The organism is Sphaerochaeta halotolerans (genome assembly GCF_003429665.1).
Classification (GTDB): Bacteria; Spirochaetota; Spirochaetia; order Sphaerochaetales; family Sphaerochaetaceae; genus Sphaerochaeta; species Sphaerochaeta halotolerans.
Genome location: NZ_QUWK01000006.1, coordinates 114,264 through 171,934, shown reverse-complemented (window position 1 = coordinate 171,934; position 57,671 = coordinate 114,264). Strand labels below are relative to the sequence as shown.

The window sequence follows — 57,671 nt, the reverse complement described above, 5'->3', positions numbered from 1 at the left end:
AAGGAAATGGTAGCGGTCTCGGTGGCAAGATTGACCTGGGCCCTCTCCACACCATCCAGCTTGTTGAGCGTGCGCTCAACAGCGGAGGAGCAGGAAGCACATGTCATCCCACCGATTCCTACCTGTATCTCTTTTTTCATGCTTCTACCACCTCGAATCCTATCTCACCAATTAAGCTTTTGGCTTCGCTGATGGTCTCATCACGCTTATGCTTAATCACAACCTTTCCGCTCTTTGCGTCAGCCTTGGCAGATGTAACATCTTCTATCTGTTGCAATGCGTTCACCATTCTGGTTTCACATCCATTACAGTGCATTCCCTTGGTCAGGATAATTGTTTTCATAATTGTATACTCCTATCATCCCCTATTGGAGGGGGAAATTTTCTCATTACCACTAGACAGACCACGGTTTTTCCGCTACTATCCCTTTTGTACTTACACGGGCGGTTAACTCAGCGGGAGAGTGCCACGTTGACATCGTGGAAGTCGCCAGTTCAATCCTGGCATCGCCCATAGGCAAGCAGTCATATCGATTGCTTGCTTTTTCATTCCCCAACGGAGCGAGAGGAAAGGAATCAGCATGATGGTTCCTCTTCCGAGCGAGTGCCGGGAAAGCAAGGTGAGATACCCCGTCCCTTGGGGCGGAAAAGGAGGCAACGCCTCTTGAGTCCAGGGCTTGCCCTGAGGTATTGATACCTTTCATTGCCTGCGAAACTTTGCAATTACATCCATCAACTCATTGATCTTTTGCTTTTGCTCAGCCTCTTCATTGCTTCTCATTGCATCAGCTACACAGGTGTTCAGGTGGTTCTCCATCACCATGTCCTCAACCTTTTTCAAGGCCGAGATTACCGCTGAAAGCTGTAGCAGAATATCAACACAGTACCGCTCTTCCTGTACCATGTTCCTGATCCCTTTTACCTGCCCCTCGATTCTCGCAAGCCGCGGGTCGAGCTTTGTCTTGATTTCCTGTATCATATCTATCTTATATACCCCAGTAGGGTATAATGTCAAGTAGGTAGAGGTAGGAAATACATCGCCGTTAAAGTCTCAGAAGAACATTTCATTGATTCTTTCTGATGTATACCCCCACCTAGTATGATGATTAGGCTTGTGTTCATTGTTGACTTGAGTTTTCTTTCATCCTTGGTCTCTTGTTAGTCTGACGTTACCTACCGAACCTATGAACTCCTATGGAAAGATCGTACAAAGTGCCCATGACCGGCAGGGCAATCCTGTTGCCGTGGACTCGGAGTATCTTCTGATCTACTATGCGGCCGATTGGTGTCCGTATTGTGTAGAGTATGCAGAAGAACTGAAAGAGCAATACAACCAGTATAAGCGGATGTATGGTAATAGACTGGAAATCATCTTTGCAGGTCACGTCAATGACCAGTCAAATGAGAACTTGCTTGCCTTCCTGGACCAAGGTTCCTATTCGTTCCCTTACATCCTATCCTCTTCAAATGGTGCATCCAAAAAGGCCTATCTTAGAGATCGCCCTCTGTATGCACTGCAGACCTTGCTGAGTATCGATTGTGCTGTTTGCACACAGTAACATGTCCCTGATTGCACCATAAAAACAAGACATAATCATTTTCATTGCTGGTAGATAGTATCCACTTCTTGCTTTTTACTCTGTTACCTTCCTATACTGAAAGCACCACTAAAGAAGGAGCGGCCTATGCCAGGAAGATTCATCATTACCAAAACCCCCAAAGGTTTCTATCGGTTCAGCCTACAGGCTGCAAACTACCAGACGGTACTTACCAGCAAGAACTACTCAAGCCTTGTTACCTGCCGGGAGGGTGTGGAGACAATCAAGAAGAATGCACTTTCTCCAATTGAGGACCAGACGTTGCAGAAGCCAGGTCCATCACTCAAGTATCCCAAATATGAGGTGTACTTTGACAGTGCGGGAAAATATCGATATCGGCTTTTGGCCTCAAACGGCTTGAACATTGCTATGGCTGAAGACGGATATGCAACAAAAGCAGGTTGTCTGAACGGAATTGAGTCCATCAGTAGGGCAGCAGTGGATGCCCAGGTGGATGAGAGTGCTCTCCAGAACTGAATCTTGCAATAGACCATGAAATCAACAGGTCGTCTGGTCTGCATACAACGATCTGTTGGTTGTTGTGTTTAGGCGTTGAAACTTCCTGTTGTTTTTACCATAATGCCTAGCTGTATATGAAACACCGAACACCGTTGCTCTCAATAGTGCTTATAGGGATCGTATTGCTGCTTGTCTCTTGCGACAGAACTGCATCCGAACCAGAGTCACAGAGTTTCCTCATGCTTGGAACCGTATGTAAAATCACCATATATGATCACCCAAGCGAGGAAGCATTCTCTACTGCCTTTGCACGGATCAGGGAGATAGAGGACCATATGAGCCTCCATACAAACTCCAGTGAGATTGCTTTGGTGAACGCCAATGCAGGAAAGGAATCAGTGAAAGTCTCCCCCGATACCTTTGCAGTAATTGAAAAAGCTTTGGAAATAGCACGCCTGAGTGGGGGAGCCTTCGACCCCACCATCGCCCCACTGGTGCAAGCCTGGGATATTGGAGGAGAGAATGCAAGACGCCCACCTGATGAAGAGATTGCCTCCTTGCTCCCCTTGGTTGACTACACCAAGGTCCACCTTAATCGAGAGAAGCGGGAGGTCTATCTACCCATAAAGGGCATGGCCTTGGACCTAGGCGGTATTGCCAAAGGATATGCTGCTGACGAGGTGAAGCAGATACTCCTGGACCATGGGGTTGAACAAGCCATTGTTAATCTTGGGGGAAATGTCCTGACGCTGGGAAGGAAGCCTGATGGATCCCTCTGGAAAATCGGGATTCAGGATCCAGATGAAGGAAGAGGTGCCTACGTGATGATTGTGGAGCTGGATGATACTTCTTTGGTCACCAGTGGGCCCTATGAACGATTCCTGGAACTTGATGGGAAGACCTACCACCACATCCTGGACACCAAAACCGGATTCCCAGTGGAGAGTGATTTTACCAGCGTAAGTATCATCACCCAAAGTTCATTCCTTGCAGATGCCCTTTCCACCAGCGTGTATGCGTTGGGGTATGAGAAAGGTTTGGATTTGATCAACAGTCTTGAGGGAGTCAGTGCTGTGTTCTTTACGAATGACAAGGAAGTGATACTCAGTGAAAAAGCAACTGAAGGAAACCTTGTGTACTCGCTTACAGATGAGACGTATCACATAAAAGAGTAGGGTCTAACCCTTGTGGAACCAGCTAAGCTGTCCCTACAATGTCCGTATGATGTATTCAGCATACCATGCGACCAAAACCTTCCAGAGGAAAGTACCTGTAAGGATGGTTTGTCACGGATGCAATGATGAAACAATCATGAACTTAATCTATTTAGGATTAATTGGTCATATAAGCAATGAGTACTTGAATAATTGCTGATATTAGTAGTTTAATTAGAATAATTGAAGTATATAAGTAATTACCATATTGGAGGATGATATGACCGGTACACATCAGGAAATATCGTACATAGTTCGTGAGCCCCACCAGAAGAATACAAAGCTTGCTGAGGAACTCTTTTCCATGAAACAAGCCCAGTGCTCCCGACGATTCCACAGGCAGATCCCTGGCTATAGGATGAGCCCCCTTCAAGGCTTGCCCAATCTGGCGGCGATGTTCGGTGTAGGCGGAATCTGGACCAAGGATGAGTCCAGCCGTTTGCAGTTGAACAGCTTCAAAGTATTGGGTGGTTCATTTGCCCTGTACCGATATCTCCAGAAACTGCTTGGTCTTTCCGGTTCTGACACCTCCTTTGAGTACCTTGCCAGTCAGGAAGTCAAGGACAAGGTTGGTGATCTTACCTTCGCCAGTGCCACTGACGGTAATCATGGAAGAGGTATCGCTTGGGCGGCAAAACGCCTGGGCTTCAAATGTGTCATCTATGTTCACTCTGAAACCAGTGTTCGTCGTATCGATGCAATCAAGAGCAATGGAGCAAAGGTAGTAATCGTGGATGGAAACTACGATGACGCTGTTCGTCAGGTTGCTGCTGATGCAGAGAAGCATGGTTGGATCATCATCAGTGACACCAGCTGGGACAACTACACCGAGATTCCCACATGGATTATGCAAGGATACCTTACTTTGCTGGCAGAAACCCAGGAGCAGTTCTCCGGGGTTGGCATTGTGAAGCCGACCCATCTTTTCATCCAGGCTGGTGTTGGTGCCTTGGCAGCCTCAGTGATCGGGTTCTATCATGCGCTCTTTGGCCAGGATGCCCCGAAATGCATCGTTGTCGAGCCGGATAAGGCTTCCTGTATCTATGAGAGTGCCTTGGCTGGAGATGGGAAGCCTCACTCTGTTGGAGGATCCCTCGATACCATCATGGCCGGCCTTGCTTGCGGAGACCCGAGCCCCCTCGCATGGGAAATCCTCAACGAGGATGCTGATGCCTTCATCAAGGTGCCCGACTATATTGCTGCAAAGGGTATGAGAATGTATGCAACCCCGCTCAATGGCGACCCCCTCATCATCAGTGGGGAGAGTGGGGCAGTAACTCTTGGGGCATTTGCCTCCATCATGCAGTATCCTGGTCTCAAGGAGTTGAAGGAAGCACTGGGCTTGGATAAGGAGAGCCAGGTGCTCTTCATTAACACAGAAGGGAATACCGATCCCATTCACTTCCGCCAGATTATCTGGGAGGGTGCCAATCCAGTTCCCAAGGAGTACTGGCATAATCTGTAGAAATACAATTGATTCCCCAGCGGAGCGAGAGGAAAGGAATCAGCAGGAAGGTTCCTCTCTGGAGCGAGTGCCGGGAAAGCAAGGTGAGATACCCCGTCCCTTGGGGCGGAAAAGGAGGCAACGCCTCCTGAGTCCAGGGCTTGCCCTGGGGTATTGATACCTTTCATTACCAGTAAGAGAAGCCGTCGTATTCACGACGGCTTCTTCCATAACTCGCTTGTACTAGTTCGTCAATCCTCTTCATAAAGCAGGTCGAATGACTCACTCTTTGGAGGAAATGCTTTGCTGAAAATCACCAGGCTCACCAGCAACCCGGGAATACTGTTGTTCTCCCCCGGCATTGATGCTAGAAAATATTGTTTGGCAAGTAGGCGGCACCCATGCTGAACATAATCAAACCAAGCTTTTATACCACACATTCATACTCTCGATATTACCTGCAATGTTGGTATTGTTGTGTAATCTGCCACCATAGGCGTAGCCAGCCTTGGCAAAGGTGATGTTCATCCCAGGTGAGATTGCCCTCGCTATGGTATAGGCGGTGAGGATGCCTCTTTTTTTGAGCTCCTCTTCCAGAAAGGCAAGGAGTAGGAGAGCATATCCATTCCCTCTTTTCTCGGGCAAGGTCGCAAAATCCGTCATTTCAGAATAGCGTGTATCTTCCTTGAAACTGCACTCACCTGAAGCCAGCGCAACCAACGCACCATCCTCTTCGATTCCCGCATAGACCGTGCCTTCGTCCATGGTCTTCATGATGAATGAAGGGTCGTCGATGGGGAAGGGGTAGGAGTCAAACACCTTGGCATAGAGTTTTGCCATTGATGCAGCATCTTGCTTCGAACACAAACGAACAGTGTCTTCCTGTCTTGCCATTGCATGGTTTGTCGAAAAAGCCAACCTCTGAACTCTTTCATACTCAGAGGCTAGAACCTCATCCTGGCGTTTCTCATCGAGAAACTTTCCCAAGAAGAGACCTTCCTCCTGCCCATGGAACAGCTTGCCTGCAGTTGCCTCAACCAGGAACCCAGCTTCCAGAAAGGGAGCGGAAACTGAACGGGGAATCTTGGTAAAGATCTTCCCATAGCCTCTCTCGTTCGCCAAATCCAACAATTTGGGAACGAGAAGAGAAGCATCAGCAGAACCAATGTCCATCAAGTAAACCCGGTCATTGCTTCTGCCATGCTGGACAATCGCTCCATCCAAGCGCACCATTGTATCGTTTGTATCAACCATGCTTAGCGCTCCTGGCTGCATTTGCCTCGGCATACGCCTCGCTTATATTTACATGACCCTCTGGCGTCAAGGAGTAGCTATCGTCATAGTCAGCCAAAAGTTTCTCAATACCATGAGCCTTGAACTCATCAGAGTCATTCAGTTTCAACTCAAGTGTGCATTTCTCACAATTACGATCGCACATCACGGATGTGTAGCTGTCCGGTTCCCTGTAGGTGGTGATAACACCCTCGAAGTTGCGGAGAATCACCTTGTTTGTGGACCAGGAGAGAATATAGTTGGGCATGATGGGAATCTTTCCACCGCCGCCTGGGGCATCTATCACATAGGTGGGAACACAGAAGCCACTGGTATGGCCTCTAAGGCTTTCCATGATCTCTATACCCTTGCCAACTGAGGTCCTGAAGTGGGTGAGCCCTTCGGAGAGGTCACACTGGTAGAGGTAGTAGGGACGTACTCTGCTATAGGTCAGTTTCTGAACAAGTTTCTTCATGATACGGGGACAGTCATTCACATCATTGAGCAGGACGGATTGGTTGCCCATGGGGATTCCTGCGTCAGCGAGCATTTCCACTGCCTTGCGCGAGGATTTGGTAAGCTCGCGAGGGTGGTTGAACTGGGTGTTGATCCACAGTGGATGATACTTCTTCAGCATATTCACCAGTTTCTCGTCCACCCGGTAGGGGAGTACCACAGGAATTCTTGTTCCGATCCTAATGATTTCCACATGGGGTATTGCCCTCAGCTCTGAGAGAATCCATTCGAGATATGCGTCTGGGAGCATGAAGGGATCTCCACCACTGAGCAGGACATCGCGAACCTGCGGGGTGTCCCTGATATAATCAAGGCCTGCCTTGATCTGTTCACGGTTAGGAATATTGTCCACATCCCCGACCTTGCGCTTCCTGGTACAGTGACGGCAATACATTGCACACGTGTTGCTGATCAAGAAGAGCACACGGTCCGGATAGCGGTGGGTGATGCCAGTTACAGGGCTGTCTGCATCCTCATGCAAGGGATCTTCCATATCGTACTCAGCAATATTCAATTCCCGTACATCTGGGAACGACTGCTTGAAAATGGGATCATTTTCTACATTATCAGTGTCAATGAGTGAGAGGTAGTAGGGTGTGATGGCCATTGGGAATTTGGCAATGGTTGCCTCAATGTCCTTCCGTTTCGCTTCAGGGAACGTGTAGTCAAGCAGTTTCTCAAACGTTGCAACGTCCTTGATGCAATGCTTCAGCTGCCACTTCCAGTCGCGCCAGCGTTCTCTGCTGACATCTGTATCGAAACGGTCTACTATCTGCTGTTCTGAATCTGTAAATTGCATGGGTTTTTCCTGTACGGTTTTCTTCCGGTGGTATCTCCAAAGGCAAAGAATCCCCTTGGCACACAGAAGGTCTGTGGTCGAATGATTGCTTCAATCAATAGGCAATTATTCTTTTTTCTGAATAAACATATTATAACATGGTTTTAACATTACTGCAAGTAAACGACAAAAACATATATAAATATGGTGCATTAATCCTCCGTTAGGTACGAAATTTAAAGCAAGTTGTATCGATGGAAACTTCCTTGGAGGCCTGTTTTTTCCTCCAAGAAGAATGGCTAAGATCCTTCAGGAAAGCAAAGGTATCCTAGAGAGAAAAAGTCAGGTAAGTATAAAAATAATTCATTGTGGATACATATATTCATTGACATGTATACAATGTTGTATATAATTATGACTGTAGAAAAAAGGACAGAACATTCATTCGGAGGCAATCCAATATGAAAAGGGTGGTTATACGAAAAGATGTGTATGTCGACTCTGTATTCCTCATGCTCATGAGCAAAGAATTACAGGAAAGACCCGAAATAGAAACAGCGACAGTTGCCATGGGTACTGCCGTGAATGTAGAGCTCCTCATCGATCAGGGGTTTTCAGAAAAGGAACTCTCCAGTGCAACGCCGATGGACCTCCTGATAGCTTTGGATTGCACAGATGAGGATGATCTTGATGCAATGGAGTCTTATGCTTTTTCACTTCTGGAAAGGAAAGCAGCTCCGGATGCAGCAGACAAAACCGTTGAACAACCCAAAACCATACAAGCGGCATGCCAGCAGTATCCCGACCGTAATATTGCCATCATTTCACTGCCTGGCCAATATGCGGCATATGAAGCGAGAAAAGCACTGAAAAACAACCTCCATGTCATGTTGTTCTCCGACAACGTTTCACTAGAAGATGAAATTGCCCTTAAGAAAATGGCATGGGAAAAAGGGCTCCTCCTTATGGGACCGGATTGCGGTACCGCGATAATTGCCGGCAAACCGCTCTGTTTTGCCAATGTGGTTGCGCAGGGACCTGTTGGCATTGTTGCCGCATCAGGTACAGGATTGCAGGAAGTCTCGAGCTTGCTCGATCGGTACGGGTCAGGGGTAAGCCACGCCATTGGTACAGGGGGACGTGATTTGAAAAACCCATCCGTCGCTGGCCTGACCATGCGAATGGGGATAGCTGCTCTGGGGAAAGACAAGGAAACAAGCGTAATTGTGGTCATTTCAAAGCCCCCAGCAAAGGAAGTCATCGATGATGTAATCATGGCATTGCATGAGAGTGGGAAACCAGCAGTGGTTCATTTCATAGGATCTGACGAGGCAGAATTCATGCTTCCTGAGCGTATCAGGTGGGCACACAATCTGGAGGAGACTGCAAGGCTGGCAAGTACATTGGCTGGAAGTCCTGTAGCACCAAAGGAGTATCATGATGCCTGGCCTTTTGATTTGGATCATAAAAGTATCGATGCAATCGTGGAACGGGAATTGAAGGGGATGCGTCCTGATCAGCAGTTTCTCAGAGGATACTACACAGGAGGTACTCTGGCAGATGAAACCTGGTTAGCTTTGCATGGGCCGATGGGAGGTATCTGGTCGAACAACCAGACGGATCCGAACTTCATCCCACCTGACCCCCATATCTCGGTACAACACACAATCATTGATCTGGGGGATGATGTTTTTACCGTTGGTCGCCCTCATCCCATGATTGATCCAAGTACTAGAACAGAACGTATAGAAGCTGAAATTTCCGATGGGAGTATCGCAGTTGTATTGGTGGATTGTGTCCTTGGCTATGGTTCACATGACAATCCGGCTGGAGCAATGGTCTCCTCGCTGGTTCGTGCCAAGGAAGAAGCCAAGAAACGGGGTGGGTATCTCTCTGTCATTGCTTCGGTTACCGGAACAGAAAAAGACCCGCAGCACTACGAGAGGCAAAGAGCCATTCTCGAGGAGGCGGGCATCATTGTCATGCCTTCAAACTATCAGGCTGCCATGTTGGCGCTTCGCATGCTTGCAAAGAAACAGGGTTTTGAACTGCCGGAGAGTCAGAAATTGAACCCCAGGGATGTGCAACCTATACCATCGAATACTCACCCCTTGTCTTCACCCACCATCCCTGATACCGAGAAGATCCTTGCATTGTTTGAAGACGGTCCGATTGCTGTAAATCTTGGACTGGAGGCGTTCTCCCAGAATTTGGAGAACTCAGTCCATCTCGATTGGAGACCACCTGCTGGTGGGGATGTACAAGCCATCAGAGCACTGGAAATGCTCTCTGGAATGACCACAATCGATGTTGAAGAAGCAAATCGAAAGGCTGTGGAACGTCTCATGCAGGGGAAACCCATGCTTGAGGGGATTGGTATTGCTCGGGATGTAGTTCCCGGCATGCATGATAATCTGGTGTTGCATGCGGGGCCTCCTGTTAGCTGGAGCCGTATGTGTGGTCCTATGCGTGGAGCTGTCATCGGTGCACTTATGTATGAGGGCAAGGCTCACAATCCAGAGGAGGCAGAACAGCTTGCAGCTTCCGGGAAGATACAATTTGAGCCATGCCACCATCATGCCTGTGTTGGGCCCATGGCTGGTATCATGACTGCAAGTATGCCGGTCTGGATCATCAAGAATGAAATATTTGGAAACTACGCATTTGCTACCCTGAATGAAGGACTGGGAAAAGTGTTGCGCTATGGGGCATTTTCCGAGGAGGTCCTTAGTCGTTTGCATTGGATGGCAAGTGAGTTGGCCCCTATTTTGCACAAAGCAATACAGAGACATGGGGCAATTGATTTGCGTGGAATCATTGTACAAGCATTACAGATGGGGGATGAATGCCATAATAGGAACAGGGCTGGGACATCACTGATGATTCGAGAACTTGCCTCTGATCTCGTGCTACTGGATGAAGATCCTGAAGCCATAGCAAGAATACTCACTTTTATGCATGGCAATGACCATTTCTTCCTAAACTTGTCGATGCCCGCTGCAAAAAGTGCACTTGATCCAGCTGTGGGTATTCCTGGAAGTACGATGATAACTGCCATGGCTCGCAATGGTACTGAATTTGGTATCCAAATCTCTGGATTGCCAGGCCGTTGGTTTACCGGTCCTGCGGGGATGGTGGATGGGTTGTATCTTCCCGGATTTTCCGCTGAGGACAGTGCTCCCGATATTGGCGATTCGGTCATAACAGAGACCTCTGGAATCGGTGGATTTGCCATGGCTGCTGCTCCTGCAATAGTTAAATTCGTCGGAGGAACCCCAGCTGATGCGATAGCCTTCACAAAGCGGATGTACGGAATAACACTGGCTGAACACAGCCATTACAAGATTCCTGCTTTGGACTTCAGAGGAACCCCCACCGGTATTGATGTCCGCCTGGTTGTTGAGAGTGGGGTGCTTCCTGTCATCAATACTGGCATTGCCCACAAGAAACCTGGCGTTGGTATGGTTGGTGCAGGTTTGGTAAAACCCCCGGAGAACTGTTTCCGCGATGCGTTATTGGCCTGTGCTGAAGCATTTTCATGATGTTCTTACTGCCCGTGGATTGTCTTTCCATGGAAATTACATAGGAGGAAACAAATGAAAGTAATTGATTTGACTATTCCTTTGGGAATTGGAACACCACCATGGCCCACCTACATCCCATTGCAGGTGCAATATTTCAAACGTCTTGCACCCAACGGTGCCAATGGACAGGTAGTGACACACTCGAACCATGTCGGTACACATCTGGATGGTGAAATTCACTTCTATACCCCAGGAAAAGATATTGCTCAACTGGATATGGATTTCCTTGTGCACGAGGGTGCTATCGTTGATTTGTCAGATGTTTGCTCGGACTACGACATCTATACCTCCAAGATGGTGGAGGATCGTGTTGAAGTTCGAGAGGGAGATATTTTGCTCATCCATACCGGTTTCCATCATTATGGCTGGGACCAGCCGACCGGCAATGAAGTCAAATATATGATTCAACACCCTGGACCGGACAGGGAGTTCGCAGAATGGGCAAAAAAGAAGAAGCTTCGTTGGATTGGTGTCGATTGTGGCAGTGCAGACCATCCTATGAATACAAAGATTCGTGATTGGATGCCGAGGCAAGCCAAGGAATGTGATGCCCACTTCCAAAAGAAATATGGGAAGAAACTGGAAGAGGTTTTCTCAGACGACAAATATCAACTGATGCATATCGAGATGTTTGACCATGGTATCATCCATGCCGAATGTGTTGGAGGTGATATTGACCTCTTGTTGAACCAAAGGGCGGTCATCGGCTGTTATCCTTGGAGATTTGTCGATGGAGAGTCCTCCATTGCCAGGATTGTGGCCCATGTGGATGACGACAGGTATGAGCAACTCATGGCGAAAAAAGCGAAAGCCGAGTTGACCAGGTTTGGTGATATAGCCGGTGCAAGAAATGCATGGTTACACGAGGAAGCCCGTAGGTAGGAATACCAACAGGGTATTTGAAGGAGCAAAATATGGCTATGGATGCTATGGAACAAAAACTCAGGCCCCCTGAGATTCCCTTGAAGCCGTATCCACCCAAAGTGATTACATTGGCCTCTGGCGAAAAAATGGTGGTGCGCGAAGCAAAACGTGAGGAAGCAGGAGCCCTGCTTGGCACGATTTATCCTCTTTTGGGCGTTCCTGCAGACTTCTATGACATTGTTGCAGCGCGTATGTATTCAGAGATTCTGGGTTGGTTTCGATACCGGGTGGCAAATGAGTTTGTACTCGTGGGTACAATCAATGGGGTGATTGCAGGAATTGTAACCAGTAGGCATGTCACGCCCAAATTAGGCATGAGCTTGCATACGATGACCATCAAACGCGGGCTTAGGGTTGGAGCTCAATTGTTCGCAGCAAAAATGGAACATCACCTTGACATCCTTGGGGAGGAGGAGGTGTATATTGTTGCGGAGAGTCCCAATGGATTCAAGCGTTGGATGATCGAATATGAACTGGAAGACAGATCATCCCAATTCCCAGAAGTAAGGCATGAGCTGGGTGGAGTCCCCACTTATGTCCTTACACGCCCTTTATGGGAAGCAGTACGTGATGTGAAATGCACGGGAACCAGACCGGTTCTAGATGCGGATCTCAAAACATCAGCAAAACTCATTATGCCAAGCGAGTATCCGCAGATTCCGGGATTCAAGAGGTAAACCATGGCCAAAGTAGGTGTTGTAGGTATTGGTCACACGAAATTTGGAAATCTTTCAGAATTTGATCTTGGCGACATCATGGCGTATGCCGCCACAGATGCTTTGGAAGATGCCGGATTTCTCGAGAAGCGGAAGGAAATCGACCAGGTGATTGTCGGGAATATGGCTTCCGGGTTGTTCTGCCACCAAAGTGCAGTGGCATCATCGGTAATCAGCAAGATGGATATGGAGCCTGTTCCTGCCGAATTGGTGGAAAATGGCCCTGCTTCCGGGGCAAGTGCAATAAAGATTGGATACATGGCTGTAGCCTCAGGAATGGCAGATATTGTACTGGTCATTGCAGGAGAGGTCATGCGCAAGGTAACCGGCTGGACAGGTACCGAGTATGTTGCGACCATGCTTCATCCTCAAGCCGAGTATGACATGGGCCTCACGCTCCCTGGATTTGGGGGGATGTTCACCCGTATGTATATGGAAAAATACGGTTTGACAGAGAGAGACCTTGCACTGCTGGCAGTGAAGAACCATGCCAACGGGGCAAAGAACAAGTATGCACATATCCAGGCAGAGTGTACCATCGAGGCTATTGCAGATGGGCCGGAAGCCAATGTGGTGAATACGTATGTTGCCGAACCGTTGCGTATGTATTCCACCTGTCCGGTAAGTGATGGTGCAGCTGCGCTCCTGTTGGTGAATATGGATTCTCCCAAGGCAAAACTCTTTTCCAAGAAACCAATTCGGATAGCAGGTATTGCAAGCGCGACCGACACCCATTGCGTCCACAACCGAAAAGATCCACTTAAGCTCGATGCTGTACGTATTGCCGGGGAAAAGGCCTATGCAATGGCAGGGCTCACTCCTAAGGACATCTCATTTGCTGAATTGCACGATGCGTTCTCCATCCTCGAATTGGCTATCAGTGAGGAAGTAGGTTTCTTTGAGCGGGGAAAGAGTTTTCTTGCCGTTCGCAAGGGGGAAACCGAAATTGATGGACGATTGCCGATCAATACGTCCGGTGGGCTGAAATCGAAAGGTCATCCGGTTGGGGCGACAGGAGTCTCCCAGGCAGTTGAATTGGTTCGGCAACTACGAGGAGAAGCGGAAGAAGGCAGACAGGTTCGTGACCCAAAGTATGGTATGGCGGTCAACTTCGGTGGGTTTGGCAATAATGTCGTGGCAATGATATTTGCGAAAGAGTAGGGAGGTGACTTGATGATTGATTTCAGCATGTACGATTTCAAGGAACCGGAAATCATGGCCTATAAATGTGAGAAATGTGGTACGCTGTATTATCCAGCGCCGATGATTTGTGGGAAATGTCATTCCAGGAGAGATCCCGTGAGTGACGCGCATTGGGAAACCTTTGCCTTGAAAGGTCCCTGCACATTGTTGACCTGGACCCGGTTGTGGAACTTACCGGAGGGATACAACAAAAAATATTTACTGTTTGGCATCGTTCAGTTCGACAACGGGCTGCGTGCATCGGGGCGTCTGGAGACAGACAACCCGGTAACGGGAATGCCTCTGGTTGCCACAGTAGTTTCATCGGATGAGAGACCGGGGAAACCGGTGAACGTCTTTGTGTTTAAAGAGGCTGAGTAATCGAATGGGGGAGGATGCGAATGAGTAGCGATGCTCGCAGTTCTATTATCTACAACACCATTTCTACGCGAATTATAAACTGGTCGTATCCTCCTGGCTACAGACTGACAGAAGAGATGATCTGCTCTGAATTCAATGTAAGCAGATCTCCGGTGCGCGAGGCGTTAAACGCCTTGGTCTCTGAGAAACTTGTACTAAAGGAACAACACAAGGGATATTCGGTACGGAGAATTGATATCCAGGAAATCAATGAACTATATGATACTCGGGTGGTATTGGAGCTCGCCGTGGTCAAGGACATTTGCGAAAAAGGTTTGGATGAGACCATATATCATACATTAAAGAACGAATGGGAGGTGTTACTCTCTGATTTGCGAGCAGGGGCAGAACAGTCGGTGCAAGCAGATGAGCATTTCCATGCAGCCTTGGCGGATGCAGCCGGGAATCAGGTGATCAAACAATTCCTTCATGAAATCGATCTGAGAATCCACTTTGTCCGACTCAGTGATATCACTGACCAAGCACGGTTGAAACAAACATGTACCGACCATCTTGCGTTGCTGGAAGCATTGCACCAGAATGATTACGAAAGGGCTTCTGCTATCCTTACTCGCAATATTCTATGGGGAAAGGAAAAAGTTGACTCTGCCATCAAGGAGGCATTGTTTCATGCACACCAAATGGCATAGCTCCTGTTTGGGGATAGTAGAAAAAATCGGTTCTCAGTTCCCTCAGCCTCAAGTTATGCTGGTAGTGCACTCTACATATGCATCAACAATAAACCTACGGGATTCGTATGGTAGGCTCCACTCAATTGTAACGAAGGAAAATGCATTCCATCCTGCTTCACTCCTACTCAACGCTCCAGAGGGGGGTTTTCTCCTCAAGGCACGAGAGATTTGTGTTGGATCGATGGCTTGTGTGCATGAGGATGGCCTTTTCTTTGATTGCGGCCTATGGGTCTCATTTTTGGGAGCAAAACGGGTTCCTCCATCCGACGAGAGTGCTCCAAACGTCTCAGCCCTTCCTCAGGCCATCCTCCTGAGAAGAGAACTAATACTGGATTCTTTTCAAAAGAAGAAAAACACATCACTTCAGTATATACATACTACCCGATCAACAGAAATTGAACCTTTGTTTGCCCCTCGATTTTATGCAACCATAGAAGACCTCTCACACCATATCAGAAAGCAAGATATCTCCCAGTCAATAGAATCCATACAATCGTTAGTAGGGTTTGGACCGGGAAGCACTCCCTCCGGGGATGATTTCCTCTGTGGTTTGTTGCTCTCCTGGTGCATGTATCCTGACAAGGAATCTCCCTATCACCGGTTCACAATGGAACTAGTCACGCTCCTGAGCATGTTGCTCAAAGACCATAAACACATCACTACCGATATTTCAAGAATGTTCTTGTTGCTTGCATGCGATGGGCTGTTTTCCAGCAGCCTGCTTGTATTGGCACGGTCTTGGGATTCGCGGGAAGCAGATAACAGACAGTATAGGGAGGCCCTCACGGTGCTTTCCGAAGTTGGCCATAGTTCAGGGTTGGATGCAGCATATGGGATGGTCTATGGATTGGTCCAGACAACTCTCTGTGTTGCGAGAAAGGAGGTGTCATGATTCATCAATTCTCTTACATGGCTCCAACAGAGCTAGACGATTTGCTTGCACTGTTGGACACAACCAAAGGAGGCTTCAAGCTTCTTGCTGGTGGTACAGATCTGTTAGTGAACATCCGTAACGGTTTGCTAAAACCCGATCTGGTGATTGATGTGAAGCGAATCGCTGGAGCGGGGGCAATTACGTATGATGTTGAAAAAGGGCTGCAGTTGGGTTGGGCCACTACAATCAACGACATTATATCATCTACCGAGATTGCCAAGCACTATCCCCTGTTGCAGGCATGTGCATGCGATCTGGCCTCTTATCAAGTGAGAAATAGGGCAACCGTTGTGGGAAATATCGTCAATGCTTCACCCTGCTCGGATATGGCACCGGCATTGTTGTGTCTTGATGCAAGTATCCTGGTAGCTACCGCCACCACACGGAAAACGATTCCTATCCAAAAATTCTTTACTGGTGTGAAACAAACGGTCTTGCAACCACGTGAGATGGTGGTTGGGATCACCATTCCTAGTCATACCAAGGATTCCAAGGGAGTCTACCGGAAATTGAAACGGATTCAAGGACACGATCTCGGGATCGTAGGTGTGGCCGTAGCAATGGTTGAAGGACGCCTGCGGATTGCTGTGAGTTCTGCAGCACCGACACCGGTGATTACGGATGACCTGCCGCTCGATGTGTCGGCACCGGATGCATTGTACGCGGTTGAGCGTATCATCAATCCAATCAGTGATATCAGATGTACCAAGGAGTACAGACGATTCATGGTTTCGGAATTTACCAAGCGGCTTATCCAGGAGGTGCGGGCATGAAAATCCAAGTAACAGTCAATGGTATCGCATACGAAAAGGACGTAGCGGAACATAGGACATTGTTGCATTTCTTACGCGATGACTTGGGATTGACGGGTACCAAGGAGGGATGTGGCGCTGGAGAGTGTGGAGCATGCACCGTCTATTTCAACGGAAAGACCGTCAATTCCTGCATGGTGCTGGCTGTTGAAGCCAATGGGGGGACCATTGAAACCATTGAAGGGGAAGCACAGGATGGTGTCTTAAGTCGATTGCAGGATGCTTTTGACCGTCACCATGCAGTCCAATGTGGGTTTTGCACGGCAGGTATGATCATGAGTGCACGTGAACTGATCCACCATACACCGCATCCTACCGTTAAAGAGATACAGGATGGACTGGAAGGAAATTTCTGTAGGTGTACGGGATATGAGCAGATTATTGAAGCCATACTTGATGCCACTGGTGGGTATCGCGAGAAGGAGGAGTTGGTCTATGTACGAGAACAATGATCCAAAGACGCTTACCTATGTTGGAAAGAGTGCTTTGAGAAAGGATGTGGGCGATAAGCTGACCGGCAAGGCTATGTATGTAAGTGATATGAAACTGCCAGGCATGTTGTATGCGCAAGTGAAAAAAAGCCCGCATGCACGCGCAAGGATAGTGCACATTGACACCGCAAAGGCAGAAGCACTCCCTGGGGTGAGGGCTGTGCTTACCGGGGATGACCTTTCGTATCGAATTGGCTTGTACATCGTTGACAAGAATATCTTGGCCAAAGGAGAAGTACGCCATTACGGGGAAGCTGTTGCAGCAGTTGCCGCTACTTCCTTGGAAATCGCACGAAAGGCAGTAGACCTCATTGAGGTGGAATATGAAGTCATGCAACCAGTATTGAACCATATGGATGCCATGAAAGAGGATGCTGTGCTTGTCCACCCAGATTTGGGTTCCTATGAATATTTGGAGTCTTCATTTACTCCCGTGCCCAATACCAATATTGCCAATTGGACAAAATTGAGAAAAGGGGATGTTGAGAAAGGGTTCAAGGAGTCAGCATATATCGTGGAACGTGAGTACGATAACCCAAGTGTCCAGCATGTACCCATGGAAACGCATGTTGCAATTGTGCAATGGGGGCCCAGGGATACCGTCACCATTTGGACAAGTGCCCAATCTCCTTTTACCGTTCGCAATCTGTTTTGTCATACCTTCTCCCTGCCTCTTGGGAAGGTCCGGGTTATCGTTCCCGCAGTAGGGGGAGGGTTCGGGGGAAAAGCAGGTATCCACCTGGAACCGTTGGTTGCCTGTCTCTCCAGAAAAGCCGGAGGACTTCCTGTGAAATTCCAAGCAACAAGGGAAGAGGAATTCAGCCTGCTTCCATGCAGGAGTGCCTTGACCTATCGCATCAAGACCGGTGTTTCTCTAGAGGGAAAGATTCTTGCGCAGAAAATGGAAATGTTCTGGGATGCCGGCGCATATGCTGATTATGCGGTCAATGTCACCCGAGCATCCGGGTACAGTGCATCAGGGCCATACGAGATTCCCAATGCATGGGTGGATGCCTATACCGTATATACAAACAAACCCTATGGAACTGCATACCGGGGGTTCGGGCATGTCGAATTTCATTGGGGGGTGGAACGGCATATGGACCTGATTGCAAAAATCATCGGGATCGACCCCCTGGAGTTCAGGAAGAAGAATGCATTGAGACCAGGCTCAATTACACTCACCGGAGAAAAAATCACAGCGCATACGGGGAACGTCATTGCCTGTATGGATGCAGTTGCTAAATCAATTAAATATGGGAAACTGACTGCAGCAGAAAAGCGCCGTGAAGCTGAAACCGGAAAGAAAATCGGAAAAGGAATTGCATTGTTGCAGAAGGCACCCGCGATGCCCTCGAATACGGCAACCGCAGCGGTCATCAAAATGAACAGCGATGCTTCGGTGACTGTAAATATAGGGTTGACGGAGATAGGACAAGGCTCTACAACCGCTTTGGCACAAATTGTGGCAGAGCGACTTGGGTTCGACCTCGATAAGGTGTACGTCAAGTTGGAAAAGGATACCGAAAGCGATCCCTATGACTGGCAAACCGTTGCATCAAAGGGTCTTCTTATGTCAGGGAATGCCTGTATCCTTGCCTGTGAGGATATGCTGCGGAAGGGATACGCAGTAGCTTCCCACATTCTGAAGGCAGGTGTGGAGGATCTGGCACATGACGGTGAACGTATCTACGTCAAGCATGATGAGGAAAATTCAATTTCCTGGCAAAAGATTGCAGTCGGTTACGCGTATCCCGATGGGGAAAGCATAGGAGGTCCCTTGATTGGTGTCGGTAGCTATATCGCCCAGGGGCTTTCCAATCTGGACAAGCAGACAGGGCAAGGAAAACCCGCCCTTGATTGGACTTTTGGTGCCCATGGTATCATCTGTGAGGTCGATCCTGTAACCGGTGAGTATGCAGTGCGTAAGATAGCCTCAGCCTTCGATGTAGGAAAAGTTGTCAATCCTTCGTTGTTGCGTGGCCAGATTGTCGGAGGAATGTTGCAGGGATTGGGAACAGCGGTATGTGAAGGGTACATTTATGATGAAGCTGGCCACTTACTCAATCCTTCCTTTACTGACAACAAGATTCCTACGTCTAGGGATCTGCCGATGGAAATAGAGACCATCGCAGTCGAGAGCTCCCAGATCGATGGGCCTTATGGAGCCAGGGGAGTTGCCGAGCATCCCATGATTTCAGTTGCACCTGCGCTTGGAAATGCGATTCAATCTGCGGTCGATGCTGATTTACTGCATATGCCCATCCGAGCCGAGGATGTATGGAGGGCGATGCACAATCATCATCCAATTGACAATTGGATCACCAAGACGCCTACCGGCTCCTGTCGATCAGACCCTGCAGCCCGGCGACATACACCGGATGCGGCTATTTCACCATAAAGGAGGATAAGAGAATAAGGAATTTTGGTTTGCTTTGCAGAATTTTGGGAGCCATCGATTGAGGAGGTAACCCAGATTCATGCTGTTCATGAAACAAAAGAGGAGGTTATATTGTGGCAAGTAAAAATGTAGATGGAAAAACCATCATATTGGGATTACAACACACATTTGTCATGTTCGGTGCTACTGTATTGGTCCCGATTCTCACTGGATTGGACATTGGAGTGACCTTGTTCGCAGCAGGAATCGGAACCCTGCTGTTCCATGTTGTCACCAAATTCAAAGTTCCAGTATTCTTGGGGAGCTCCTTTGCTTTTATACCTGGACTGGTTGCTGTGGGCGCAAGCGAAGGCTTGCCCTATGCACTCGGTGGTATTTTCGTAGCTGGGTTGCTCTATATAGTGGTGGCCATCATATTCAAGTTTGTTAAATATGAGAACTTGCATAAGATTCTCCCACCACATGTCACCGGGCCCATGATTATTATGATAGGGCTTATCCTAGCTCCGGTTGCTATTCAAAATGCCAATGGAACGAATTCACCCGCTATTGCTGAAGCAATCGGTACGAATGGGTGCTGGCTTATTGCCTTGATTACATTTGCAATCGGCATTTTTGTGAAGATAGGATTCCCAAAATTTGGGTGGAAATTTGTATCCAACCTACCGGTATTGATTTCATTGATCTTGGGTTATTTGGTTTCTGTTATTATAGGTATCGTGGATTTCTCTGCAGTAAGTGATGCGGCGTGGATAGGTTTCCCTAAATTCACATTTCCGAAATTCTCGGTAAGTGCAATTACAATCATGGTACCAATAGCAATTGTTACCATGGTGGAGCACTTTGGTGATGTTTTGGCAATCGGGAATGTTGTAGGGAAAGATTTCATCAAGGACCCCGGCATTCATCGTACCTTGATTGGAGATGGGTTGGCTACCAGCTTATCCGCCCTTATTGGTGGACCTGCAAATACCACCTATTCAGAAAATACCGGTGCTGTTGCGCTCACAGGTGCATTCAATCCAATCGTGATGCGGATTGCCGCACTTTTTGCAATCTTGCTTTCGCTGGTTCCAAAATTTACTGCACTCATTGGAACCATTCCGGGACCAGTCATTGGAGGCATCTCAATCTTGCTCTTCGGAATGATCAGTTCCATAGGAATCAAGAACATGGTTGATGCAAAGGTCAACCTTTCCAATCCAAAGTTATTGATCATCAGTGCTTCAATGTTGGTATTGGGCCTTGGTGGTGCTACCTTCCAATTAGGAAAGGTAAACCTTTCCGGATTAGGCCTCGCAGCCATTTTCGGTGTGGTATTGAATCTAATCCTGCGCCCGAAAGACATAACCAAAGAGGAAGGTTGAGTGTAGAACGAGTGAATGACTGGTTCTGATGGGGTTATGAACCAGAACCAGTCTGTTCTCTAGATTGGCAAGAACAAGGATTTTCTCGCTTTTCCATCCGGGCTACGCGAAGCGTGTCCTTTTCCTGTTGTATCACTCACCAATACGATATCCCCTGGTACAAAAGTTCTTACTTCACCGTCACTTACAGTAATTTCAACCATTCCCTCAAGCATAACGATGTATTGTTCTCGTGGTGCGTTATGCCAACCATACTCGTAGCCAGGTGGATTTTCCCTAAAGATAAAGGATGTCACTGGTATCGGTTCGGACATGGATCCAAGAGGGCCTTGATCAGAACATTTCATTTCCAGATTTTCATAATGCGATTGTCCATCAGCATCTGAGTAAATATGCGTTATATTCATCGGTTCCTCCACTAACAGCGAAAAGCCAAGCATACAGTGAAGCAAGCAGGAAACGGTAGGATTTTTCTCAATACGCTTGCGTGTATCGTACTATCGAGCAAAGAATTGGTCAAGTTATTGTGGCAAAGGGCCCCCCCCTCTTGAACCTACTATGCATTGCTTACGTTTGGAATGCATAGGCCACGGTGACCGTTGCAGTGAGCAAGCCATGCCAGTAGGGAGAGCGTGGCAAGAACTCCACCTTAAGCTGGCCAAATCCCTATGTGATGCCTCGTTTGGATTCTTCCGGATGAGGATGGAACAGAAGTGCAGGGAGAGAGGAAAGAGATTCGTGCTTGCACCTCGCTTCTACGCGTCCTCGAAGACTTGCAATACGTGTAAAACAACATAGAGGAATTTACCCCTCTCTGAGCCTAAGAAGCCCGATATTGTAGAAGCGGAAATAGTTCTTGGAAATGCTTTCCAAGAAGCTCCCTGTCTGTAGGTGAGAGCATTGTCACATTGACTATTACCTGGGCATAGACTGGTTGCAACACGGCAAGACTCCAGAGTCTCAACCGAAGTGTGTATACTGGAATGTACAAATCGACGGAGCCCCAGCCTTTCTGATTTTCTTTTTCCGTCAGAGCAGTGAATCTTTTCCCATTGAAACCGTACAGGCTGCTCGGGTTGATGGGTTGGGGGAGTTTGGAATTTTTTTCAGAATCTATGTCCCCATTATGGCACCGACTTTTGCTGCAGCAGCTATTGTGACATTCATGAATGCATGGAATAATTACCTATGGCCTTTAATCATCATGCAGAGTCAGGATAGTCAAACCATGCCCCTGCTGATCACCGGCCTAACCGCAGGGTATACTACCGATTATGGTATTCTGATGCTTTCGGTCACCATCACGACTCTGCCGACCTTGATTCTCTTCTTTACCCAACAGAAACGGTTTGTCGAAGGTGTCCTTGGATCGGTCAAATAACACAAGGAAGGTTAGTATGGAAATAGTGTTTCTCCGCCACAAAGCTTGGCAACAGCCATCGCTCACTTCAGTTAATCGGCTTCCTGCCAACAGCCTGCCACCAGCGTTTGTCTCTGCAGAAGATGCAATTCGATGGGCAAAAGAGGGCCCTGAAGGATGGGATCGCCTTGTATCCCCTTACCAGGTCATGCTTAACGGCACGTGGTCCTTCAGGTATTATGATACGCCTCTTCAATTAGAGGACGCGGTAATCCAACCGGATTGCGACCTTACTTTTGATCCTATCAGGGTTCCTGGGGCGTGGAGTGTGCAAGGGTGGGATAAACCCCACTATACCAACGTAATCATGCCATTCAAGAACACCCCGCCATTCCCTCCTGAAGTGAATCCTACTGGGGTATATAGGAAACAATTCATCATCGACGACGAGTGGATGGGTAGGAAAACGATTCTCAAGGTCGGTAGTGCTGAAAGCTACCTTGAAGTCTATCTCAACGGCTCGTTTATCGGAATGAGCAAGGATTCCAGACTCCCCGCTTTGTTTGACTTGACTCCTGCACTGGAAAGAGGAGCGAACACCCTGGTCCTGATCGTGGTTCGTTACAGTGATGCTTCTTACGTGGAAGACCAGGACCAGTGGTGGTTTGGTGGTATTCATCGCTCAGTAACCCTAATCAGTGAGGGAAATGACAGCCTACAGGACATGAAAGTCACGCACACCATCAACGATGATTTCTCGAAAGCCCATATCCATATCAAAGCTCCCTATGGGGGTAAGGATGGACGGGTGATGCTTGTAAGCCTCTATGACCCTGAAGGTGCGTTGATCATAAGTCGCCATGTAACAGGCAATGGAGGGAACTATGAGACCACCTTTGAGGTGGAGCATCCACAGCTTTGGAGCAGCGAGAAGCCGGTGCTCTACTGTCTCAGTTTCTCCTTGGATGCAGATAGAGAACATCGCTCGTGTATGGTTGGGCTCCGCAAGGTAGAGATTGCGCGCAGGTCACTCCTGATAAATGGGAAGAGGGTGTTCATCAAGGGTATAAACAGGCATGAGCATGATGAACGTTCTGCAAAGACCTTGAGTACTGGCAGCATGGTCAAGGATATCAAGTTGATGAAGCAGTACAACTTCAATGCAGTGAGAACCTGCCACTATCCTAATGATGAAATCTGGTACGAGCTTTGTGACCGTTACGGGTTGTATGTCATGGATGAGGCAAATATTGAGACCCATGCGAACTATGACAGCATCTGTCGTGATGAAGAGTGGGCTTCCTGTTTCCTGGAACGGGTACAGCGGATGGTCCGCCGTGACTACAACCACCCCTCGGTCATTATCTGGTCCCTCGGAAATGAAAGTGGATATGGAAACAACCATGATGCATGTGCAGGGTGGATACGTTCCTACGACAAGCATCGCCCGATACACTACGAAGGAGCAATCCGCCCAGAGTGGGGGCAGGGCCCGTACTCCCTCTCAAGCCTGAAGCGTGGCAGGTTTGCCACCGATATCATTGCCCCGATGTATCCCCCTATTTCCTTGATCGAGGATTGGGACCACAGTACAGAGTCTGATGAAGATGACCGGCCCTTGATCATGTGTGAGTACAGCCATGCGATGGGCAACTCCAACGGAAGCCTGGGTGACTACTGGAGAGTTATCAAGAAGAGTCGCGGCATACAAGGTGGCTTTATCTGGGATTGGGTCGACCAAGGCATTCTTGTGGATGAACAGGGGACTCCAGTTGGATTCTCTTCTCAGGGCTATACAAACAAGGAAGGCATCAAGGCGTGGCGCTATGGTGGGGATTTTGGCGACCAACCCACGGATTACGATTTTTGCCTCAACGGATTGGTGCTTCCTGACCGTACGGTAAAGCCTGCTATGGCTGAATGTCTCAAGGTACAACAGTCCATCCAGATAACCAGCGAGAATCCAGCAAATGGTACATTCACCCTGCTCAATGAACAGGATTTTACCACCACGGAGCAGCTCTCTGTTCGCTATCGTCTGGTCAGTGAGGCTGACCCCAAGGTGTTGGAAGGGACACTCTCCCTGCCAGTTGTGGATCCTGGTTGCAAACTTGATTTCTCCGTATCAACAATACTGGGTGAAGATGCCCGCTCTCTGATGCGTTATGGTGAGACGTTCCTGCTCTTTGAGATCTTCCTTACCGAGCCTACTGCATGGGCAGAGGCTGGGCATGTGGTAGCTTGGCAGCAGTTCAGGCTTTCCCAGGCCCCCAAGAAAGCCTTCCCGGTTCCAGAGGCATTCCTGGCGCAAGACAGGGAGGGAACGTATGTGGTGGAGACGGAAGCCTATCGGGCCCTGATCGGAAAAGATGGACTCTTACACAGTCTCTCCTTTGCTGGACAGAAAGAGCTGCTTGCCAGTCCCTTACGGGTGAATCTCTTCCGCTGTCCCACCGAGAATGATGGGATCAAGACACTCCAGGCCAATACTGATGAAGCGGAATTTGCCTTCTACCATGAGAACAAGGCCTTCGGCCCATGGTTTCAGCACAAGCTGGACCAGGTAGATACGGTATTGGAGGACATCCGACTGGAAGAAGGGCAACTCTGCAGTCAACACCGCTTGGAAAATCCAGACAAGGAAGTTTTAGGTACTTTTATCCAGCATTGGGTCTTTTCCTCAGATAAACTGCACTATCAGTGTACCTTCGACTTGAATGACACCGTGGGGGATTACCCAAGGGTAGGACTTGCCTGTGAGCTTGAGAGGCGATGGTCTGCCTGCCGCTATTTTGGTCTGGGTCCACATGAGAACTACCCTGATCGAAAGGATGGGGCGATTATGGGTGAGTACCATGCGACAGTTGATGAGCTGTATGTCCCTTACATAGTGCCACAGGATTATGGTATGCATACCGCTCTCAAACGTCTTGATCTCTATGATGGGAACACCGGGAGCGTGCAGATAAGCGGGGAATCTCCGTTCTCCTTCGCATTCCACAGGTATTCGATGGGCGAATTGTGGGATAAGCTCCATGCGGACAAGCTGGAGCTAAGTGCTGTGCACCATCTCTACCTGGATGCAGCTGTAAGAGGAGTAGGCACGGCAACCTGCGGCCCTGATACCTTGCAGCAGTATCGAGTCCCCAGTGGTGTCTATCACCTTTCCTTTACCATAAGTAGCAGCCGCTAAACGGTAATTCCCCGGACATGCAGGAGAGTGTCTGGGGAGTTTTATACAAATCCTTATAAGAAAGAGCACGAGAAGACTCCCGACTTTGGGCGGGAGATGCTAGTGCTCATACGTTTTTCTGATTGGCAATGAAAGGTATCAATACCTCAGGGCAAGCCCTGGACTCAGGAGGCGTTGCCTCTTTTCCCGGCACTCGCTTGTGAGAGGAACCATCATGCTGATTCCTTTCCTCTCGCTCCGTTGGGGAATCAAAAGTATTCTCAAGAAAGTCCACCCCTGGCTTGGCGAGGTCGACTCCCAGGCCCTGCAGATGGCATCGAGGAGTATGGACAACGCTTACAAGAACTTCTTCCAAAGAAAGGAAGCGCTTCATGCTGGCACCTCGCTTCTACGCGTCCTCGAAGACTTCCAATACGTGTAAAACAACATGTAGGAATTTACCCCTATCTGTCAGGGAGTGGATTTGCCCAACCTGCGGGAAGCTGGTCGAACGTGACAGGAACGCCAGCATGAACCTGAGGGATTGGGCATGTACCCGTGGGCTGCGGGAACGTAACGTCTGTGGAGATGAACATGGTGGACGACCACTCTCTGAGCCTAAGAAGCCCGACATCGTAGAAGCAGAAATAGTTCTTGGGAATGCTTTTCAAGAAGCTCCCTGCCTGTAGGCGGGAGAGTTGTCACCAAAACACTTGACAAATAAGTGATGGGTTAGTACTATCTAGATATAAGTTTTGAAAAATTAAATAGCAAGCGATATAAAAAGGAGGCTTCAATGAACGTATTCGATTACTCAGTACAAGACCGGAAGGGTGAGCAGGTGAACCTCTCCGAGTATAAAGGCAAAGTACTCCTGATTGTGAACACAGCCACTCAATGTGGTTTTACCCCTCAGTATACTGAGCTGGAAAAGCTCTATGAAACCTATCAGGGAAAGGGTTTTGAGATCCTGGACTTTCCCTGCAACCAGTTCGATGGACAAGCTCCCGAGGCTATCGAGGAGATCCACGAAATCTGCAAGCTCAAGTATGGAACCAAGTTTCCCCAGTTTGGAAAGGTAGAAGTCAATGGTGAAGATGCTCTTCCCTTGTACAAGTACCTGACGAGCAAGAAGGGATTCGCAGGATTCGATATGAGCCACAGGATTGCTCCCATTCTTGATGGTAAATTGCGTGAGGTTGACCCCGAGTATGAGAAGGATCCATCGATTAAGTGGAACTTTACCAAGTTCCTTGTCGATAGGAGTGGGGAAGTGGTTGCCCGCTTTGAGCCAACTCATGATCTTGGTGAAGTGGCCGCTTCCATCGAGAAACTTTTGTAAATCTCCAAAATAACAGTATTACCCTTTGCTGGCGTTGTCCTCCGTTGTGTGGACAACGTCTTTTCTTGGTATTACATGCCTCTTTGTGATATGCTGAATGCACTGAAGGAGCAAATCATATGGACTGGGAACTCCCATTGGCATGCAGGATTGGGCAACACCTCATGTGCGGTTTGCCTGGTTATACCCTGGATGATGCGTTCAGGGAAGCAGTCAGGACATACAAGATTTCCAATGTCATCCTGTTCTCCAGGAATATCAGGGACAAGGAGCAATTACGAACACTCTGTGCCGACATACAGGAGTTGGTACAAGCAGCATGTGGAGTCCCAGCCCTTATCGGTATTGATCAGGAGGGAGGGATGGTCAGTCGTCTCTCCAGTGATTGTACGATTGTGCCCTCTGCAATGGCTCTTGGTGCAACCGGTGATGAGCGTTGTGCCCTACGGGCAGGTATCCTCACCGGTAGGGAGCTCTCTGCCTTGGGGGTCAACGTGGATTTTGCTCCCTCGCTGGATATGAACAGCAATCCTCTGAACCCTGTCATCGGTGTACGTAGTTATGGTGATGACCCTGATGTGGTCTCCCGCTTTGCCCGCTCCATGGTTGAGGGACTCCAGAGCCAAGGGGTGATGGCTGTTGGGAAGCACTTCCCTGGGCATGGAGATACACACCAAGACTCTCATTTGGTGCTTCCTTCTGTAGAAGGGGACCTCTCAGATCTCCAGAACCACATCCTGCCCTTCAGCGAGGCAGTGCGGGGAGGGATCCAGGGAATCATGAGTAGCCATATCCTGTTTCCTGATATCGAGAAAGAAAAAATTCCGGCTACCATGAGTTCCTTCTTCATGACTGAATTGCTCAAGAATACCTTGGGTTTCAAAGGCTTGGTCTTCAGTGATTGCATGGAAATGTTTGCAATAGCAAAGCATTTTGGTACGGTTGCAGGCACCGTAGCTGCAATAAAGGCGGGGGTGGATGTTGTCTTGATCAGCCATACCATTGACCTCGGTGTTGCTGCAGCCAAGGCTATCGGTGAAGCACTGGAAGATGGCAGTCTTTCTCCTGAGTTGTTTGATGCATCGACAGAAAAAATACTTCTTGCAAAGCAGATGCTCCTTGAAGCAGAGCGAAAGCCATTTTCTGTGGTTGGCAGTGCGATGCATACTCAGGAGAATCAGAGGCTGTATGACCGAAGTCTTACACTGGTACAGGATGCTCCATTTGTACTAGGCGATAAGCCTTTGTTCGTAGGAGTCCCCTGTTTTCAGGCAACAGAGGTTTCCAGTGAGGAACATGAGGTGATATTTGCCCCAGATATGGCTCGCTTGGTGGGAGGAACCTCGCTTGTTGTTAGTGAAAATCCAGATGAAAATGAAATACATACAGCGCTTTCCAAAGCAAAGGGATGTTCATCCGTGGTGGTGGGAACCTACAACGGTCATCAGTACCCAGGGCAGATTGCTCTGGCCAATGCGCTGGCGAAGGAACATCAGGTCCTCACCGTTGCCCTCCGCAATCCCTATGACCTCGCTCAGCTGGATACAAGCATTAGGAGCATTGCTGTGTATGCCTACAACCGTGAGGTGCTCAAAGCTCTTGCAAGATTCTTGAAAGGAGAAATTTCCTGTACAGGCGTACTCCCTGTGCAGTTGGTCAGAACCTAAGTGATTTCTGTGTGGTCTCACGAACAATGAGTTCGGTATCCATATACATACATAACTGGACCCAGATGTGTGCAGCTCACAATTCCGCCATTGCCCTGCCTCAAGGATGGATGGTTAAGGTGGCAATATTGGTTGATGGTGGATTGTGTCGAAAACGGGCAAAACTGCTTTGGGGACCTAAGCCCCAATAGATCGAGCCTATTGCCGTGCACATATCAACACTCGAGATGGGATTCTCACCCGTCAATTGTATCGTGTATTTTACTACGATTGCCCCCCGATTACGAGAAGAGGCTCCATTTGACAAGGTATGTTGAAACCTCATGTTTCAATGTGTCATTTTTATTGAGCTCCTGTCCCTCTTATGTCTTTTTGTTCTTCAGCTGGATGAGAGGAATTTCCTTGTTCTGTGCATAGTTTCCGGTAGTTGTGGAGGCAAAGAATACAGTCTCACCGAGAGGTTATTTGAGGAGGTGCCCATGTTTGAGGGTTTTTCCCGGCAAATTTCGATCCTCCTGTCGCTGATACCAGAACTTGGTTTAGTCCTTTTGTACTGCTGCATGCCCCCCCTTGTCTGGATTTCCTAGCACTCTTGTAATCAGGGGCCCTGTCGGTGGGGCGGTTGTGAGTAGGCAAGTGTTGCCAGCGTTCTTGTCACCTTTGGCATTTCAGATATATGAAGGTTTCCTAGGCTTGCGCAGTTCCTTCAACACAGCATTGGACGTACCATCATTGAGTGCTGAGAGAATCTTGTGCCTCCAATAGAAGTTGATGCTCAAGGCATCAACCATGCCTCTGCGGATAGCACCTCTGTTCATGAGTCATTCTTCTATACAGTATTTAGCAACTGTTTTATAACATTACAACACAAATATGGCGAAAATATTTGGAGATTAAGGGATATTTTAGTCACAGCCCCCCAAAAAAGCATGGTATACTGGCTCATACAAAAAGGAGATTGTTATTATGAAAAACTGAGTTTGGTTCTCTCGGTTCTACTTGTGCTTGGTTCATTTGCCTTCGCAACTGGTTCTGCAGAAAAGCAGGATGCCACGGATCAGGGCCTTTCCGGAAAATTGATGATCTACACCTCGATGTATGATGATGTCATTGAAGCAATCGACGAGACCTTGGAAGAAGTATTCCCAACTGTCGATATTGAATTCTTCTATGGCGGAACCGGTACGCTGCAAGCGAAGATTGCCGCGGAATTCACAGCAGGAAAGCTCGGATGTGACATGTTGATGGTGGCCGATCCTTCGTATGCATTTGAACTGAAGGAGATGGGTGTATTGCAGCCCATTATGATCAGCAATGCGTCTGATCTCGCTTTCGATTACGACAAGGAAGGCTATTGGTACCCAGTACGCATAAGCAATATGGTACTCGCCTACAATCCGGAAAAGGTAAACAAGGCTGACATTCCCAATTCATTCTATGATTTCGCATATGATCCAAGGGTTGCTGGCTTGATCAGTATGTCAAACCCATTGACCAGCGGTACAGCATTGGACACCATCAGTGCCTTGAAGGATAAATACGGGTATGAATATTTTACTGCCCTTGGAAAACAGAAAGTGAAGATTGAGAGCGGCTCGGTAGCTCTTACCAAACTGGAAACCGGCGAATGCAAGGTCATCATGATTCTTGAGGAATCGGTCCTGCAGAAACGTGAAATGGACAAATCAAAAATTGAGGTCATCTATCCCACCGATGGAACAATCGTAATACCATCCCCAATCATGTCCATCAACGACCAGTGGAGTCCAAACAAGAATTCAGCAGCAGCAAAGGCTGTCACTGAATGGTTCCTGTCAGAGGAAGGGCAGAAGAACATTGTGAAAGCTTGGATGCACTCGGTTTCCTCTAAGTACCCAACTCCTCCCTACGATGCAATTCCCACCCAGGAAATCCTGAAGAATACCATTCCTGTGGATTGGCAGAGTACACTTTCCTTGCGCAACGAACTTCGCACCCGATTCGAAGAAGCTGTTGCAAAGAAGTAATGCCTCTCGCGTGTTCAGATACGGGAGTCTTTTGACTCCCGTATCCTAATTCAAAGGAGTGTTTATAATGCAAGTACTCAAACTACGGCCACCTCTTCTAAGAGAAGGCCAGAAATGGTATTTTGACCCAAAATGGCTCATCATCATTGTCATTGTAGGATTCCTGCTCATTTTTCAGGTTCTTCCTCTTATTTATCTGGTCTACCGTGCATTCTTCTCTGAAGGAAAATTTTCCCTCCAGGCATTCAAGCGAGTCTACACCTATCCACTCAACTGGTCGGCTTTGGTGAATACGATTGTTTCGGCGACATTCTCCATGATATTCGGAGTCTTGATTGCCTTTCCCCTTGCATGGCTGGTTGGTCGTACCAATCTGTATGGGAAAAAATTTTTCAGGACCTTGTTTGTTGTCACCTACATGGTGCCACCCTATGTTGGAGCTATGGCTTGGATGAGATTGCTCAATCCTACCGTAGGGCCCATGAATATGGCGCTTCAGAAACTGTTTCATCTCAGCCAGGCTCCCTTCAATATTTATTCGATGGGAGGTTTGATCTGGGTCCTGACCACTTTCTATTATCCGTATGCGTTCATCACCATCAGCAGGGCTATGGAAAAGATGGATCCATCCTTGGAGGAGGCTTCCCGCATTTCCGGTGCCAACTCTTGGACAACATTGCGGACCATAACCCTTCCTATGATGCTACCGTCCATTGTCGCCGCTGCGTTGTTGGTGTTCATAGCTGCAGGATCCGCGTATGGCATTCCCTCCATCATCGGGGTACCAGGACAAATCCATACCGTTACCACACGCATCATTGACTTCGTCTATATTGGCAGCCAGGAGGGGCTCACGGATGCCACCACCCTTGCTGTCTTCTTGATGTTGGTAGCCAATATTGTCCTCTATCTCTCCACGTTTACCCTCGGCAAACGACAGTATATTACCGTCTCCGGGAAATCCACCAGACCGAACATCGTTGATCTTGGCCGATGGAGACTTCCTTTGACGGTGGCCGTCACCCTCTTCGCATTGGTAGTAGTCATCATCCCATTTGTCACTGTAGCGCTTTCCAGTATTACCGTGAATCTTGGGAATTCCATTTTCTCACTGGAAAACATCACCTTCCGCTACTGGGAACGGATATTTACCCGAAAATCCATCCTCAGTTCAGCAAGAAACAGTTTAGTCAGCGCAGTGACGGCTGCCACGCTCGGGTTGTTGGTGTCTTCCATGATGGCATACCTGTTGGTTCGGACCGATGTGAAAGGGAAAAAGATTCCTGATTTCATGATCACTGTCGGAAGCGGGACTCCAAGCGTGGTCATCGCTCTCGCCTTGATCATGTCGATGTCCGGCAAATTCGGTATAAACATCTACAATACCCTTACCATCATGATCATCGCCTATATGATCAAATATATGATGATGGGAATGCGTACCGTGGTCAGTGCCTTGTCTCAGATAAGCCCTTCCCTGGAGGAAGCATCCCAGATATCAGGGGCATCTTGGTTGAAAAGCATGAAAAACGTCACCCTCCCCTTGATTGCTCCAGCATTGGTCGCTGGATGGTTCCTGATTTTTATGCCTTGCTTCTATGAATTGACTATGTCGACGCTACTCTATTCGACCAACACGAAAACTCTCGGTTATGAGCTATATACCTACCAGACCTATCACAACCAGCAAACTGCGTCCGCTTTGGCAACGGCAATTTTGTTCATTGTGTTTGGAATCAACTGGCTTTTGAATAAACTCACCGGCGGTGAATTCTCCATATAAGAGAGGTACAGAATGTCTAGAATCTTAATTAAGGATGTAACGAAAGCGTTTGGAGATGTGGTAGTACTCTCTCACTTTGATGCAGAATTTGTTGACGGAAGTTTCATCACGCTCCTTGGTCCATCCGGTTGTGGGAAGACCACGATGCTGAGAATGCTTGCAGGATTTGAGAAACCGACAATGGGTGAAATCTACATCGGCGACCAAGAAGTAAGCTCTGAAAAAAATTTTGTTCCCCCGGAGCGACGCGATATTGGTATGGTTTTTCAATCATATGCGGTATGGCCCCATATGACCGTCTTTGAGAATGTTGCGTACCCTTTGAAGATGAAAAAAATGGGGAAACAAGAAATAAAGAAGCTGGTCGATGAAATCTTGGAAATAGTCCACCTTTCCCAGTACACCCAGCGGGTCCCCAGCCAACTTTCTGGAGGCCAGCAGCAACGGGTAGCACTTGCGCGTGCCTTGGTTGCCAAACCAAAGTTGCTCTTGCTTGACGAACCACTGTCGAATCTTGATGCAAAACTCAGGGATTCCATGCGGTTTGAGATCAAGGAAATCCAAAAGCAGTTGGGCATTACTGTGGTATACGTCACCCATGACCAATTGGAAGCCATGACCATGAGCGACCAAGTCATCGTCATCAACAAGGGTTGCATCCAGCAGGTGGGGACCCCAACGGATATCTACCGGCACCCGGAAAACCAATTTGTCGCTGATTTCGTTGGAAAAATCAATTTTCTGCCAGCTGAAAGCAAGAATCAGAAACTAACGTTCAAGCATTCCAATCAACAGATACCATATGGCGGAGACCTAATCGGCGATGTGGTGGTGGGGATACGACCGGAAAATATTCGATTTGTTTCCATGAAGGGAGATCTGACCGGTACCTTGGTCAGTAAGTTCTATCTCGGCGATGTAAATGATTGTAGAATAGATATCGGTGGCGAATTGATTAGAGTTATTGCTGAACCGAAAAGCTTCGATACGTGCAAGGAGGGCGAAACCTTTAACCTCCGTATCGATGAATTTATGGTTTTCAAGGATTCAGGAGACGATTTCCATACCAAGATTCTGACATAACCATGGGAGTATCTTCATGATTGTATGAAAGGCCTCCATATATGTGGAGTACTTTCCGATTGCCTGTATCTTGCTCAGGCAGGAAGAGGATATGGAAATGCCCTGGTATTCATCCAGGAGCCTGGCCAGTTCAGTGAAGTTGTATCCTGAGAGGTCGTGCTCCTCTATGAACGCGATGATCGCATCTAGGTCGACCTTGTTGGACGGGGCCTTCCCCTTGTTGCCATGCTCGAAGCATTCCTCGCCCCGTTCACGGTATTCCTTCATTTTCCTCTGCACGGTCCTGAGCGACACATTGAGTCTCACCGAGGCCCTGAACCTGTTGATCTTGCCTTCTACCGCTTCCTGTACCACTTGCCTTGCATCAGCATCCCATACCATACTGTAACCACCTGTAATTGGGTGGGGATTGGTTCACTAGTCGTCTAAAACAGAAGAACCAATCCCTCTTGTTTTCTTGTAGCCTGGACTATACCACAAAGACAGGCAAGAAATCCCCTTCCTGTGCCCATGTGACAAAATCCCTTCCGTTACCTCAAGACATTATCACTTCCCAATGAGATCTTTCTTGCAAAGCCTACAATGTAAGGTTGACAAAGCAATGAGATCACATAATATTAAGTGTAGGATATTGATTGACCTGCTCCCAGTAGTAAGTCTCCCATGATAAGGGAAGTTCCAAGACTGGGAGCTTTTCTTTGGACTTATTATCTGAGGATGGATGGCTAAGACGGCAATATTGGTTGATGGTGGATTGTGTCGAAAACGGGCAGAACTGCTTTGGAGGCCTAAGCCCCAATAGATCGAGCCTATGAATTAAGAGCCTATTGCCGTGCACATATCAACACTCGAGATGGGATTCTCACCCGTCAATTGTATCGTGTATTTTACTACGATTGCCCCCCGATTAATAAAAAGATATTTCATTCCCTCTATGACAGAACAATCGATTTTGGGAAAACCGATCTTTTCAACTGGATACAAGCATTAGGAGCATTGCTGTGTATGCCTACAGCCGTGAGGTGCTCAAAGCCCTTGCAAGACTCTTGAAGGGAGAAATTTCCTGTACAGGCGTACTCCCTGTGCAGTTGATCAGGACCTAAGTGATTTCTGTGTGGTCTCACGAACAATGAGTTCGGTATCCATATACATGCTCTGAATAGGAATCTGTTCAGCATTGATGCGCTTGATCAACATTTCACAGCTGAGGAGACCCAACTGAAATTTGGGCTGGTTGACCGTGGTAATGGACGGTGTGCACAGAGAAGAAAGCCCGATATTGTCGAACCCCACGATGGCAATGTCCTCTGGTACACGCAGGGACGCCCGCCTGGAAGCCTTGATGGCGGCAGCTGCATAGACGTCACTGGAGGCGAAAAAAGCATCCGGACGCTGTGCACTGTTCAGTAGTTGTGTCGCTGCAGAGACAGCCATGTCATAATCAATTTCCTGCAACTGGATGATGATGTCGGGATCCTTCTCCAGTTTTGCCTGCTCCAACGCCTGCAGATATCCCTTGAGGCGGTCTTGTGAGTATTTGTACTCAATAGGACCATTGATGAAGGCAATCCGCTTTTTCCCCAATGAGATGAGATATTCCACAGCATTTCTTGCAGCAGAGACATCATCAATCGTGACAAAGGGGATGTTGAGCCCGTCAATACACTCACAACATTGAACAAGTGGGAGAATGGCGTTAAGGCGAAGCAGTGTAGAGCGCGCAATGCAGTTTGTGGTGATCAAACCAGCAGCATTCGTTTTTTTCAGTAGTGCAGTGAAGGAATCGAATGACCGGTCGTCGATGGGGTCCTCATTGATCAGCATGTTGTATCCGTTTCGCTGTGCTGCAGCCTTCGCCCCTTGTATGATTAAGCTGTAAAATGGATTGTCTAGGCTTGGAATATTGAAAATAATCAAATCGTTGGTCTTTGATGTGTTGGCTTCCAGTGTGGAAGTATCATAGCCAAGTGATTTCATTGCTTCGATAACTTTCTTTCGCGTATCATCTTTTACATTTGAGCTGTTATTTATGACACGGCTGATGGTGGCAATGGAAATGCCAGAGCGTTCTGCGATTGCTGAGTAGGTAATTTTTTTCTGTGAACCTGCCATTTGTAGATCCTCCATAGATACTATAGGACTCCTTTTTTCAAGAAACAAGTAAATCTTTGAATAAATATGTAAATATGTAAAATTTTACGATAATTGTATCAAAAATACAGCAATGACACCTCAAAATCAATTAAATTCTTATAAATGCCAAATATTACAAAAAAAAGTTGACTTATTTTCTGAAAGATTTATACTTAAAGAAACCAATATAATCGCAAAGGAGAAAATTATGCTAGCTGTTAAATTACCTAGTAAAGAAACCATAAAAGTAGTTGAAGAACCAATTCCGATTCCTGCTAAAGGAGAAGTTTTAATAAAAATGAAAGCTTCTGCCCTTTGTAGAAGTGATTTACACCGATATCATGGCAAGGTACTTTTCGATGAGACTGAAGAAGAAGCGAATATTACACCAGGACACGAACCTTGTGGGGTTGTTGAAAAATTGGGTGAAGGCGTTACAAAAGTTAAAAAAGGAGACCGTGTTGCTATTTATTTAGGATTAGGCTGTGGAATTTGTCCGGATTGTCTTAGAGGTGATGTAATGCTTTGTAAAGATTTTCAATGTATTGGATTTCAAAAAAATGGAGCACATGCCGATTATATGACAATTCCAGAAGAGAATTGTCTTCTTCTACCAGAGAAAATGGATTTTATCACTGGAGCTTTATCTACAGATGTTGGCGGTACATTATATACTGCATGTAAAAGATTAAATTTAAATGGAACACAAACAGCAGTTATCATCGGTTGTGGCCCTATGGGAAGTGGTGGTATTTTAATGGCAAAAGGTTTTGGAGCGAAAGTAATTGCTATTGACTTAGATAATAAAAGGTTGGAATTAGCTAAAGAATTAGGGGCAGATTATTTAATCAATCCAAAAGAGGAAGATGTACTTGTTAAAATAAAAGGAATTACCCATAACACGGGTTGCGATGGAGCAATAGTTACTGCTGGTGGGAGTACACCTTTAAATATAGCACTCAATGCTATCAAGAAAAGAGGTTCTGTTGCCTTAATAGCAGAATCAAATAAGGCACAAATAGATCCTAGCAATCAATTTATAAGAACTTTAAACACTCTCATGGGTTGTTGGTATTTCAATAGAAGTGATTGGGAAGAAATAGCGAATTTCATAGTTAATCACAACATTCAACTAAATAAAATTTCAAGTGATACTTTTTCAATATCTGAAGCAGAAAAGGCTTTCCCCTTATTTGATTCAGGGAAAACACAAAAAGTAGTATTCACTTGGGATTAAAAAAATAAAAAGAGGGAAAAAATGAAAGAAGTGAAATTAGGTGTAATTATTTGTTTGATTTTGGTTCTAGCAGTATTTATGGGTTGTTCAAAAGACAATAATAAAAAAAGTGAATCGAGTTCGGTGGGGACTACCACTGAAACAACAAAAGAGGTTGCTACTCCAATATTTTATCCTGAATTGGATTTGAATCCGCAAGAAGCTTTGAGTGTTAACGAAGATGGAATTAAGGCTGTTTCTCCATCTCAATTAGTTTTGTCCGATAAAGATATTCAAAAATTGAAAGACGGCAATTATACTGCTGCATTTTGTTATCATACATTAAGTGATACATGTAACCAAACAAAACTTGCTTCTGCGACGGCATTGTTAAATAGTTGGGGAATTGAAGTAGTGTCAGTTACAGATGCTAGTTTTGATGCTGCAACACAAACCGCTCAAATAGAAAGTACAATGGCTTTAAATCCAGATATATTATTCGTAATGCCATATGATGCAGATGCTTGTGCTTCGGCGTTAAAAGCTTCAGTAGTAGGAACCAATACCCAAATTGTATTCATGGAAAATACAGCAGCTGGATTTACTGCTGGTGTAGATTACATAGGATGTGCTAGTTCAGATAGTTATGGCAATGGTAAGGCTTGTGCTGATATTTTAGCTAAAGAAATTGGTTATAAGGGCGAAGTGGCTATGATGTTCTATGACATGGTGTATCCTGTTACAAATGAAAGAGACCGCGGTTTCATTGAAACAATAGAAAATAATTATCCTGAAATTGAAATTGTATTTAAAGCGGGTTTTACTAATCCAAATGATACAGGTACTGTTGCTGATGCTATTTTAGCACGATTCCCTAATATTGATGGAATTTATGCAACTTGGGATATTCCTGCTGAAGGAGCAATTGCTGCAGCAAATTCTCTTGGAAAAGAAGACTTAATTATTACTTGCTGCGATTTAGGTGATACCGCTGCAAAAAGTATTGCTGAAGACGGTATGATTCGTGGTTCAGGGGCACCGAGATCTCCAGAACAAGGCCAAGCTGAAGCTTTATTAGCGGCCTATGGATTGTTAGGAAAAGATTTACCATCAACATATGTAACTCCACCAGCTTTACCTGTTGTTAAATCAAATTTATTGGAAGCTTATAAAATAAGCTATGGGATTGAGGCTCCTCAATGGTTACAAGATATTTTAAATTAAAAAATCATATCTGTATTGCGTTGATAAAATAACATTTGAAAAAAATGGCCAGCCTCGGTCATATATTAATGGAGTGATTTTCAGAGAGGCAGATGGCTGGATGGTTAAGATATGATAGTCCCCCTCCGCCTTCTGTCCTTTAGTAGAGGGCTACTGCATAAAAAATAATAACGAAGTCTATGATGAAGATATTTGGGAGAGATTTGATATTGCTTCATCATAATCCACAGCATGATAAGTAACTACTGAAAGAAGAATAATTTAATAAATATGGTATTTAGACTACTGCATTTTGCATCATATTAGTGATTGAATTTGAATTTTGAACTCTGATTTGCTGTTCATTATAAAAACAATTCATCATAGGTTTTTAATAAAAAAAGGAAGTATGGCAGTGAATGATTATGCAATAGAATTATTATCAATTAACAAATCATTTGGCAGAGTACCTGTATTAAAAGATGTAGACTTCAAGTTAAGAAAAGGTTCCATCCACGCTTTAGTAGGAGGGAATGGTGCTGGTAAATCAACATTGATGAAGATTCTTACTGGAGTTTATGTAAAAGATTCAGGAACTTGTAAAGTAAATGGTAAAGAGGTAGTGATTCATAATTATAATGAAGCACGAAGAGAAGGTATTAGTCTGATTTTCCAAGAATTGAGTTTAATTCCAACACTTGATGTAACTGACAATATTTTTCTTAATAAAGAAATTAAGAAAGGAGGGCTATTGGATTATAAAACGATGAATCAAAGAGCAATTCAATTAATGAAAAAATTAGAAATTGAACTGGATGTAAATGAAAAAATTAAAAATTTAGGAGTTGGATCTTGCCAATTAGTAGAAATAGCTAAAGCTTTATCTGATGATACTTCTGTAATAGTTATGGATGAACCTACAGCTTCACTTTCTGATAAAGAAATTGCCATATTATTTAAAATAATTAAACAATTAAAAGCACGAGGAATTTCTATTGTATATATATCCCATAGAATGAATGAAATATTTCAAATAGCTGATGAAATTTCTGTTCTTTATAGTGGTAAAGTAGTTGCTTCAAAACCTACTCAAGAATTTACTTTAAATTCGCTTATAGAAAGTATGTTGGGTGGGAAAAAAAATGAGGAGTCAATGAAATGGAAAGAAAGGAAAACTCAAATTGGAATACATAATGTTTTAGAAGTCAAAAACCTATATATAGATGATATTATCAAAAATGTTTCTTTTGTCGTAAAACAATCAGAAATTGTTGGATTAGCAGGATTAATGGGCAGTGGAAGGACTGAAATCTTAGAAACTATTTTTGGTTTAAGGAAAAAGAAATCTGGAACAATATTAATGGAAAATAAAGAAATTAATAATGTAAAACAAGCCATTAATAATAAAATTGCTTTGATACCAGAAGATAGAAGAAGATCAGGATTGGTATTAATGCATTCGTTATGTGATAATATAATTATTACTAATCTTGATAAAGTAAGAAAATATGGTTTTATTAAAAATAAAAAAGTTAAAAAAATTAGTAATGAAGCAATTGATAATTTAAATATTAAGAGTGATGGAATTAAAATTAAAACTTCCCTCCTCTCAGGCGGAAATCAACAAAAAGTTGTTATTTCTAAATGGTTGGCTACTTCTCCAAAACTAATAATTCTTGATGAACCAACCTCTGGTGTTGACATTCATGCTAAAACTGAAATTTTAGAGATATTAAGAAATTATGCTGATGAAGGAAATAGTGTATTATTCGTTTCATCTGAATTATCAGAAATGATAGCAATATGCGATAGAATTATTGTTTTAAAAGATGGAGAAGCAACAGGAGAATTAACGCATAAAGATATAAAAAATGAGGAGGTATTGCATTATGCAATACAAAAAGAAAAATCAAATTAACATTTATGACTATATAGTTTATATTGTATTCGCAATAGTATTGTTATTATTTGCTCTATGGCTAGGCGGTAATTTCTTTTCTGCTTCAAACTTACTTAATGTTACAAGACAAACAGCTATGGTATCAATAATGGCAGTAGCAATGTGTTTTGTAATAGCTAGTGGTGAAATAGATTTATCAGTTGGAGCAGTAGTTGCATTATCAGCTTTAACAGCAGCATGGATTTTAGAAAAAACAAACAATATTATGTTTGCATTAATGGGTGCTTTAGTTCTAGGAATATTAATTGGAGCAATTAATGGATTGTTAGTTACCCTTTTAAATATTCCTTCATTTTTAGCAACATTAGGAACTTCTAGTATTATAAGAGGTTTTGCCATGTGGTTTACTGCAACAAAAGCAATTTCAATTAGAAATGAAACTTTTAACTTTATGTTTGGAATGGGGAAAATAAAATTTATGCCGATAGTTTTTATTTGGACGGTGTTAGTTTTGATAATAGGTTATATTCAATTAACAAAATTGTCCTATGGTAAAAAAGTGCTTGCAATTGGAGGGAATCAAATAGCAGCACGTTATTCTGGTATAAATATTACAAAAATAAAAATTTTAATTTTTAGTGAGATGGGATTGTTATCAGCATTTGCTGGAATTATTTATGCTGCTAGAATGCAAACTGCAAGATATACCTATGGACAAGGAGATGAAATGAATGTTATTGCAGCGGTTGTTCTTGGGGGAACAGCAATGTCTGGCGGTAAAGGTAATATAATTGGTGCTGTTATAGGGTCTCTATTATTAGGGGTAATAAACAATGGCTTAATTATTGGTGGGTTAGATACAAGCCAACAGCAAATAGTAAGAGGGTTTATAATTATCATTGCTGTTGCATTTAGTACATTTAGTAGAAAAAAATAAAAAAAGGAGGAATGATAAAAAGTCAGTAGGTGATTACTAAGGCTCTGTCTGAAGGGTGTTTCATTATAGATACAAGGTTGGAAGACAGAGTAGGCACAAGTTCGACATAGTTCATGGTCGTAAGATGCCGGAAAGGAGAATGAAGAGTTTGTACCGAATCATTCAATGGTCACCGCCAGTGATGGCGGATAGGCCGGATAGGAGATTGGACGGAATCACCGAACGGAAGCTGTCTTGCCGACCAAAGCACAAGGAGGCCTTGAGATGGGCAACAAACAGCGAGAAGAGAAGATTGAACAGCTGAGCGTAGGGGTCGACCTGCACAAGAGCAATTTCACCGTCTGTGTGATGCGGGAGGATGGGGAGCTGTTGCAGGAAGAGATGTACCGGACCACGGACCAGGGGTACTGCTCGTTCGTGCAGAGGATGCATGGATGGGAAGAGGAGCTGGGATGCTCGGTGGCCCTGGCCGTGGAGACGACGGGCAATGCGAGGTTCTTCAAGAACTGGATGGAAGGCGAAGGGTTCCCCGTGGTGGTGGTGAACACCAACAAGTCCAAGGTGATCAGCCAGAGCACCAAGAAGAACGACAGGGGTAATGCTTAGCATTGTAGAAGGTGCGTACGAGTAAACCAATGTTCTGGAGAAGCGCTCTCGGGAGATGACCAGGGACGACGAGGATGTGGAACTGCTGATGACCGATTACCGGGCAATGAAGACAAGCAAGGGTTCCGGCAAGTCAATCATTGCGACGACCAGAGGGAATTGGCAAGGATCTTCTTCGCCATGCTCCAGAACAGGGAAGAACCATTTAATCCAATCTTGATGAGGCGGGACAAATATCTGCTCATCGTCGAGGAGGTTATAGGGGCTTGATCATGACGGCTCCTATAAGAAAACAAACAAAGGTTGGCAGTTTTCAAACTTAACTGTTGACTTTTTGGAGGAGATATATAATGAAATATGCTTTTAATACTTGGGCTTATAGTGATTTTCCTTGTTGGGTGCCTTCGTACTCATTTGAAGAAACTGTAAAACGTTTATCAAATATTGGCTATGATGGAATAGAATTAGGTTGTGCACAACCACAAGCTTGGCCCTATTTCATTGATAAAGAAAGAAGAAATGAAATGAAAAGATGTCTGGGTGAGAATAATATCAGAATTTCTTCAATTTTACCTGCTCCGGGTGGTGGTCCTGGTGGAAACATTGCATCAGCTTGTAAAGCTGAACGAAATTGGACAGTTCAATATTGGAAAGATTGTATAGATCTTGGATTGGAAATTGATAATTGTAAAACACTAGTTTGTGTATGTGGATGGTATATATTTGGAACCAGAAAGAGAGATGCTTGGAAATGGTCAGTAGAAGGAATATCAACAGTGGCTGAATATGCAAAACAAAATGGTGTTACTTTAGTTTTAGAGCCAACTGCTACAGACAGTAATTTAGTTGAATCTTGTGACGATGCACTAGATATTATGAATGATACTAAAATGGATAATGTTAGATTAATGTTTGATACAACACATGTTCTTTATAGAAATGAAGTACCAGTTGATTATATTTATACCATGGGTAAAGACTTAAAGCATATTCATATAGCTGATTACGACAGGAAAAGTCCCGGTACTAATGGATGTGATTTCCAAGGTATTATGCAAGCTTTAAAAGATATACATTATGATGGCTATATTACTATGGAAAATGGTTTTACATCCAGAAGTATGCATCCTGATGTAATAGCTAGAACTTCATTAGAAAATCTAAAATCAATTGAAAAAAATTTAAATTAGAATCACAAATGATAGTTTATCGGTATTTGACAAGTTAGTTTTCGCCTTTCTTTTGACTCTTGTTGGTCAAACTACCTTCTTCTATGGCCGGTACGTCATCTTGGCTACCGGCAACGCATAGGCAGCAGGTCCTTGTCTTCTCTTTAAAGTTCACATATTTTCATGAATCAAGTAAATCCTTAATTGAATATGTAAAATATTACAAGGATTGTAGCAAAATATATTAATATTGATGTCACGCTAGACTGATAAAATTCATAAATAGCTCTGTTCTTTAACTCAGCTTCATCTTCGGGTGCCTGATATAGGTTGAGATGGGAAGTGTAGTTAAATTTGAATCCAAAATCCTGTTGAACCTGAAATATCTCATGTCTCTACGGTAGGATAGATAGCTGTACTTCTCCAAGTTTGACTTGTTTTTTGTCCTTTACTACAAAAAGGTAATCTTGGATGAGTAGTATCATTACATCAACGTCCATATCATCAATTTCTTTGCTGAGCTACTGGAATATGAGTTTTTTTTATAAATACTAAAAATTACGTAAAATATTGACAAATTTACAGAAATATATATACTGAAATTAATGAATATAATCTCATAGGAGGAGCTATGCAAATCGGAATTATCGGCGCGGGAGGTATGGCCGCCTACCATGCAAAGGGGTTTACCCTTGCTGGGGCAGAGGTTGTAGGTATAGCAGATCCCAATAAGCCGCGCTCAGAAGCTTTTGCAGCAACGCACGCCATTCCTGCAACCTATCGGACACTAAAAGAAATGAAAACACAACATCCAAACCTTGATGCAGTTTCCATAGTCACTCCTAATAAATTCCATGCTTCCTTGACCATCGAGGCACTGCAGATGGGATTGCACGTGTATTGTGAAAAACCCCCTGCACGGAATGCTAGTGAGATGCAGGCAATGTATGACGAGTCGAAGCGAGCAGGGAAACTGCTTATGTTTGGATTCAACAATCGTATGCGGCCAGAAAGCAGAGCAATAGCTACCTATATTGAGCAGGGCGAGGTAGGGAGGATCAACTCCGCCCAGGCAACATGGATACGAAGAGCAGGGATTCCTGGGTTTGGTGGTTGGTTTACCGACAAGGAACTCGCAGGGGGAGGACCTGTCATAGACCTTCTGCACATGATTGATCTTGCACTCTATTTTATGGGATATCCTGAACCAAATTGTGTATTGGCTTCTACGTTTCATGATTTCATGGGTAATGCATCCTTCAAGGGACCATGGGGTATTGCTGACGGGACCGGAAAGATGGATGTGGAAACAGCTTGTCACGCGATGGTGACGTTCAAGAGTGGGCAGTGTTTGACCATTCGTAACTCCTGGGCAGAAATGAATGAGCGTGAGGTGGTAAGTACCACATTCCAGGGAACGAAAGCAGGAGGAAAGGTTGAGCGCCTTTTCGGTATTGACGGGGTGGATGAAACCAGTGTCGATTCTGCAGTCCTCTATACGGAGGAGTATGGCAGACAGGTGAACAGAACCATCATCACTGAGAAAGATGAGACCATGGGCCGCATTGCCAATGCAATGAATTTCGTGAAATGCCTCATGGAGGGGGAAAAACCGGCGAACACCCCTGAGGAAGCTCTCATTCTGATGCGCATCACTGATGCAATCTACAAAAGCAGTGAAACCGGTACATGTGTAATGCTATAGTCAGGAGGAAGAACATGAAACGATTGGTAACCTTGGCTTCAGGCCAGTTTGGCGATATGTCGCTCGATGCACTTTGTGCGCTTGCGAAGGAGATGGGCTATGAAGGGGTGGAACTAGCCACTCATGCACACTTTGATGTGCAGATGGCGCTCCACGAACCTGGATATATACAGGAAGTCAGAAACACACTGAATCACTATGGCCTGCAGTGCCAAGCAATCAGTGCACATCTAACCGGACAGTGCGTCTGCGATACATGGGATGAGCGTCTTGATGGTTTTGCACCTTCCTCTCTTGCAGGCAATCCCGAGGGGATTCGTTCCTGGGCAATCGAAGAGATGAAGGATACTGCACGAGCAGCAAAGGCTTTCGGCGTTCCGGTGGTAAACGGATTCACCGGTTCCCCCATCTGGGCACGATGGTACTCCTATCCCCAGACCAGCAGAGAGATGATCGAGGAAGGGTATCAGTTGGTCTATGATCTTTGGACTCCTATCTTTGATGTATTTGATGAATGTGGTGTTCGCTTTGCCTTGGAAGTACATCCAACAGAAATTGCCTTTGACTGGTATACCACCGAGCGCTTTTTTGAACTCTTTGGTTGGAGAGAGACCTTGGGATTGAATTTCGATCCCAGTCACTTGCTTTGGCAGGGAGTGGATGAAGTAGGGTTCGTTCGGGATTTTGCGAAACGTATCTACCATGTACATATGAAGGATGTGAAGATTAATCGTAGGAACCCACGCGGAGGTATACTTGGTTCCTTCCTGCCCTTCGGCGACACCCGCCGAAGTTGGGATTTTGTCTCGGTCGGCCATGGGGACGTTGATTTTGATGGAATTATCCGTGAACTGAACAATGCGGGGTATTCAGGTCCTCTTTCTGTGGAGTGGGAAGATTCAGGGATGGACCGGGTCTTTGGTGCTACGGAGAGTTGTTCTTACGTAAAGAAGATCAACTTCAATGCCTCTTCTGTTGCCTTCGATGCAGCATTGAAAACAGAATAATCTGATTATTATGCAGATTTTCTGCATATAAATAGACGAAATGTATATGAAGTAGTACAATGTCCCAAAATCGGACTCTTCTGAGCCCTCTTTGATTGAAGGAAGCAAATATGGAAAAGAAGAACATTGATTGGGCCAATCTCGGATTCAAGTATATCGAGACAGACAAACGGTATGTTTCCTATTGTAAGGATGGAACGTGGGACGATGGAGCAATGGTTGATGATGCCAATGTAAGCATCAATGAGTCTGCTGGTGTCTTGCAGTACTCGCAAACATGCTTCGAAGGATTGAAGGCATATACCACAGTGGATGGTCGTGTAGTCACCTTCCGTCCAGACTTAAATGCCCAGCGTATGTATGAGACTGCCGAGCGCCTTCTTATGCCTCCTTTTCCTATCGAGCGGTTCATTGATGCACTTGACCAGTTGGTACAGGCTAATCTTGCCTATGTGCCTCCCTATGGTACTGGTGCAACTCTCTATATCAGGCCCTTCCTGTTTGGCAGTGGACCGGTTATCGGGGTAGCTCCGGCTCCTGAGTATACCTTCAGGATGTTCAGTACTCCGGTGGGTCCTTATTTCAAGGGCGGTGTGAGACCTTTGAAGTTGCAGATAAGCAGCTACGATCGTGCAGCACCAAGGGGAACCGGACATATCAAGGCAGGGTTGAACTATGCCATGAGCCTGTATCCAGGATATGACGCGAAACAAAAAGGGTTTGATGAGAATATGTATCTTGATGCTTCCACCCGTACCTTTGTAGAAGAGACAGGTGGGGCAAACTTCATCTTCGTTACCAAGGACAACAAGGTGGTTACTCCCAAGAGCAATACCATCCTCCCCTCAATCACCAGAAGATCGCTCATGTATGTAGCAAAAGAGTATTTGCATCTGGAGACTGAAGAGCGTGAAGTACCGGTAAGCGAACTCTCTGAATTCGTGGAAGGTGGCTTGTGTGGTACAGCTGCTGTCCTCTCTCCCATTGGTTCCATCACCACAGAAAATGGTGTTATTACCATGCCGAGCGGAATGGAGAAAATGGGCCCAATCACCCAAAAACTCTATGATACCCTCACCGGTATCCAGATGGGTAGAATTGAAGCTCCAAAAGGCTGGATTCATACCATCGCCTGATTGATATGCATACCATTTTAGATCAAAGTCCTCACATGTATCGTGAGGGCTTTGTCTTTGCGGTTGATACAGAACTCCAGTCGCTAGCAGTGTTGAATAGAAAGCCTCCCTTTGAGCACAATAGAACTCAAGTTGTACGTCTTCCCTCAGTACACAACCACCATACTGCAGATTACGCATGAGATTTCACCCTATATTGGCAATATCTCTCATGGCTAATGTAGAAATGCGAAGAGCCCTATTCCTAGTCTGTTTACCTCATAAACAGGGTAGTGTACAGTAGTACCAGTATCTTTGGAGGTATGCCTACCATGCGAAAGTTTGTACTGCTTGTCCTTTTTGTTTCTTTTTTTGCTTCTTCTGTGTATGCCTACCAACAAATAGAGACACAGCATACCATCATCATATTTGAGGAACAGGACCAGATGTTTGCAAGGGAAGTTGCCTCCTTTGCTGATGAGGTCTATGAAAACCTTGCCTCATACCTGGATTATGAGAGCGATGGGAAAGTACCAGTTGTCATGACCGGAAAGACCGCCTGGGCCAATGGGTATTATGCTCCCTTTCCAGCCTCCATTTACTTATACATCACCAGCCCAGATGACCGATTCATTGGGAGCCGGACGGCAAGCTGGTTAAAGAGCCTCTACACCCATGAGCTGACGCACTACCTGCATCTGAATGCAAATGTAGGATTGGCCAAGGTCCTGGGATTTCTGGGTCCTGGTGTGAATGCCTTCAGCACTGTCTTTATGCCGGGCTGGTGGATTGAAGGAATAACCACCCATACCGAGACAACATTCGCGGAAGGGGGAAGGGGAGACTCGCTTCCCTTTGCACTCTCCTACCAAGTACCTTTGCAGGAAGACTCGATGTGGAGCCTTGCCCAGGGTGCATACAACGGTCCTTTCACCCCTTCTGGTCGTATCTATGTCACTGGATACCTGATGGTGGATTATTTGATCAACACCTATGGCGTTGATGCATTCAACACGATCAACAGAAAGTTTGCCGCCTTCCCGTTCTTTGGGCTTTCTCCTGCATTTCGTAAGGTAACAGGTCATTCAGCAAAAGAAATGTTCACCTTTGCCTTGGATGAACGGAAGCAGTCACTTGCTCCTGTTGCAGGAGATATCCTCAGCAAGAGGGGTCAAGGAAACTCCTATCTACCTACCGAGACAAAGATTGGGATGGTGGGTTTTAGAGAGAGCCCCTATGATGGCTCAGCGTTGTACCGGTATGCAGGGGAAAAAGAACCGGAGAGCATGTTCCCCCTTCCAATTTCCGGTCGATCATCAGTAACACTCTCCGATGAACAAGCCCTGCTCTCTGTTGAATCCATCGATCCCACTAACCCCTCAAATCTTTCCATGGTCCAAGTCAGCTACAGTGACCTCTATCTTCTGGACTTGGAGAGTCGAGAAGTTACCCGACTGACCGAGCACCAACGGCTGGTACATCCCGCTCTCAGTAGAGACGGGAAGCGGGCGGTTGCTTCTCGCATTTCCGGCACCAATTATGAGCTGATGGAAATTTACTTGGAGCAGCAATCTGTAGTGCCTTTGTATCAGGAGGAGGGCTCAAGCCTGCTTGAACCTTCCTTGAATGCAGATGGCTCACTGCTCATCTTCCTTGCACTGGAAGAAGGCAATTCAGCAATCAAGCTTCTTGATCAGAGCGGAAACGTACAAACGCTCGTTGGGCCAACACAAGATGAACTGCGTGCTCCTTTGTTTGCTGAAGATGGAACCATCCTCTTTGTTGGAGAGCATGAAGGAATATTCAGCGTTTACCGCTATGATGGGGAAGAAGATGGAACGGTAAAACTCTTGAGTGATCCTTCAGGAATCTTCGCTGCACGGATCATCAGCGGCTCCCTCATCTATGAGACCTATACCCCAGAAGGGATTGCCTTGAAATCAGTAGCGGTGGATCGTATGGAGCATGCCCCAGCCAATTTTACTGAGCCGAAGAGAGCCCCTAGAAACTTTGAAGAAGAGATAGAATACCCTGTTTTACCGTATCGGGACCACCTGCATCTCAACCTTGTGCTCCCATTCCCCTTCGTGGAAGCAAACAATATGCAACCTGGCCTCTGGTTTCATGCAACCAGTAATCTTAGAAAGCAGAGCTTGATTGGGAGTATTGGATACTCCTTCCAGGGAATGCGGCCGATTTCAAACGTGGTGTATCAATATGCCGGAGGCAACTATTCCCTCCAGCTCGCTGGTGATCTCAATGTGTATGACTACGACTCTGACACATATCTTACCAGTGCATCAGCGACGGTCGACATTCCTGCGTACTATCATGCAGGTTTTAACACTATCACACGGTTTTCCCTGCAACCATCTCTCTCGGTGATTACGAATTATTCTGTATGGGAGCGAGAGGCAACGCTTGCCCTTGGTGGGTACTCCATGTCTAGAGATTACCGTACGATCGACTTTTTTGGACCCAGCATGAATGAAGCAGTCGCTGGATTCCAAATGCTGACACAAGGAGATGCTTCCACACAGCGATTTGCCGTCTTTGCAAGCGTCATGCACCAACAGAGACTATTCTCAAGTCGCCACATGGCAAGGGCCTCTCTTTCTGGTATTACCAGCTCCCAAGGGGTAGGGAGTGCGTACCCGCTCTTCTCTTTCAGTCCTAGAGGGGATGGGGATGCAAAGGTTCGCCTCTCTGCATCCTACCTGCTTCCCCTTGCCCTCCTTGATTTTCCTTTCCTCTACGGAGGATTGACCAAGGCAGGGTTGGAACTCTCTGCACAAACCGCCTGGTACCTTGCTGATAGTACAATACAGTGGGAAGAAGCGTGGGCGCTGGGAGTGGCACTCACCGGTAACTATGTGATAGGTGGATCCTCTTCTGCCTTCCAGCCATTTGTTCGTTTTGCGTATCTTTTTGGACCTGATGATTGGAATATCACCATTGGTATAAACGGACAGGGCATCCTAGACTTTTTCCCTACCCCTGATCATGCTCCACGTCTATGACAATTCCTGTCATGAGGATCCAAGGACCGATGTGTTCGGAAAAAGAGGAATCTATATCTGCAATCTCATCCGTCCCAAAGACATACTGTAGCGTCGAAGTGAAACGCAGTCGATAGTTCTGTTTTTCAATGACCCAACCTGGAATACCCAATCCTTTCAGTCCAATCTCAACAGCGATGGTGGGGTGGAGTGATTCTACTACTGTATTGGTGAAGTCATACTGTAGATTGAAACGTTGGATACCTGCAAGCAGTTTTCCGTAGGGCACTAATCGAGGGGTAATAGGAATATTCCAGGAATACCCGATCATCCAGGATCCAACATTGAGCCGGTCTTCCTGGTCTTCCATGTCGTTGAACATTGGTCCATTCTTATGGCGAATTTCGAAACTCAAAGTCTTGTAAGAGAAGGAAAAAAGCCGGTTTTGCTGGCCGATCAAGTCATACAGGAAACCAGTGGAGAAAACAAAATCAGCAGAACGGAACTGTTTCTTCTTCCACAAGGAAACTACATCAAAACTAAAGCCTCCAAAAGAACGTCCAGTTTCCAGGTATGAGATGAACTGGGTATGCAACAGTCCTCCATCATACTGGTAGGAGAGGAAGGGACCTTGGTAGCGTTCGACCATTTCCTCATGCAAGGCAAAGGAGTGGCTTGTGTTTCTTGCAAGATACCCTAGACGTACGGAGAGGAAGGAGCTGAACTGGATACGCAGATTACCACTATATGTTTGTTCCCAGTTGTGGGAGTAATCCAGGTCAAACTCCAAGGAGAGTTTTGTCATCCCTTCCTTGTACCCGATGAGAGCACGTCCTCCGATGGAAGGATGCAGTGATAGTTCCTCGGTTGCATAGGTGAGGTCGAGGAGATCACGACCAATAAAACTATGAAGAAAATTCTGTGCTTCATCGAAGGCAAGATCTCCACTGGCAACGAATCCTACTCTTGGGGTGAATGTAAACCATTGATGCTGTAGTGGGTATGAAGCTACCAGGGAGACTACATCATAGCGTTGTTCTGTATTGATACGGTCAGTGTATCCACCACTGGTAAGACTCAAGGTAAACGATGACGAAAAGACTGCTTCCACACTAGAACCATAGGATAGTCCGTCGTCATAGTTATAGCCGAGTCCCATCGTATACCAGTCATTGTTTTTCCCCATAGTGAGTGATTCTATGCTTGCTGATACAACGGAAGAACCTGCCAACAGGATACAAACCAGAACTATCAGGTTTTTAGAGTTTTTCCGCAAGTTCCAACCACCTTTGTTCCACCATGTCAAGTTCTGCCCTTAGGTTGTGATATGTTTCGCTGCGCTCTGCAAGCGTACCCTCTTCTGTGGTTTCAGCATGGGAGAAGCTTGCTTCCAAGATATCGATACGCTGAGAGAGGCTACTCATCTTCTCTTCAAGAGCCTTAAATTCTTGCTTTTCCCGGTATGAGAGCCCTTTCTGCTCTGATCTCCTTGATGCTTTTTGTACCGAAACCTCTGGTATTTCTTTCTGTTTGGACTGTGCACTTTGCATTCGCTCTTTCCACTCACTGTAGCGCTGCGCCTCATAGCGCACTGACCCACCTTCCTCAAGCACAAACAGCTCGTCGCATGTGAGATCGAGGAATGCACGGTCATGGGAGACGATGAGTACACACCCTTCAAAATCTTGGATGTACTGTTCCAAGTTCTCCATGGTAGGGAGGTCCAGGTCATTTGTCGGTTCATCCAACATCAGGAAATTAGGATTGGAGAGAAGCCTGGAGACTAAATAGAGTCTTCGCTTCTCTCCTCCTGAGAGGGTAGCGATTGCACTTCTGTGCATCGATGTGGGGAATCCAAAAAGCTCCAGGAATTTTGCAGCACTCACTACCTGAGTAGGGCCGAGCACTACCTGGGTGGCAATCTCTTCCACAAACTCCAAAATGGTTTTCCCACTTTCAAGATTCCTTCCTGTCTGGTCGTAGTAGGCAAAAATGGTATTTACACCGATATCAAGGGTACCACTGTCACTTGCAAGATGCCCACAGAGCATATCGAGCAGTGTGGTTTTTCCACTCCCGTTCGGTCCTACCACCCCGATCTTCTTTCCCTTGGTAAAGGAAAATGAGAAATCAGCAATGACCGTTTCTCCGTTGAACGCTTTACTGAGATGTTTTGCTTCAAGAATCTTCTTCCCCAACCGTCTGCTTGCTGATTGAAAGGATTTCTGTGCCTGGTCTCCAACAGTGGCTTGGTTTTCCAGCATCGCCTCAATGCGGTCTTTTCTGCCGCTGTCCTTTCCAGTGCGGGCCTTTGGGCCACGTCTGAGCCAAGCAAGTTCTCTCCTGAGAATGGTACTCAGTCTGTCCTGTTCTTTCTGCAACCGTTCAATGCGTTGTTCACGTCGTGCAAGGTAGTCAGCAAATGAGCCAGGATGAAGATAGATTTGACCTCCATCCAACTCCAGAATCGTTGAACAGACAGTATCGAGAAAATAGCGGTCATGGGTAACCAGTATGATGGTTGCAGGGCTTCCTTTCAGGTAGGACTCCATCCATTCAATCGTTTCGATGTCAAGGTGGTTGGTCGGCTCGTCGAGCAGCAACATGGTTGGATGAGCAGCAAGCACTCGGGCAATTGCTACCTTCTTTTGCATGCCTCCAGAGAGTGTAGCCATGGGGGAATCCATGATGTCATAGAGCCCTAGCTCACCGAGCAGGGAGCTATAGTCACTCTGGAGGTTCCATCCATCGAGGCTTTCCATTAATTCACTTTGCTTGATCAGATTCGCTTCATCTTCTGGGTGAGAGAGGGCATGCTGGTAAGCGTTCCAAGCGGCAATTCTCATTCCACTTCCCTGCAGCAGATAGGAAGAGACTGTTTCTTTTTCCCTGAATTGCACTCCCTGTTCCAGCATAACCAAGTCGGTGCCATTTTTCATTGCGATGGTTCCGCTGTCCGGAGATATGTGTCCTGCGAGAATTTTGAGAAAGGTTGATTTACCTTCTCCGTTTCGACCGATCAGGGCAACATGGTCCCCCTCTTCCAGTCCAAAGCTTACATTCTGAAACAGCGGTTCGTCTTTGAGGGTCTTTGAGACCGATTCCAATGAGAGTACATTCATATCTTGAGCGTAGCGAAATGTGGATAGCTAGGCAAGATACTTCAGGCTGCAAGAAACAGCACAGCAACCCCTGCGATGGAGAGCAGCGTGCCTCCAAGGCTGGCAGGTGTGACATCCTTATGCAGTATGAAGCGGTCGAAAGGAAGAAGGAGTATGGGGGAGATTTGGGTAATGGTGGTAACAATCCCTACCGGTGCCAGGGTAAATGCCTTCATCTGGCTCGTCATCCCCAACACTGGTCCAGCGAGAGCGGCAAAGAGGAGGAGGAGCAAGATTCGTGGCTTTTTTACCAGCGCGAAGTGTTGCCTGCCATTCTTCTTGTACAGGAAGTTGTAGATAATGAACAGGGAGAGTCCACCAACGTTGCGTAATAGATTTGTCGAAACCGGACCGGTCTCGTCCATCGCAAATTTAGCCATGAGAAACGAGACCGATTGCAAAACTGAAGCAAGGATGGCGAATAGCAAGCCAGTTGAGCGATCTTTCTGTTCTTGTTGTGCACGTAGTGGTTTGCCCTCGAGCAGAACCATCAGCAACACTCCGAGGATGGTGGTGAGAATGCCCAGGACCTGAATTCCATTCAGTTTTTCAGAGAAAAGGAAGAATCCAAAAATGGCGGTTACCACTGGGGAAAGCGTCATGATCACCATTGATTCCCTGCTTCCCAGCAGTATATAGGCTTGAAAGAGCAATTTATCGGTAATGAAGTACCCAAGTGCACCGCTGGTTAAGAGAAAAAAGTACGTTCGTGGAGAAAGAGAAAGGGGAAACCAGATGCCTTCCATTGCATAGGTAAGCAGGACGATGGCTGGCAAGGCAAGCCACATACGGATGTGTGCTACGGCATCAGAACCGACCTGCTTTCCCAGATGACGGTAGATGATGGAATTCTGCGCCCAACAGGCAGCAGTGACGAGTGCGAGCAACTGTCCGAGTATAAGATTGCTATCCATGATAGAGAACAGTATCACGTCTTGAAATTCTGTACAATTGACGGAAGGATAACCAGCAGATAGAATGAGGGCTAATCCATAGGAGTATTCCATGTTGCACGGATTCCCCCCGATCGAAAGTCCCAGTAGTACCGCTCTTATCCTAGGTACCGGTCCCAGTGTCAGATCTGCCTTGAAACAGCAGTACTATGGCCATGAAAGGAATGCTTTCTGGCCGATCATGCGTGACCTGCTAGGTGGTGAGATTGAACATTACGAGCAGAAGTGGGAGTTGTTGCTCTCTCACGATATAGCCCTGTGGGATGTCCTTTCAGCCTTCGAGCGGAAGGGCTCTGCCGATTCTGCATACACAACGGTGATACCAAATGATTTCACACAATTTTTCCAGGGACACCCTGCAATACAAAGAGTACTGTTCAACGGGAAAAAAGCACAAGCGTTCTACATGCGCCTTGTGGGCTATCTCCCTGAATCCTGCGAATTCCTCTGCATGCCTTCCACCAGCCCTGCCTACACACTCAGCTTTGAAGAGAAGCGTGAGCTTTGGGCAAAAGGCTTGGGTCTGCAGCAAGTTTCGTTCAAAAAACACTCTCCAGACAAAAACAGGTAAGCTTTTTTTCCGTATTCCACTCGATGCAGGCAGACTTATTTCTGCATGTTCCGCAGAGTTGTTCGATAGTATCCTCTCGGATGTTCATGGTCCCTTTCTCTTCATGCAGTTCGAAAAGCTGCTTCAGATACTTTCCTGCAACCAGGCAATGCAGATTATCCTTTCTTTTCAAACCAAGCCACACGAAAACGCCTTTGTCTCCTCGAGAGGTATTGCAGCTCCGGCAGGACCATACCATGTTGTCCGCAGAATCCTTACCACCTCTACTGCGTGGAATCAGGTGATCCATGTGCAAATTCTCCTGTGCCCCGCAAAAAACGCATTCCTTCGGAAGCTCCTGTTCTCTTTGCCATTCCCGAATGGTCCCCGATATCGTGATCTTGCCGTCACGAAGGGCCTTGAACCTGTTTGACACGAATCCGTAATTTATTTTTCCGTTGAACGCAGACCGGGATATGAGTTTCGCATACTCATAAAAAAGCTCTTCCTGCATGGTTTTTACATACTTGGGTGGCATATTTTTCCCCCGTGCGCAGATGTGATTGCATTGCAATGCCCTGTTGAAAAGTAACTATTCAATCTGTTAGACCATACCAATAAAGTAGAACATTGTAAAGGATTCCTGCATGCTGGAATAAAAGGATTTCCCCTCGAAGACAGAAAGAGAGATTTTCTGTTGAACTTTTATCATATCCCGTTCAGAGAATTAGTATCAAATGGTCCAGCAGGTTTTTAGCCTTGCCTTGCGCTTCCCATCCAGTAACATGGACCAGTGGCATGTATGGGGGATGTGAGTTATGCATTATGATGGATTCATAGTGCATGAGCGATAGCCGTTGCCTGCAACATGAGATGCCGTTGCTTTTCTCCATGTTCTTCCAACCCACTGCTCAGATCGACTGCGTAGGGGCCGACGGTTTTAATTGCTTTCTCCAGGTTCCCTGCATGTAATCCTCCTGCAAGAAAGAGCGGTTTGTCATATCCATGAGCTTGGTTCCAGTCGAACACCTTTCCACTTCCTCCCGTTGCCCCATCGAGCAAGATATAGTCTGCTGAGGTGGAGGCTTTTTCTGCATTACGTGGGCTGCACACTGCTTTGATAATGGGAAGCTGACAGAGAGAGCGAAGGGCTAGGAGGTACGCTTCATCCTCCCCTCCATGCAACTGGATGAGGTCAATGATTCCCTCGTTCACTATGTGAGCGATATGCATTACCGGTTCATCGACAAACACTCCCACAACCGAAACTGAAGGGATTACGCGTGTACGCAGATTGGCTGCAACCTCCCTGCTTATCTGTCTCCTACTTGGAGCGAAGACAAACCCAATATAGTCACATCCAGCCTCATTGGCCCATTCGATATGCGCTTCATTTTGCATGCCGCAGAGTTTGATTTTAGTCATACCTTCAACTCCGCTATGGCTTTTGCTCGATTACGGCTTTTCATCAGCTGTTCTCCCACCAAGATTGCAGAGAACCCTGCACTCTTGAGCGTCATTGCATCCTCTCTTCCTTGAATACCACTCTCACTTACCGAAATCACAGAGGAGGGAATCATGGATGAAAGCCGTATGCTTGTTCCAAGATCGACGAGAAAGGTTCTCAGGTTGCGATTGTTCACTCCGATGATGGCTGCTCCTACCTTCAGTGCCATCTCAAGCTCCGTCTCATCGTGTACCTCAACCAAGGCATCCATGCCAAGACTTCTGGTGAGTGCAAGAAAGGATGCCAATGTTTGTGTATCAAGCAGGGCTGCGATGAGCAGAAGTGCGGAAGCGCCCAGAATTCGCGATTCCAGGATCTGGTAGGGAGTGATGATGAAATCCTTCCGTAGGAGGGGAAGGGAAACGGCTTTTTCAATGGAGGTCAGATAGGCATCATCACCAAGGAAACGAGTAGGTTCGGTGAGTACGCTTAATGCGGAGGCTCCACCCTTTTCATATTCTTCAGCAATAGCGATTGGATCAAAGGAAGAAGCAATTACTCCCTTTGAAGGGGATGCGTGTTTCACTTCTGCGATAACAGCAAGGTGAGACCCTCCCAATGCATGCTTGAATGGTTGATCTTCCAGTACGCAGGAGAATGCCTGTGCTTCGAGGGTTACCGGCTCTTTCTTTTGGTACCGCTCAGCAGTACTTGCAGCGAGCGTTTGCAGGATGTCCATACCTTACTCCTCGTTGGACAGCTTTACGAACGCATCGAGTTGCTGTAGAGCTTTCCCGCTGTCGATTGCTTCCCTTGCCATGTCGATACCTTCTGCTATACTGCTTGCTTTCCCTGCGATATAGAGCGCACAACCACTATTGAGCAGTACAATATCTCGTTTGGGCCCATGGAGCGTGCCACTGAGAATGGATCGGGTAATCCCGGCATTTTCCTCTGCATCGCCTCCGGTGAGATCCTCTTGGCTGCATCGTTCCAGTGAGAATTGTTCAGGGGTGATTGAATAGTGTGTGAAGGTACCATCCTGCACTTCACAGATATTGGTCTTTCCTGTCAAGGTGATTTCATCCATACCATCTTCCCCGCAGACCACCATTCCCCGCTTTACTCCAAGGTTGGTCATCACCTGAGCCAAGGGAATAATGAGGCTCTCATCGTATACACCCATGAGTTGCAGGGAAGCTCCTGCAGGATTGGCCAAAGGACCGAGAATATTGAACACGGTTCTGATACCCAACTCCTTTCGTACCGGTGCGACATATTTCATGCTGATGTGGTAATTCTGGGCAAAGAGAAAGCAGAGTCCAATCGCATCCAGTATTGCTTTGCTTCTCTGTTCATCAACCTGGATGTTTACTCCCAGCTTTTCAAAAACATCGGCAGCTCCGCAAGCAGAGGAGGCAGCGCGATTGCCATGTTTGGCAACCGGTACCCCCATGCTGGAGATGACGATACTGCTGGTTGATGAGATATTGAAGGTTTTAAGGTGGTCCCCACCGGTACCCACGATTTCAAGGACCGGTAGGTCATGCAGCAGGCGAATGCAGTGGCTTCTCATACTCTCTGCACAGGCGGTAATCTCCTCGATTGTCTCACCCTTTAGGGAGAGGGCAGTGAGAAAACTACTCATCTGCACAGGGGTGGCCTTGCCTTCCATGATTTCATGCATGACAGACAATGCTGTGCGGTAGTCCAGGTCCTGTTTCATACTGAGTTGCTTGATGGCTTCTCGTATCATTGTGTTGCTCCTTGGGTATCTTTTGCGAGGGTTAGGAAATTTCCCAACATCGTTTTCCCTGAGGGGGTAAGGATCGATTCTGGGTGGAATTGCACGCCATAGATGGGATACTGGTTGTGTTGTATTGCCATGACCTGTCCATCTTCTGTCCATCCTGTAAGGGTGAGAGAGGAGGGAAGGCTCTTTGGGTCAACGCTAAGGGAGTGGTAGCGACCTACCCGTTCTTCTCGTCCTAGATTGTGGAAAAGGGGGGAGGTGTGATCAAGTACACAGCTGGACTGTTTCCCATGGTAGAGCTTTTTTGCGTAGGTGACGGTAGCACCGAACGCAGTAGCGATGGCTTGATGTCCTAGGCAGACTCCAAGTATTGGAACCGTAGGTCCCAGTTGCTGTACGAGGCTGATGATGACTCCTGCATTTTCACAGGTCCCCGGACCTGGGGAAATGATGATTGCCTGAAGAGCAAGTGTCGCAATTTCCTCTACAGTCATTGCATCATTTCGAATCACCTTGATCTCTGGCTCCAAGGCTCCTACCATCTGATAGAGGTTGTATGAGAAGCTGTCATAGTTGTCGATCAATAGGATCATAGGATAC

At 46.3% G+C, this 57,671-nt stretch carries 56 protein-coding genes and 1 tRNA gene (2 of these 57 cut by a window edge); 37 read left to right on the top strand and 20 right to left on the bottom strand.

Features of this window, described 5'->3' with window-relative positions:
* Both DYP60_RS07255 and DYP60_RS07250 read right to left on the bottom strand, forming a co-directional pair.
* A protein-coding gene (locus DYP60_RS07255) for a heavy metal translocating P-type ATPase (RefSeq protein ID WP_240622841.1) crosses the window boundary here: on the bottom strand, positions 1-140 show its beginning. The gene continues 2,062 nt to the left of window position 1, outside the view; only the first 140 of its 2,202 coding nucleotides appear in the window; the start codon lies at positions 138-140; the stop codon falls past the left edge of the window.
* Positions 137-343, bottom strand: a complete 207-nt coding sequence (locus tag DYP60_RS07250; RefSeq protein ID WP_117330260.1) for a heavy-metal-associated domain-containing protein — start codon at positions 341-343, stop codon at positions 137-139. Before DYP60_RS07250 ends, DYP60_RS07255 begins: the two co-directional genes overlap by 4 nt.
* A gap of 99 nt (positions 344-442) precedes the next feature.
* Here DYP60_RS07250 and DYP60_RS07245 point away from each other — a divergent pair.
* Positions 443-514 (top strand) — tRNA-Val (locus tag DYP60_RS07245).
* Between the two features lie 186 nt (positions 515-700).
* Here DYP60_RS07245 and DYP60_RS07240 read toward each other — a convergent pair.
* Complete coding sequence (locus tag DYP60_RS07240; RefSeq protein ID WP_117330258.1) at positions 701-979, bottom strand: metal-sensitive transcriptional regulator; 279 nt, start codon at positions 977-979, stop codon at positions 701-703.
* Positions 980-1,184: 205 nt separating this feature from the next.
* Here DYP60_RS07240 and DYP60_RS07235 point away from each other — a divergent pair, with 205 nt between their 5' ends.
* From DYP60_RS07235 to DYP60_RS07220, 4 genes are all read left to right on the top strand, one after another.
* Positions 1,185-1,559, top strand: coding sequence for a peroxiredoxin family protein (locus tag DYP60_RS07235; protein WP_117330256.1), 375 nt, complete (start codon positions 1,185-1,187; stop codon positions 1,557-1,559).
* 126 nt (positions 1,560-1,685) lie between these two features.
* A complete protein-coding gene (locus DYP60_RS07230; RefSeq protein WP_117330255.1) occupies positions 1,686-2,075 on the top strand; it encodes a YegP family protein in 390 nt (129 codons plus the stop codon).
* A gap of 116 nt (positions 2,076-2,191) precedes the next feature.
* Positions 2,192-3,232, top strand: coding sequence for an FAD:protein FMN transferase (locus DYP60_RS07225; protein ID WP_117330253.1), 1,041 nt, complete (start codon positions 2,192-2,194; stop codon positions 3,230-3,232).
* Between the two features lie 259 nt (positions 3,233-3,491).
* The gene (locus tag DYP60_RS07220; RefSeq protein ID WP_117330251.1) at positions 3,492-4,736 is read left to right on the top strand and encodes a diaminopropionate ammonia-lyase; all 1,245 of its coding nucleotides are present in this window, start codon (positions 3,492-3,494) and stop codon (positions 4,734-4,736) included.
* Here DYP60_RS07220 and DYP60_RS13975 read toward each other — a convergent pair.
* From DYP60_RS13975 to kamA, 3 genes are all read right to left on the bottom strand, one after another.
* Complete coding sequence (locus tag DYP60_RS13975; protein ID WP_133299309.1) at positions 4,670-4,903, bottom strand: hypothetical protein; 234 nt, start codon at positions 4,901-4,903, stop codon at positions 4,670-4,672. The two genes, DYP60_RS07220 and DYP60_RS13975, sit on opposite strands and share 67 nt — an antisense overlap.
* Before the next feature lie 226 nt (positions 4,904-5,129).
* Positions 5,130-5,969 carry a putative beta-lysine N-acetyltransferase gene (ablB, locus tag DYP60_RS07215; protein WP_202384411.1) on the bottom strand — a complete coding sequence of 280 codons (840 nt, stop codon included), beginning with the start codon at positions 5,967-5,969 and terminating at the stop codon, positions 5,130-5,132.
* On the bottom strand, positions 5,962-7,302 hold the full coding sequence (kamA, locus tag DYP60_RS07210; RefSeq protein WP_117330249.1) for a lysine 2,3-aminomutase: 1,341 nt from the start codon (positions 7,300-7,302) through the stop codon (positions 5,962-5,964). Before kamA ends, ablB begins: the two co-directional genes overlap by 8 nt.
* A gap of 440 nt (positions 7,303-7,742) precedes the next feature.
* On the opposite strand from kamA, the gene DYP60_RS07205 reads away from it, so the two are divergent.
* From DYP60_RS07205 to DYP60_RS07155, 11 genes are all read left to right on the top strand, one after another.
* On the top strand, positions 7,743-10,823 hold the full coding sequence (locus DYP60_RS07205; RefSeq protein WP_117330247.1) for a bifunctional FdrA/YlbE family protein: 3,081 nt from the start codon (positions 7,743-7,745) through the stop codon (positions 10,821-10,823).
* A 54-nt stretch (positions 10,824-10,877) separates the two neighbouring features.
* Positions 10,878-11,747: a cyclase family protein gene (locus DYP60_RS07200; protein WP_117330245.1), complete on the top strand. Its 870-nt coding sequence runs from the start codon at positions 10,878-10,880 to the stop codon at positions 11,745-11,747.
* Positions 11,748-11,779: 32 nt separating this feature from the next.
* Positions 11,780-12,466 carry a hypothetical protein gene (locus DYP60_RS07195; protein ID WP_117330243.1) on the top strand — a complete coding sequence of 229 codons (687 nt, stop codon included), beginning with the start codon at positions 11,780-11,782 and terminating at the stop codon, positions 12,464-12,466.
* 3 nt (positions 12,467-12,469) lie between these two features.
* A complete protein-coding gene (locus DYP60_RS07190; protein ID WP_117330241.1) occupies positions 12,470-13,666 on the top strand; it encodes a thiolase C-terminal domain-containing protein in 1,197 nt (398 codons plus the stop codon).
* Between the two features lie 12 nt (positions 13,667-13,678).
* Positions 13,679-14,068, top strand: a complete 390-nt coding sequence (locus DYP60_RS07185) for a Zn-ribbon domain-containing OB-fold protein (RefSeq protein ID WP_117330239.1) — start codon at positions 13,679-13,681, stop codon at positions 14,066-14,068.
* Positions 14,069-14,088: 20 nt separating this feature from the next.
* Positions 14,089-14,757 (top strand): GntR family transcriptional regulator, encoded by a 669-nt coding sequence (locus DYP60_RS07180; RefSeq protein WP_117330237.1) that lies wholly within the window; start codon positions 14,089-14,091, stop codon positions 14,755-14,757.
* Positions 14,738-15,691 (top strand): oxamate carbamoyltransferase subunit AllH family protein, encoded by a 954-nt coding sequence (locus tag DYP60_RS07175; protein WP_165849530.1) that lies wholly within the window; start codon positions 14,738-14,740, stop codon positions 15,689-15,691. Before DYP60_RS07180 ends, DYP60_RS07175 begins: the two co-directional genes overlap by 20 nt.
* Positions 15,688-16,506 carry an FAD binding domain-containing protein gene (locus tag DYP60_RS07170; RefSeq protein ID WP_117330234.1) on the top strand — a complete coding sequence of 273 codons (819 nt, stop codon included), beginning with the start codon at positions 15,688-15,690 and terminating at the stop codon, positions 16,504-16,506. The genes DYP60_RS07175 and DYP60_RS07170 overlap by 4 nt, the downstream gene beginning before the upstream one ends.
* Positions 16,503-16,997 carry a (2Fe-2S)-binding protein gene (locus DYP60_RS07165; RefSeq protein WP_117330232.1) on the top strand — a complete coding sequence of 165 codons (495 nt, stop codon included), beginning with the start codon at positions 16,503-16,505 and terminating at the stop codon, positions 16,995-16,997. Before DYP60_RS07170 ends, DYP60_RS07165 begins: the two co-directional genes overlap by 4 nt.
* A complete protein-coding gene (locus DYP60_RS07160) occupies positions 16,981-19,437 on the top strand; it encodes a xanthine dehydrogenase family protein molybdopterin-binding subunit (RefSeq protein ID WP_117330230.1) in 2,457 nt (818 codons plus the stop codon). Before DYP60_RS07165 ends, DYP60_RS07160 begins: the two co-directional genes overlap by 17 nt.
* A gap of 113 nt (positions 19,438-19,550) precedes the next feature.
* Complete coding sequence (locus tag DYP60_RS07155; protein ID WP_117330228.1) at positions 19,551-20,804, top strand: uracil-xanthine permease family protein; 1,254 nt, start codon at positions 19,551-19,553, stop codon at positions 20,802-20,804.
* Positions 20,805-20,863: 59 nt separating this feature from the next.
* On the opposite strand, the gene DYP60_RS07150 is transcribed toward DYP60_RS07155, so the two are convergent.
* The gene (locus DYP60_RS07150) at positions 20,864-21,211 is read right to left on the bottom strand and encodes a cupin domain-containing protein (RefSeq protein ID WP_117330226.1); all 348 of its coding nucleotides are present in this window, start codon (positions 21,209-21,211) and stop codon (positions 20,864-20,866) included.
* A gap of 151 nt (positions 21,212-21,362) precedes the next feature.
* Here DYP60_RS07150 and DYP60_RS14745 point away from each other — a divergent pair, with 151 nt between their 5' ends.
* The 3 genes from DYP60_RS14745 to DYP60_RS07140 all read left to right on the top strand — a co-directional run bounded on the left by DYP60_RS14745 (position 21,363) and on the right by DYP60_RS07140 (position 25,357).
* A complete protein-coding gene (locus DYP60_RS14745) occupies positions 21,363-21,602 on the top strand; it encodes a zinc ribbon domain-containing protein (protein ID WP_420820485.1) in 240 nt (79 codons plus the stop codon).
* A gap of 136 nt (positions 21,603-21,738) precedes the next feature.
* Positions 21,739-22,185 (top strand): carbohydrate ABC transporter permease, encoded by a 447-nt coding sequence (locus tag DYP60_RS07145; RefSeq protein ID WP_240622840.1) that lies wholly within the window; start codon positions 21,739-21,741, stop codon positions 22,183-22,185.
* A gap of 16 nt (positions 22,186-22,201) precedes the next feature.
* Entirely contained in the window at positions 22,202-25,357 is a 3,156-nt protein-coding gene (locus DYP60_RS07140; RefSeq protein WP_117330224.1) for a glycoside hydrolase family 2 TIM barrel-domain containing protein, read from the top strand.
* A 106-nt stretch (positions 25,358-25,463) separates the two neighbouring features.
* Here the strand turns inward: DYP60_RS07140 and DYP60_RS07135 are convergent, their stop codons facing one another.
* Positions 25,464-25,730, bottom strand: a complete 267-nt coding sequence (locus tag DYP60_RS07135; RefSeq protein ID WP_117330222.1) for a hypothetical protein — start codon at positions 25,728-25,730, stop codon at positions 25,464-25,466.
* Here DYP60_RS07135 and DYP60_RS07130 point away from each other — a divergent pair.
* The 3 genes from DYP60_RS07130 (at position 25,729) to nagZ (ending at position 28,345) form a co-directional block, all read left to right on the top strand.
* On the top strand, positions 25,729-26,025 hold the full coding sequence (locus DYP60_RS07130) for a zinc ribbon domain-containing protein (protein WP_117330220.1): 297 nt from the start codon (positions 25,729-25,731) through the stop codon (positions 26,023-26,025). The genes DYP60_RS07135 and DYP60_RS07130 overlap by 2 nt on opposite strands.
* 107 nt (positions 26,026-26,132) lie before the next feature.
* Complete coding sequence (locus tag DYP60_RS07125) at positions 26,133-26,678, top strand: glutathione peroxidase (RefSeq protein WP_117330218.1); 546 nt, start codon at positions 26,133-26,135, stop codon at positions 26,676-26,678.
* Positions 26,679-26,797: 119 nt separating this feature from the next.
* A complete protein-coding gene (gene nagZ / locus DYP60_RS07120) occupies positions 26,798-28,345 on the top strand; it encodes a beta-N-acetylhexosaminidase (protein ID WP_117330216.1) in 1,548 nt (515 codons plus the stop codon).
* 668 nt (positions 28,346-29,013) lie between these two features.
* On the opposite strand, the gene DYP60_RS14225 is transcribed toward nagZ, so the two are convergent.
* Positions 29,014-29,163 (bottom strand): hypothetical protein, encoded by a 150-nt coding sequence (locus DYP60_RS14225; protein ID WP_160526099.1) that lies wholly within the window; start codon positions 29,161-29,163, stop codon positions 29,014-29,016.
* Between the two features lie 111 nt (positions 29,164-29,274).
* Between DYP60_RS14225 and DYP60_RS07115 the strand changes: the two genes are divergently transcribed.
* From DYP60_RS07115 to DYP60_RS07105, 3 genes are all read left to right on the top strand, one after another.
* Positions 29,275-30,351, top strand: a complete 1,077-nt coding sequence (locus DYP60_RS07115; protein WP_117330214.1) for an ABC transporter substrate-binding protein — start codon at positions 29,275-29,277, stop codon at positions 30,349-30,351.
* Positions 30,352-30,418: 67 nt separating this feature from the next.
* Complete coding sequence (locus DYP60_RS07110; RefSeq protein WP_117330213.1) at positions 30,419-32,134, top strand: ABC transporter permease; 1,716 nt, start codon at positions 30,419-30,421, stop codon at positions 32,132-32,134.
* 12 nt (positions 32,135-32,146) lie between these two features.
* Positions 32,147-33,217: an ABC transporter ATP-binding protein gene (locus DYP60_RS07105; RefSeq protein ID WP_117330212.1), complete on the top strand. Its 1,071-nt coding sequence runs from the start codon at positions 32,147-32,149 to the stop codon at positions 33,215-33,217.
* On the opposite strand, the gene DYP60_RS07100 is transcribed toward DYP60_RS07105, so the two are convergent.
* Both DYP60_RS07100 and DYP60_RS07095 read right to left on the bottom strand, forming a co-directional pair.
* Complete coding sequence (locus tag DYP60_RS07100; RefSeq protein ID WP_117330210.1) at positions 33,182-33,598, bottom strand: helix-turn-helix domain-containing protein; 417 nt, start codon at positions 33,596-33,598, stop codon at positions 33,182-33,184. The genes DYP60_RS07105 and DYP60_RS07100 overlap by 36 nt on opposite strands.
* A 711-nt stretch (positions 33,599-34,309) precedes the next feature.
* Positions 34,310-35,329, bottom strand: a complete 1,020-nt coding sequence (locus DYP60_RS07095; RefSeq protein ID WP_117330343.1) for a LacI family DNA-binding transcriptional regulator — start codon at positions 35,327-35,329, stop codon at positions 34,310-34,312.
* A gap of 112 nt (positions 35,330-35,441) precedes the next feature.
* On the opposite strand from DYP60_RS07095, the gene DYP60_RS07090 reads away from it, so the two are divergent.
* The 11 genes from DYP60_RS07090 (at position 35,442) to DYP60_RS07045 (ending at position 49,228) form a co-directional block, all read left to right on the top strand.
* A complete protein-coding gene (locus DYP60_RS07090) occupies positions 35,442-36,587 on the top strand; it encodes an alcohol dehydrogenase catalytic domain-containing protein (protein WP_206363116.1) in 1,146 nt (381 codons plus the stop codon).
* Positions 36,588-36,608: 21 nt separating this feature from the next.
* Complete coding sequence (locus tag DYP60_RS07085) at positions 36,609-37,790, top strand: substrate-binding domain-containing protein (protein WP_117330206.1); 1,182 nt, start codon at positions 36,609-36,611, stop codon at positions 37,788-37,790.
* A 394-nt stretch (positions 37,791-38,184) separates the two neighbouring features.
* Positions 38,185-39,687, top strand: coding sequence for a sugar ABC transporter ATP-binding protein (locus tag DYP60_RS07080; RefSeq protein WP_117330341.1), 1,503 nt, complete (start codon positions 38,185-38,187; stop codon positions 39,685-39,687).
* Positions 39,659-40,606 (top strand): ABC transporter permease, encoded by a 948-nt coding sequence (locus DYP60_RS07075; protein WP_117330204.1) that lies wholly within the window; start codon positions 39,659-39,661, stop codon positions 40,604-40,606. Before DYP60_RS07080 ends, DYP60_RS07075 begins: the two co-directional genes overlap by 29 nt.
* 234 nt (positions 40,607-40,840) lie before the next feature.
* Positions 40,841-41,212 carry an IS110 family transposase gene (locus DYP60_RS07070; RefSeq protein WP_133299308.1) on the top strand — a complete coding sequence of 124 codons (372 nt, stop codon included), beginning with the start codon at positions 40,841-40,843 and terminating at the stop codon, positions 41,210-41,212.
* Between the two features lie 55 nt (positions 41,213-41,267).
* Complete coding sequence (locus DYP60_RS14220) at positions 41,268-41,432, top strand: hypothetical protein (protein ID WP_165849529.1); 165 nt, start codon at positions 41,268-41,270, stop codon at positions 41,430-41,432.
* 130 nt (positions 41,433-41,562) lie between these two features.
* Complete coding sequence (locus tag DYP60_RS07065; protein ID WP_117330201.1) at positions 41,563-42,402, top strand: sugar phosphate isomerase/epimerase family protein; 840 nt, start codon at positions 41,563-41,565, stop codon at positions 42,400-42,402.
* A gap of 610 nt (positions 42,403-43,012) precedes the next feature.
* Positions 43,013-44,086 (top strand): Gfo/Idh/MocA family protein, encoded by a 1,074-nt coding sequence (locus tag DYP60_RS07060; RefSeq protein WP_117330199.1) that lies wholly within the window; start codon positions 43,013-43,015, stop codon positions 44,084-44,086.
* Positions 44,087-44,100: 14 nt separating this feature from the next.
* Complete coding sequence (locus tag DYP60_RS07055; protein ID WP_117330197.1) at positions 44,101-45,093, top strand: sugar phosphate isomerase/epimerase family protein; 993 nt, start codon at positions 44,101-44,103, stop codon at positions 45,091-45,093.
* 110 nt (positions 45,094-45,203) lie between these two features.
* Complete coding sequence (locus DYP60_RS07050) at positions 45,204-46,229, top strand: branched-chain amino acid aminotransferase (protein ID WP_117330195.1); 1,026 nt, start codon at positions 45,204-45,206, stop codon at positions 46,227-46,229.
* 311 nt (positions 46,230-46,540) lie between these two features.
* A complete protein-coding gene (locus tag DYP60_RS07045; RefSeq protein ID WP_117330193.1) occupies positions 46,541-49,228 on the top strand; it encodes a TolB family protein in 2,688 nt (895 codons plus the stop codon).
* Here DYP60_RS07045 and DYP60_RS07040 read toward each other — a convergent pair.
* From DYP60_RS07040 to DYP60_RS07030, 3 genes are all read right to left on the bottom strand, one after another.
* Positions 49,200-50,393: a hypothetical protein gene (locus DYP60_RS07040; RefSeq protein WP_133299307.1), complete on the bottom strand. Its 1,194-nt coding sequence runs from the start codon at positions 50,391-50,393 to the stop codon at positions 49,200-49,202. The genes DYP60_RS07045 and DYP60_RS07040 overlap by 29 nt on opposite strands.
* Before the next feature lie 73 nt (positions 50,394-50,466).
* Entirely contained in the window at positions 50,467-52,329 is a 1,863-nt protein-coding gene (locus DYP60_RS07035) for an ABC-F family ATP-binding cassette domain-containing protein (protein WP_117330189.1), read from the bottom strand.
* Positions 52,330-52,370: 41 nt separating this feature from the next.
* The gene (locus tag DYP60_RS07030) at positions 52,371-53,282 is read right to left on the bottom strand and encodes a DMT family transporter (protein WP_117330340.1); all 912 of its coding nucleotides are present in this window, start codon (positions 53,280-53,282) and stop codon (positions 52,371-52,373) included.
* A 91-nt stretch (positions 53,283-53,373) separates the two neighbouring features.
* Here DYP60_RS07030 and DYP60_RS07025 point away from each other — a divergent pair, with 91 nt between their 5' ends.
* Positions 53,374-53,892: a DNA-deoxyinosine glycosylase gene (locus DYP60_RS07025; RefSeq protein ID WP_117330187.1), complete on the top strand. Its 519-nt coding sequence runs from the start codon at positions 53,374-53,376 to the stop codon at positions 53,890-53,892.
* Here the strand turns inward: DYP60_RS07025 and DYP60_RS07020 are convergent.
* From DYP60_RS07020 to DYP60_RS06995, 6 genes are all read right to left on the bottom strand, one after another.
* Positions 53,861-54,385: an HNH endonuclease gene (locus DYP60_RS07020; RefSeq protein WP_165849528.1), complete on the bottom strand. Its 525-nt coding sequence runs from the start codon at positions 54,383-54,385 to the stop codon at positions 53,861-53,863. The genes DYP60_RS07025 and DYP60_RS07020 overlap by 32 nt on opposite strands.
* Positions 54,386-54,705: 320 nt before the next feature.
* A complete protein-coding gene (locus tag DYP60_RS07015; RefSeq protein ID WP_117330184.1) occupies positions 54,706-55,296 on the bottom strand; it encodes a phosphoribosylanthranilate isomerase in 591 nt (196 codons plus the stop codon).
* Complete coding sequence (gene trpC / locus DYP60_RS07010) at positions 55,293-56,057, bottom strand: indole-3-glycerol phosphate synthase TrpC (protein ID WP_117330182.1); 765 nt, start codon at positions 56,055-56,057, stop codon at positions 55,293-55,295. Before trpC ends, DYP60_RS07015 begins: the two co-directional genes overlap by 4 nt.
* A gap of 3 nt (positions 56,058-56,060) precedes the next feature.
* Complete coding sequence (gene trpD, locus DYP60_RS07005) at positions 56,061-57,074, bottom strand: anthranilate phosphoribosyltransferase (RefSeq protein ID WP_117330180.1); 1,014 nt, start codon at positions 57,072-57,074, stop codon at positions 56,061-56,063.
* Positions 57,071-57,664 (bottom strand): anthranilate synthase component II, encoded by a 594-nt coding sequence (locus DYP60_RS07000; protein ID WP_117330178.1) that lies wholly within the window; start codon positions 57,662-57,664, stop codon positions 57,071-57,073. The genes trpD and DYP60_RS07000 overlap by 4 nt, the downstream gene beginning before the upstream one ends.
* On the bottom strand, positions 57,661-57,671 hold the 3' portion of the coding sequence (locus DYP60_RS06995; protein ID WP_117330176.1) for an anthranilate synthase component I family protein. Its footprint extends 1,462 nt past the window's final position; the window shows 11 of its 1,473 coding nt (coding positions 1,463-1,473); its start codon lies off the right edge, out of view; it ends in the stop codon at positions 57,661-57,663. The genes DYP60_RS07000 and DYP60_RS06995 overlap by 4 nt, the downstream gene beginning before the upstream one ends.

Coding starts and splice junctions, on each gene's coding strand:
- DYP60_RS07250 (WP_117330260.1), bottom strand. CDS start 343: ATGAAAACAATTATCCTGACCAAGGGAATGCACTGTAATGGATGTGAA.
- DYP60_RS07240 (WP_117330258.1), bottom strand. CDS start 979: ATGATACAGGAAATCAAGACAAAGCTCGACCCGCGGCTTGCGAGAATC.
- DYP60_RS07235 (WP_117330256.1), top strand. CDS start 1,185: ATGAACTCCTATGGAAAGATCGTACAAAGTGCCCATGACCGGCAGGGC.
- DYP60_RS07230 (WP_117330255.1), top strand. CDS start 1,686: ATGCCAGGAAGATTCATCATTACCAAAACCCCCAAAGGTTTCTATCGG.
- DYP60_RS07225 (WP_117330253.1), top strand. CDS start 2,192: ATGAAACACCGAACACCGTTGCTCTCAATAGTGCTTATAGGGATCGTA.
- DYP60_RS07220 (WP_117330251.1), top strand. CDS start 3,492: ATGACCGGTACACATCAGGAAATATCGTACATAGTTCGTGAGCCCCAC.
- DYP60_RS13975 (WP_133299309.1), bottom strand. CDS start 4,903: ATGAAAGGTATCAATACCCCAGGGCAAGCCCTGGACTCAGGAGGCGTT.
- ablB (WP_202384411.1), bottom strand. CDS start 5,969: ATGGTTGATACAAACGATACAATGGTGCGCTTGGATGGAGCGATTGTC.
- kamA (WP_117330249.1), bottom strand. CDS start 7,302: ATGCAATTTACAGATTCAGAACAGCAGATAGTAGACCGTTTCGATACA.
- DYP60_RS07205 (WP_117330247.1), top strand. CDS start 7,743: ATGAAAAGGGTGGTTATACGAAAAGATGTGTATGTCGACTCTGTATTC.
- DYP60_RS07200 (WP_117330245.1), top strand. CDS start 10,878: ATGAAAGTAATTGATTTGACTATTCCTTTGGGAATTGGAACACCACCA.
- DYP60_RS07195 (WP_117330243.1), top strand. CDS start 11,780: ATGGCTATGGATGCTATGGAACAAAAACTCAGGCCCCCTGAGATTCCC.
- DYP60_RS07190 (WP_117330241.1), top strand. CDS start 12,470: ATGGCCAAAGTAGGTGTTGTAGGTATTGGTCACACGAAATTTGGAAAT.
- DYP60_RS07185 (WP_117330239.1), top strand. CDS start 13,679: ATGATTGATTTCAGCATGTACGATTTCAAGGAACCGGAAATCATGGCC.
- DYP60_RS07180 (WP_117330237.1), top strand. CDS start 14,089: ATGAGTAGCGATGCTCGCAGTTCTATTATCTACAACACCATTTCTACG.
- DYP60_RS07175 (WP_165849530.1), top strand. CDS start 14,738: ATGCACACCAAATGGCATAGCTCCTGTTTGGGGATAGTAGAAAAAATC.
- DYP60_RS07170 (WP_117330234.1), top strand. CDS start 15,688: ATGATTCATCAATTCTCTTACATGGCTCCAACAGAGCTAGACGATTTG.
- DYP60_RS07165 (WP_117330232.1), top strand. CDS start 16,503: ATGAAAATCCAAGTAACAGTCAATGGTATCGCATACGAAAAGGACGTA.
- DYP60_RS07160 (WP_117330230.1), top strand. CDS start 16,981: ATGTACGAGAACAATGATCCAAAGACGCTTACCTATGTTGGAAAGAGT.
- DYP60_RS07150 (WP_117330226.1), bottom strand. CDS start 21,211: ATGAATATAACGCATATTTACTCAGATGCTGATGGACAATCGCATTAT.
- DYP60_RS14745 (WP_420820485.1), top strand. CDS start 21,363: ATGCATTGCTTACGTTTGGAATGCATAGGCCACGGTGACCGTTGCAGT.
- DYP60_RS07140 (WP_117330224.1), top strand. CDS start 22,202: ATGGAAATAGTGTTTCTCCGCCACAAAGCTTGGCAACAGCCATCGCTC.
- DYP60_RS07130 (WP_117330220.1), top strand. CDS start 25,729: ATGCTGGCACCTCGCTTCTACGCGTCCTCGAAGACTTCCAATACGTGT.
- DYP60_RS07135 (WP_117330222.1), bottom strand. CDS start 25,730: ATGAAGCGCTTCCTTTCTTTGGAAGAAGTTCTTGTAAGCGTTGTCCAT.
- DYP60_RS07125 (WP_117330218.1), top strand. CDS start 26,133: ATGAACGTATTCGATTACTCAGTACAAGACCGGAAGGGTGAGCAGGTG.
- nagZ (WP_117330216.1), top strand. CDS start 26,798: ATGGACTGGGAACTCCCATTGGCATGCAGGATTGGGCAACACCTCATG.
- DYP60_RS14225 (WP_160526099.1), bottom strand. CDS start 29,163: ATGAACAGAGGTGCTATCCGCAGAGGCATGGTTGATGCCTTGAGCATC.
- DYP60_RS07115 (WP_117330214.1), top strand. CDS start 29,275: ATGGTATACTGGCTCATACAAAAAGGAGATTGTTATTATGAAAAACTG.
- DYP60_RS07110 (WP_117330213.1), top strand. CDS start 30,419: ATGCAAGTACTCAAACTACGGCCACCTCTTCTAAGAGAAGGCCAGAAA.
- DYP60_RS07105 (WP_117330212.1), top strand. CDS start 32,147: ATGTCTAGAATCTTAATTAAGGATGTAACGAAAGCGTTTGGAGATGTG.
- DYP60_RS07100 (WP_117330210.1), bottom strand. CDS start 33,598: ATGGTATGGGATGCTGATGCAAGGCAAGTGGTACAGGAAGCGGTAGAA.
- DYP60_RS07095 (WP_117330343.1), bottom strand. CDS start 35,329: ATGGCAGGTTCACAGAAAAAAATTACCTACTCAGCAATCGCAGAACGC.
- DYP60_RS07090 (WP_206363116.1), top strand. CDS start 35,442: ATGACACCTCAAAATCAATTAAATTCTTATAAATGCCAAATATTACAA.
- DYP60_RS07085 (WP_117330206.1), top strand. CDS start 36,609: ATGAAAGAAGTGAAATTAGGTGTAATTATTTGTTTGATTTTGGTTCTA.
- DYP60_RS07075 (WP_117330204.1), top strand. CDS start 39,659: ATGCAATACAAAAAGAAAAATCAAATTAACATTTATGACTATATAGTT.
- DYP60_RS14220 (WP_165849529.1), top strand. CDS start 41,268: ATGACCAGGGACGACGAGGATGTGGAACTGCTGATGACCGATTACCGG.
- DYP60_RS07065 (WP_117330201.1), top strand. CDS start 41,563: ATGAAATATGCTTTTAATACTTGGGCTTATAGTGATTTTCCTTGTTGG.
- DYP60_RS07060 (WP_117330199.1), top strand. CDS start 43,013: ATGCAAATCGGAATTATCGGCGCGGGAGGTATGGCCGCCTACCATGCA.
- DYP60_RS07055 (WP_117330197.1), top strand. CDS start 44,101: ATGAAACGATTGGTAACCTTGGCTTCAGGCCAGTTTGGCGATATGTCG.
- DYP60_RS07050 (WP_117330195.1), top strand. CDS start 45,204: ATGGAAAAGAAGAACATTGATTGGGCCAATCTCGGATTCAAGTATATC.
- DYP60_RS07045 (WP_117330193.1), top strand. CDS start 46,541: ATGCGAAAGTTTGTACTGCTTGTCCTTTTTGTTTCTTTTTTTGCTTCT.
- DYP60_RS07040 (WP_133299307.1), bottom strand. CDS start 50,393: ATGGGGAAAAACAATGACTGGTATACGATGGGACTCGGCTATAACTAT.
- DYP60_RS07035 (WP_117330189.1), bottom strand. CDS start 52,329: ATGAATGTACTCTCATTGGAATCGGTCTCAAAGACCCTCAAAGACGAA.
- DYP60_RS07030 (WP_117330340.1), bottom strand. CDS start 53,282: ATGGATAGCAATCTTATACTCGGACAGTTGCTCGCACTCGTCACTGCT.
- DYP60_RS07025 (WP_117330187.1), top strand. CDS start 53,374: ATGTTGCACGGATTCCCCCCGATCGAAAGTCCCAGTAGTACCGCTCTT.
- DYP60_RS07020 (WP_165849528.1), bottom strand. CDS start 54,385: ATGCAGGAAGAGCTTTTTTATGAGTATGCGAAACTCATATCCCGGTCT.
- DYP60_RS07015 (WP_117330184.1), bottom strand. CDS start 55,296: ATGACTAAAATCAAACTCTGCGGCATGCAAAATGAAGCGCATATCGAA.
- trpC (WP_117330182.1), bottom strand. CDS start 56,057: ATGGACATCCTGCAAACGCTCGCTGCAAGTACTGCTGAGCGGTACCAA.
- trpD (WP_117330180.1), bottom strand. CDS start 57,074: ATGATACGAGAAGCCATCAAGCAACTCAGTATGAAACAGGACCTGGAC.
- DYP60_RS07000 (WP_117330178.1), bottom strand. CDS start 57,664: ATGATCCTATTGATCGACAACTATGACAGCTTCTCATACAACCTCTAT.